At 65.0% G+C, this 56,106-nt stretch carries 52 protein-coding genes (1 of these 52 only partly in view); 30 read left to right on the forward strand and 22 right to left on the reverse strand.

Annotated elements, in window-relative coordinates:
• The 3 genes from AC1Q7F_RS26495 to AC1Q7F_RS26505 form a co-directional block, all read left to right on the forward strand.
• A partial coding sequence (locus AC1Q7F_RS26495; RefSeq protein WP_492511557.1) for a TonB-dependent receptor occupies positions 1 to 1,674 on the forward strand: 1,674 nt, incomplete at its 5' end.
• Positions 1,675 to 1,736: 62 nt separating this feature from the next.
• Positions 1,737 to 2,066 carry a cupin domain-containing protein gene (locus AC1Q7F_RS26500; protein WP_492511558.1) on the forward strand — a complete coding sequence of 110 codons (330 nt, stop codon included), beginning with the start codon at positions 1,737 to 1,739 and terminating at the stop codon, positions 2,064 to 2,066.
• Positions 2,063 to 4,078 (forward strand): aminopeptidase P family protein, encoded by a 2,016-nt coding sequence (locus AC1Q7F_RS26505; protein WP_492511559.1) that lies wholly within the window; start codon positions 2,063 to 2,065, stop codon positions 4,076 to 4,078. The genes AC1Q7F_RS26500 and AC1Q7F_RS26505 overlap by 4 nt, the downstream gene beginning before the upstream one ends.
• A gap of 71 nt (positions 4,079 to 4,149) precedes the next feature.
• Here AC1Q7F_RS26505 and AC1Q7F_RS26510 read toward each other — a convergent pair whose 3' ends face one another.
• Positions 4,150 to 5,295, reverse strand: a complete 1,146-nt coding sequence (locus AC1Q7F_RS26510) for an ROK family transcriptional regulator (RefSeq protein WP_492511560.1) — start codon at positions 5,293 to 5,295, stop codon at positions 4,150 to 4,152.
• Positions 5,296 to 5,524: 229 nt separating this feature from the next.
• Between AC1Q7F_RS26510 and AC1Q7F_RS26515 the strand changes: the two genes are divergently transcribed.
• From AC1Q7F_RS26515 to AC1Q7F_RS26530, 4 genes are read left to right on the forward strand one after another with little or no spacing between them, the layout of a single operon-like run.
• Positions 5,525 to 7,774 carry a TonB-dependent receptor gene (locus tag AC1Q7F_RS26515; RefSeq protein WP_492511561.1) on the forward strand — a complete coding sequence of 750 codons (2,250 nt, stop codon included), beginning with the start codon at positions 5,525 to 5,527 and terminating at the stop codon, positions 7,772 to 7,774.
• A 2-nt stretch (positions 7,775 to 7,776) separates the two neighbouring features.
• The gene (locus AC1Q7F_RS26520) at positions 7,777 to 8,580 is read left to right on the forward strand and encodes a DUF1868 domain-containing protein (RefSeq protein WP_492511562.1); all 804 of its coding nucleotides are present in this window, start codon (positions 7,777 to 7,779) and stop codon (positions 8,578 to 8,580) included.
• A 44-nt stretch (positions 8,581 to 8,624) separates the two neighbouring features.
• A complete protein-coding gene (locus AC1Q7F_RS26525; RefSeq protein ID WP_492511563.1) occupies positions 8,625 to 9,896 on the forward strand; it encodes an MFS transporter in 1,272 nt (423 codons plus the stop codon).
• Positions 9,893 to 10,684, forward strand: a complete 792-nt coding sequence (locus tag AC1Q7F_RS26530) for an acid phosphatase (protein ID WP_492511564.1) — start codon at positions 9,893 to 9,895, stop codon at positions 10,682 to 10,684. The genes AC1Q7F_RS26525 and AC1Q7F_RS26530 overlap by 4 nt, the downstream gene beginning before the upstream one ends.
• 347 nt (positions 10,685 to 11,031) lie before the next feature.
• Here the strand turns inward: AC1Q7F_RS26530 and AC1Q7F_RS26535 are convergent, their stop codons facing one another.
• Genes AC1Q7F_RS26535 through AC1Q7F_RS26550 form a run of 4 tightly spaced genes read right to left on the reverse strand, consistent with a single transcriptional unit; the run spans position 11,032 to position 14,015 of the window.
• Complete coding sequence (locus AC1Q7F_RS26535; protein ID WP_492511565.1) at positions 11,032 to 11,784, reverse strand: crotonase/enoyl-CoA hydratase family protein; 753 nt, start codon at positions 11,782 to 11,784, stop codon at positions 11,032 to 11,034.
• Positions 11,781 to 12,431, reverse strand: a complete 651-nt coding sequence (locus tag AC1Q7F_RS26540; protein WP_492511566.1) for a TetR/AcrR family transcriptional regulator — start codon at positions 12,429 to 12,431, stop codon at positions 11,781 to 11,783. The genes AC1Q7F_RS26535 and AC1Q7F_RS26540 overlap by 4 nt, the downstream gene beginning before the upstream one ends.
• A 4-nt stretch (positions 12,432 to 12,435) precedes the next feature.
• Positions 12,436 to 13,224, reverse strand: coding sequence for an SDR family oxidoreductase (locus AC1Q7F_RS26545; RefSeq protein WP_492511567.1), 789 nt, complete (start codon positions 13,222 to 13,224; stop codon positions 12,436 to 12,438).
• Positions 13,221 to 14,015, reverse strand: a complete 795-nt coding sequence (locus AC1Q7F_RS26550) for an enoyl-CoA hydratase/isomerase family protein (protein WP_492511568.1) — start codon at positions 14,013 to 14,015, stop codon at positions 13,221 to 13,223. Before AC1Q7F_RS26550 ends, AC1Q7F_RS26545 begins: the two co-directional genes overlap by 4 nt.
• Positions 14,016 to 14,349: 334 nt before the next feature.
• On the opposite strand from AC1Q7F_RS26550, the gene AC1Q7F_RS26555 reads away from it, so the two are divergent.
• Complete coding sequence (locus AC1Q7F_RS26555) at positions 14,350 to 16,692, forward strand: TonB-dependent receptor (protein WP_492511569.1); 2,343 nt, start codon at positions 14,350 to 14,352, stop codon at positions 16,690 to 16,692.
• A complete protein-coding gene (locus AC1Q7F_RS26560; protein ID WP_492511570.1) occupies positions 16,692 to 17,552 on the forward strand; it encodes a MaoC/PaaZ C-terminal domain-containing protein in 861 nt (286 codons plus the stop codon). The genes AC1Q7F_RS26555 and AC1Q7F_RS26560 overlap by 1 nt, the downstream gene beginning before the upstream one ends.
• Here the strand turns inward: AC1Q7F_RS26560 and AC1Q7F_RS26565 are convergent, their stop codons facing one another.
• Complete coding sequence (locus tag AC1Q7F_RS26565; RefSeq protein ID WP_492511571.1) at positions 17,553 to 18,158, reverse strand: TetR/AcrR family transcriptional regulator; 606 nt, start codon at positions 18,156 to 18,158, stop codon at positions 17,553 to 17,555.
• Positions 18,159 to 18,437: 279 nt separating this feature from the next.
• On the opposite strand from AC1Q7F_RS26565, the gene AC1Q7F_RS26570 reads away from it, so the two are divergent.
• The 12 genes from AC1Q7F_RS26570 (at position 18,438) to AC1Q7F_RS26625 (ending at position 31,153) form a co-directional block, all read left to right on the forward strand.
• On the forward strand, positions 18,438 to 19,406 hold the full coding sequence (locus AC1Q7F_RS26570) for an NAD(P)H-dependent flavin oxidoreductase (RefSeq protein WP_492511572.1): 969 nt from the start codon (positions 18,438 to 18,440) through the stop codon (positions 19,404 to 19,406).
• Entirely contained in the window at positions 19,403 to 20,569 is a 1,167-nt protein-coding gene (locus AC1Q7F_RS26575; protein ID WP_492511573.1) for an acyl-CoA dehydrogenase family protein, read from the forward strand. Before AC1Q7F_RS26570 ends, AC1Q7F_RS26575 begins: the two co-directional genes overlap by 4 nt.
• A 46-nt stretch (positions 20,570 to 20,615) precedes the next feature.
• Positions 20,616 to 21,383, forward strand: coding sequence for an enoyl-CoA hydratase/isomerase family protein (locus tag AC1Q7F_RS26580; RefSeq protein ID WP_492511574.1), 768 nt, complete (start codon positions 20,616 to 20,618; stop codon positions 21,381 to 21,383).
• Between the two features lie 67 nt (positions 21,384 to 21,450).
• On the forward strand, positions 21,451 to 22,332 hold the full coding sequence (locus AC1Q7F_RS26585) for an SDR family NAD(P)-dependent oxidoreductase (protein WP_492511575.1): 882 nt from the start codon (positions 21,451 to 21,453) through the stop codon (positions 22,330 to 22,332).
• A 13-nt stretch (positions 22,333 to 22,345) separates the two neighbouring features.
• Positions 22,346 to 22,903 carry a hypothetical protein gene (locus AC1Q7F_RS26590; protein WP_492511576.1) on the forward strand — a complete coding sequence of 186 codons (558 nt, stop codon included), beginning with the start codon at positions 22,346 to 22,348 and terminating at the stop codon, positions 22,901 to 22,903.
• Positions 22,900 to 24,732, forward strand: coding sequence for an AMP-binding protein (locus tag AC1Q7F_RS26595; RefSeq protein WP_492511577.1), 1,833 nt, complete (start codon positions 22,900 to 22,902; stop codon positions 24,730 to 24,732). The genes AC1Q7F_RS26590 and AC1Q7F_RS26595 overlap by 4 nt, the downstream gene beginning before the upstream one ends.
• Complete coding sequence (locus AC1Q7F_RS26600) at positions 24,725 to 25,930, forward strand: acetyl-CoA C-acetyltransferase (RefSeq protein ID WP_492511578.1); 1,206 nt, start codon at positions 24,725 to 24,727, stop codon at positions 25,928 to 25,930. The genes AC1Q7F_RS26595 and AC1Q7F_RS26600 overlap by 8 nt, the downstream gene beginning before the upstream one ends.
• A 16-nt stretch (positions 25,931 to 25,946) precedes the next feature.
• Positions 25,947 to 28,073, forward strand: coding sequence for a 3-hydroxyacyl-CoA dehydrogenase NAD-binding domain-containing protein (locus tag AC1Q7F_RS26605; RefSeq protein ID WP_492511579.1), 2,127 nt, complete (start codon positions 25,947 to 25,949; stop codon positions 28,071 to 28,073).
• 12 nt (positions 28,074 to 28,085) lie between these two features.
• Positions 28,086 to 28,847 (forward strand): SDR family NAD(P)-dependent oxidoreductase, encoded by a 762-nt coding sequence (locus AC1Q7F_RS26610; RefSeq protein WP_492511580.1) that lies wholly within the window; start codon positions 28,086 to 28,088, stop codon positions 28,845 to 28,847.
• The gene (locus AC1Q7F_RS26615; RefSeq protein WP_492511581.1) at positions 28,844 to 29,623 is read left to right on the forward strand and encodes an enoyl-CoA hydratase/isomerase family protein; all 780 of its coding nucleotides are present in this window, start codon (positions 28,844 to 28,846) and stop codon (positions 29,621 to 29,623) included. The genes AC1Q7F_RS26610 and AC1Q7F_RS26615 overlap by 4 nt, the downstream gene beginning before the upstream one ends.
• Complete coding sequence (locus AC1Q7F_RS26620) at positions 29,620 to 30,717, forward strand: CaiB/BaiF CoA transferase family protein (protein ID WP_492511582.1); 1,098 nt, start codon at positions 29,620 to 29,622, stop codon at positions 30,715 to 30,717. The genes AC1Q7F_RS26615 and AC1Q7F_RS26620 overlap by 4 nt, the downstream gene beginning before the upstream one ends.
• A gap of 1 nt (position 30,718) precedes the next feature.
• Positions 30,719 to 31,153 (forward strand): PaaI family thioesterase, encoded by a 435-nt coding sequence (locus tag AC1Q7F_RS26625; RefSeq protein WP_492511583.1) that lies wholly within the window; start codon positions 30,719 to 30,721, stop codon positions 31,151 to 31,153.
• Positions 31,154 to 31,491: 338 nt separating this feature from the next.
• Here the strand turns inward: AC1Q7F_RS26625 and AC1Q7F_RS26630 are convergent, their stop codons facing one another.
• The 6 genes from AC1Q7F_RS26630 to AC1Q7F_RS26655 all read right to left on the reverse strand — a co-directional run bounded on the left by AC1Q7F_RS26630 (position 31,492) and on the right by AC1Q7F_RS26655 (position 37,125).
• Positions 31,492 to 32,769, reverse strand: a complete 1,278-nt coding sequence (locus AC1Q7F_RS26630) for a cytochrome P450 (protein WP_492511584.1) — start codon at positions 32,767 to 32,769, stop codon at positions 31,492 to 31,494.
• Between the two features lie 40 nt (positions 32,770 to 32,809).
• Entirely contained in the window at positions 32,810 to 33,670 is an 861-nt protein-coding gene (locus tag AC1Q7F_RS26635; RefSeq protein WP_492511585.1) for a metal-dependent hydrolase, read from the reverse strand.
• A gap of 97 nt (positions 33,671 to 33,767) precedes the next feature.
• Positions 33,768 to 34,313 (reverse strand): MarR family winged helix-turn-helix transcriptional regulator, encoded by a 546-nt coding sequence (locus AC1Q7F_RS26640; RefSeq protein WP_492511586.1) that lies wholly within the window; start codon positions 34,311 to 34,313, stop codon positions 33,768 to 33,770.
• Positions 34,314 to 34,349: 36 nt separating this feature from the next.
• Entirely contained in the window at positions 34,350 to 35,282 is a 933-nt protein-coding gene (locus AC1Q7F_RS26645) for an NADP-dependent oxidoreductase (protein ID WP_492511587.1), read from the reverse strand.
• Between the two features lie 14 nt (positions 35,283 to 35,296).
• Positions 35,297 to 36,115 (reverse strand): acyl-CoA thioesterase, encoded by an 819-nt coding sequence (locus AC1Q7F_RS26650; RefSeq protein ID WP_492511588.1) that lies wholly within the window; start codon positions 36,113 to 36,115, stop codon positions 35,297 to 35,299.
• Between the two features lie 44 nt (positions 36,116 to 36,159).
• Positions 36,160 to 37,125 (reverse strand): SDR family NAD(P)-dependent oxidoreductase, encoded by a 966-nt coding sequence (locus tag AC1Q7F_RS26655; protein ID WP_492511589.1) that lies wholly within the window; start codon positions 37,123 to 37,125, stop codon positions 36,160 to 36,162.
• 199 nt (positions 37,126 to 37,324) lie between these two features.
• Between AC1Q7F_RS26655 and AC1Q7F_RS26660 the strand changes: the two genes are divergently transcribed.
• Positions 37,325 to 38,299 (forward strand): alpha/beta fold hydrolase, encoded by a 975-nt coding sequence (locus AC1Q7F_RS26660; RefSeq protein ID WP_492511590.1) that lies wholly within the window; start codon positions 37,325 to 37,327, stop codon positions 38,297 to 38,299.
• 1 nt (position 38,300) lies between these two features.
• Here AC1Q7F_RS26660 and AC1Q7F_RS26665 read toward each other — a convergent pair whose 3' ends face one another.
• Positions 38,301 to 38,858, reverse strand: a complete 558-nt coding sequence (locus AC1Q7F_RS26665; RefSeq protein WP_492511591.1) for a nuclear transport factor 2 family protein — start codon at positions 38,856 to 38,858, stop codon at positions 38,301 to 38,303.
• Positions 38,859 to 38,940: 82 nt separating this feature from the next.
• Positions 38,941 to 39,930 carry a GlxA family transcriptional regulator gene (locus AC1Q7F_RS26670; RefSeq protein WP_492511592.1) on the reverse strand — a complete coding sequence of 330 codons (990 nt, stop codon included), beginning with the start codon at positions 39,928 to 39,930 and terminating at the stop codon, positions 38,941 to 38,943.
• 157 nt (positions 39,931 to 40,087) lie between these two features.
• Here AC1Q7F_RS26670 and AC1Q7F_RS26675 point away from each other — a divergent pair, with 157 nt between their 5' ends.
• Together AC1Q7F_RS26675 and AC1Q7F_RS26680 are read left to right on the forward strand one after the other, a co-directional pair.
• On the forward strand, positions 40,088 to 41,059 hold the full coding sequence (locus tag AC1Q7F_RS26675) for a phytanoyl-CoA dioxygenase family protein (protein WP_492511593.1): 972 nt from the start codon (positions 40,088 to 40,090) through the stop codon (positions 41,057 to 41,059).
• Positions 41,060 to 41,061: 2 nt separating this feature from the next.
• On the forward strand, positions 41,062 to 41,880 hold the full coding sequence (locus AC1Q7F_RS26680; protein WP_492511594.1) for an SDR family NAD(P)-dependent oxidoreductase: 819 nt from the start codon (positions 41,062 to 41,064) through the stop codon (positions 41,878 to 41,880).
• 12 nt (positions 41,881 to 41,892) lie between these two features.
• On the opposite strand, the gene AC1Q7F_RS26685 is transcribed toward AC1Q7F_RS26680, so the two are convergent.
• From AC1Q7F_RS26685 to AC1Q7F_RS26695, 3 genes are read right to left on the reverse strand one after another with little or no spacing between them, the layout of a single operon-like run.
• Positions 41,893 to 43,128 carry an NAD(P)/FAD-dependent oxidoreductase gene (locus AC1Q7F_RS26685; RefSeq protein WP_492511595.1) on the reverse strand — a complete coding sequence of 412 codons (1,236 nt, stop codon included), beginning with the start codon at positions 43,126 to 43,128 and terminating at the stop codon, positions 41,893 to 41,895.
• 18 nt (positions 43,129 to 43,146) lie between these two features.
• Complete coding sequence (locus AC1Q7F_RS26690) at positions 43,147 to 44,712, reverse strand: AMP-binding protein (RefSeq protein WP_492511596.1); 1,566 nt, start codon at positions 44,710 to 44,712, stop codon at positions 43,147 to 43,149.
• A gap of 3 nt (positions 44,713 to 44,715) precedes the next feature.
• Positions 44,716 to 45,036 carry a 2Fe-2S iron-sulfur cluster-binding protein gene (locus AC1Q7F_RS26695; protein ID WP_492511597.1) on the reverse strand — a complete coding sequence of 107 codons (321 nt, stop codon included), beginning with the start codon at positions 45,034 to 45,036 and terminating at the stop codon, positions 44,716 to 44,718.
• A 238-nt stretch (positions 45,037 to 45,274) separates the two neighbouring features.
• On the opposite strand from AC1Q7F_RS26695, the gene AC1Q7F_RS26700 reads away from it, so the two are divergent.
• Positions 45,275 to 46,492, forward strand: coding sequence for a cytochrome P450 (locus AC1Q7F_RS26700; RefSeq protein WP_492511598.1), 1,218 nt, complete (start codon positions 45,275 to 45,277; stop codon positions 46,490 to 46,492).
• Positions 46,493 to 46,551: 59 nt separating this feature from the next.
• On the opposite strand, the gene AC1Q7F_RS26705 is transcribed toward AC1Q7F_RS26700, so the two are convergent.
• Positions 46,552 to 47,355, reverse strand: a complete 804-nt coding sequence (locus AC1Q7F_RS26705) for an enoyl-CoA hydratase/isomerase family protein (RefSeq protein ID WP_492511599.1) — start codon at positions 47,353 to 47,355, stop codon at positions 46,552 to 46,554.
• A 185-nt stretch (positions 47,356 to 47,540) separates the two neighbouring features.
• Between AC1Q7F_RS26705 and AC1Q7F_RS26710 the strand changes: the two genes are divergently transcribed.
• Together AC1Q7F_RS26710 and AC1Q7F_RS26715 are read left to right on the forward strand one after the other, a co-directional pair.
• Complete coding sequence (locus tag AC1Q7F_RS26710; protein ID WP_492511600.1) at positions 47,541 to 48,452, forward strand: crotonase/enoyl-CoA hydratase family protein; 912 nt, start codon at positions 47,541 to 47,543, stop codon at positions 48,450 to 48,452.
• A 21-nt stretch (positions 48,453 to 48,473) separates the two neighbouring features.
• The gene (locus AC1Q7F_RS26715; protein ID WP_492511601.1) at positions 48,474 to 49,712 is read left to right on the forward strand and encodes an MFS transporter; all 1,239 of its coding nucleotides are present in this window, start codon (positions 48,474 to 48,476) and stop codon (positions 49,710 to 49,712) included.
• A 38-nt stretch (positions 49,713 to 49,750) separates the two neighbouring features.
• Here the strand turns inward: AC1Q7F_RS26715 and AC1Q7F_RS26720 are convergent, their stop codons facing one another.
• A complete protein-coding gene (locus tag AC1Q7F_RS26720; protein WP_492511602.1) occupies positions 49,751 to 50,704 on the reverse strand; it encodes a TauD/TfdA dioxygenase family protein in 954 nt (317 codons plus the stop codon).
• 104 nt (positions 50,705 to 50,808) lie between these two features.
• Between AC1Q7F_RS26720 and AC1Q7F_RS26725 the strand changes: the two genes are divergently transcribed.
• The 3 genes from AC1Q7F_RS26725 to AC1Q7F_RS26735 all read left to right on the forward strand — a co-directional run bounded on the left by AC1Q7F_RS26725 (position 50,809) and on the right by AC1Q7F_RS26735 (position 54,045).
• Positions 50,809 to 51,726 (forward strand): LysR family transcriptional regulator, encoded by a 918-nt coding sequence (locus tag AC1Q7F_RS26725; protein WP_492511603.1) that lies wholly within the window; start codon positions 50,809 to 50,811, stop codon positions 51,724 to 51,726.
• A gap of 161 nt (positions 51,727 to 51,887) precedes the next feature.
• Positions 51,888 to 53,606 (forward strand): N-acyl-D-amino-acid deacylase family protein, encoded by a 1,719-nt coding sequence (locus AC1Q7F_RS26730; RefSeq protein ID WP_492511604.1) that lies wholly within the window; start codon positions 51,888 to 51,890, stop codon positions 53,604 to 53,606.
• Positions 53,607 to 53,619: 13 nt separating this feature from the next.
• Positions 53,620 to 54,045, forward strand: coding sequence for a carboxymuconolactone decarboxylase family protein (locus AC1Q7F_RS26735; RefSeq protein WP_492511605.1), 426 nt, complete (start codon positions 53,620 to 53,622; stop codon positions 54,043 to 54,045).
• Positions 54,046 to 54,134: 89 nt separating this feature from the next.
• Here the strand turns inward: AC1Q7F_RS26735 and AC1Q7F_RS26740 are convergent, their stop codons facing one another.
• The 3 genes in view from AC1Q7F_RS26740 to AC1Q7F_RS26750 are tightly spaced (at most 35 nt apart) and all read right to left on the reverse strand, a layout consistent with a single transcriptional unit that may run on beyond the window.
• Positions 54,135 to 54,878, reverse strand: coding sequence for a 2-oxo acid dehydrogenase subunit E2 (locus AC1Q7F_RS26740; RefSeq protein WP_492511606.1), 744 nt, complete (start codon positions 54,876 to 54,878; stop codon positions 54,135 to 54,137).
• Between the two features lie 7 nt (positions 54,879 to 54,885).
• Positions 54,886 to 55,116 carry a biotin/lipoyl-containing protein gene (locus AC1Q7F_RS26745; RefSeq protein ID WP_492511607.1) on the reverse strand — a complete coding sequence of 77 codons (231 nt, stop codon included), beginning with the start codon at positions 55,114 to 55,116 and terminating at the stop codon, positions 54,886 to 54,888.
• 35 nt (positions 55,117 to 55,151) lie between these two features.
• A protein-coding gene (locus AC1Q7F_RS26750; protein ID WP_492511608.1) for an alpha-ketoacid dehydrogenase subunit beta crosses the window boundary here: on the reverse strand, positions 55,152 to 56,106 show its 3' portion. 50 nt of this gene lie beyond the right edge of the window; 955 of the gene's 1,005 nt are visible here — the last part of the coding sequence; its start codon lies off the right edge, out of view; its stop codon occupies positions 55,152 to 55,154.

Here is a 56,106-nt window from a genome sequence, read left to right on the forward strand (position 1 = left end):
TCCTTGCGTCGTGCCATCGTGAAGCTCCTTTCGCATCTCACTATGGCCCAGCCGAGCACGGAATTCCCGATAGTCCCGGCGTCGGAAGCGCTGACCGTGGATTTGCGCGGCTTTTATGCCGATACGCAGGGCGGCTCCTCCTATTTTGTGCGCCCGACGACGCGCCTGGATGTTGACCGCTCGGCCATCGATGCCAGCTATATCGCCAACCATGTCCTGGCCCCCATTTCCAACAATGCGGGCTGGACCGATCGCAAACTCTCCGACGCGGCGCTGAAGATCGACTATGAGGCGGCATACGGTACCTTCACCGCCATCAGTTCGCTGAGCAAGGTCGACCATCTGGTCACCTTCGACGGCTATGATTACGCGCCCAACACCTATTGCATCGATGTCCGCACCGGCGGTCCCGGCAGCAGCATCGACCGGCCGTTCACCTGCGCGTCCCCACAGCTTTATTTCGCGGGCGCGCCGCTGGCGGCCTTCAACACCACCTATCAGGATTACGATATCCGCAATTTCAGCCAGGAAGTCCGCTTCACCAGCGACCAGAGCGGCGATTTCAAATATATCATCGGTGCCTATTACCTGAGCCGCCATCGCGACCTGATCACCGCGACGCAGGAGGACCGGGGCATCGGTATCATCCCGCGCTTGGATTTCGATCCGGCCACTCCGAACCAGACCCGCACCTATTTCGCGGAGAACAACCGCGACAAGGCATATGCGGCGTTTGGGCAGCTGAACTATGACGTCACGGAGCAGGTGGAACTGTCGGCTGCCCTGCGGTACGACCTGGACGAGCGCCACCAGACCGACCCGCGCCCCAACCCCTACCGTGTTGACGGCTATGGTTTCCCCATCCTGGCTGCGGCCAGCCGCAAGGCCGATTTCGACCGCTGGCAGCCGAAACTGTCGCTGACCTGGCGGCCCGGTGCCGACTACACCTTCTATGGCAGCTATTCGCACGGTTTCCGCAGCGGCGGCTTCAATGCACCGGGGACGGAGGTGTCTCCCTTCACCGGAGAGCCGATCGCCCAGTCCGTCTATGGCAAGGAAACATCCGTTTCCTATGAGACGGGGTTCAAAGGGCGGTTGTTTGACGGCAAGGCCCAGGTCAATGCCTCCTTGTTCTATACCGATGTCGACGACCTCCAGGCCTTTAATTTCAGCGGGGCGGTGAATGCGCAGATCGTCACCCCCATCAACCGGGTGGAGATCAAGGGCGCGGAGCTGGAAATGGTCGCCCGGCTGATGAAGGGGCTGAACCTGATGGGCGGCGTCGGCTTCACCGATGCCAAGATCAAGCGCTTCGACGCCAACCCGGCGGCAGAAGGCAATCAGGTGCCCATGAATATCAAGATCTCCTACCAGTTGGCGCTGCAGCACCATGTGCCGCTGTCCGACCGGGTGGAACTGGCGACGCGGCTGGAATGGGAACATCGCGGCCGCAAATACATGCATGAAGGTGGCGACCCCGTCGGCATCCCCGTGCGCGATCCGCTCGACCTGCTGAACCTGCGCGCGGCCCTGACGCTGGACGATGTCTGGACGCTCAGTTTCTGGGGCCGGAACCTCGCCAACAAGAAATATTACGAGGAGGTCGTGGTCCCTGATTACGCCTTCCAGGGCCGGCCGCGCACCTATGGCATGGATCTGCGCGTGGAATTCTAACGACAGGGCGGATCGGGTCCCGCCCTTCCAAGGGTGGGCCCGGCGCCCGCAGGGAATGCACCATGGATGTTTTCAAGTTCCACTATCCCGATAACGGGCCGTTGAAGAGCATCGTGAAGCTCGAAGGGCCGAACGGCGTGACCTTCGAACTGGGCAGCGGATTCCTGCCCAAGGGAACGCGCATGCCGGCCACGGGGGAAAGCGCCCATCCACGGCATGAGGTGACGATCATTCTGGACGGGATGCTTGAAACCCGGTCGGGCGGGCGGACCTGTGTGCTGCGCGCGGGTGACGTCGTCTCCATCCCGGCCGGGCAGAGCCAGGCCAGTCAGGTTCTGGACGATACCCATCTGGTCTGGTGTTTCATCACGACGGAAGAGGCTGCCAATTGACCATCCTCGCCTACCAGGGTGACGCCGTCCTGGCCGATCTGTTGCGTGCCGACGGGATTGACCGGTCGGTGGCGTCCATCCGGGACCTGATCGCCGGGGTCAATGCCGCCCCCGATGGGGAATTGCCCGATGCCTGGCTGGACCTTGTCTCGGCCCGCCGGTCGGAGGCGACGTCGGAACAGCTGACGGCCTTGCGTGCCAGCATCGACCGCCCCGCCGACCCGGCCAGGGGCGACCATGCCGCCCGGCTGGCGGCCCTGCGTGCCGAGTTGAAGCGCCGGGGCCTGGACGGATTCGTAATACCGCGCGCCGATGAATATCAGGGCGAATATGTGCCCCTGCGCGGTAGCCGTCTGGCCTGGATCAGCGGCTTCACCGGATCGGCGGGCGCCGTCGTGGTGCTGCTGGACAAGGCCGCCATCTTCATTGATGGCCGCTATACGATCCAGGCGCGCCAGGAAGTGTCCCCCAGCCTGTTCTCCTACCATCACCTGATTGAGGAGTTCCATGGCGACTGGACGGCAGCCAACCTGCCGGCGGGGTCCCGTCTGGGCTTCGATCCCTGGATGCACACTGCCGCCTGGGCCGACAAGATGCGGGCCAGCCTGTCGCCGGCCGGCGTGGAACTTGTGGCCACCGACGGCAGCCCCGTCGATGCCGTCTGGACCGATCAGCCACCCGCCCCGCTGGGCGTGGTCACTCTCCAGCCATTGTCGGCCGCCGGCCGGTCCGCATCGGACAAGCGCGGCGACATTGCCGAGGCGCTGGTCCGGCTGAAGGCGGACGCCGCCGTGCTGACCCAGCCGGACAGCATCGCCTGGCTGTTGAATGTGCGCGGGGCCGATGTGCCCTGCACGCCGCTGCCGCTGTCCTTCGCCACCATCCGCGCCGACGGCAATGTCGACTGGTTCGTCGACCGACGCAAGCTGGCGCCGGGTCTGGAGGAGCATCTGGGCAATCAGGTCGCCATCCGCACCCCGGATGACCTGGCCGGTGCGCTCGACGCGCTGGGCGCGGCGGGGACCAGGGTGCGGCTGGATGGCGGGACGGCGGCACTCTGGGTGGTGGACCGTCTGGCCAGGGCCGGGGCGACGCTGGACCAGGGCGGCGATCCCTGTGTCCTGCCCAAGGCCGTGAAGAGCCAGACGGAGATCGAGGGCGCCCGGGCCGCCCATCGCCGTGATGGCGCCGCCCTGGTCCGCTTCCTGCGCTGGTTCGATGAAGAGGCACCCAAGGGAGTGCTGGACGAGCTGACCGTGGTGGACAGGCTGCACAAGGCCCGCCAGGGGGCGGCCGATTTCCGCGGCCCCAGTTTCGAGTCGATCAGCGGGGCCGGGCCCAACGGGGCCATCGTGCATTACCGCGCCACGGCGGCCACCAACCGCCGGATCGAGAATAACAGCGTCTTCCTGCTGGATAGCGGCGGGCAATATCTGGATGGCACCACCGACATTACCCGTACGCTGGCCGTGGGCGATGTGGGGCCGCAGGCCCGCCGTCACTTCACCCTGGTGCTGAAGGGCCATATCGCGTTGAACCGCGCCCGCTTCCCGGCCGGCACCGTGGGCAGCCAGCTCGACACCCTGGCCCGGCAATTCCTGTGGCAGTACGGGCTGGATTACGACCATGGCACGGGTCATGGCATCGGCAGCTATCTGTCGGTGCATGAGGGGCCGCAGAAATTCACCAAGGAGCCCAGCCTTACCGCCTTGCAGCCGGGCATGATCCTGTCGAACGAGCCCGGTTATTACCTGGCGGGTTCCCACGGCATCCGCATGGAGAATCTGGAACTGGTGGTCGTGGTGACCATTGGCGGTGCCGAGCAGAGGATGCTGGGTTTTGAGACCCTGTCCCTGTGTCCCATCGACCGCCATATGATCGATCCCACCCTGCTGACGGGCGAGGAGCAGGATTGGCTGAACGCCTATCACGCGCGGGTGCGGTCGGAACTGACACCCCTGCTCAGCGGGGAGGATCTGGCGTGGTTGGAGCGGGCGACAGCCGTGCTTTGAAAGGAGACCAAGATCGTGGCCGTGCTGGCATAGTTGCGTTGCGAAGCCGCGCTGCGGGGCTGACAGCGGCTCTACATTTGCGCTTTGAAGTACCGCTGCTTCAGGGGCAGCATGGCGGCACCGATGGCAGCGGCATTGCCCGGCGCTTCGGCCGGGACGATCCGGGCCGTCGGCCGCTTTTGTGAGCGGCGTTTCTGGTCATAAAGCTCGATGGCGGGGATCACGCGTTCGGCCAGCGGGCGCGGTATCCTTCCGCCCAGGACAACCGCGTCCAGGTCCAGGATGGCGGTGGCGTTGGAGGCGATGATCGACAGGCTGTCGCGGACACGCGCAATCCAGTCATCGATGGCGGGCCATGTCGGGTCGAACCCGTCGATCAACTGGTCCACCGTGTCGAAACTCCGCCCCTGGCGCGCCACAAGCTGGCGCAGCAGTTCCAGATTGGGGAAGGGGTAGATATTGGCCGGCAGGCCGCCGGCGAATTCCCCCGCATTGCCATGCCGGCCGCGCCAGACCTCCCCGTCCAGCACCACGCCGCCGCCGACGCCGGACGCGATATAGAGATAGGCGAAGCTGGGCGCCCAGCGGCCGACGCCGACCAGACTTTCGCCCAGGGCGGCGACATTGCCGTCATTATCGGCGATGGCGGGCAGGCCGAACCGTTCCTGAAACAGGCCGGCGACATTGATATTCGCCCATTCCTCCAGGCTGTGCGGCGTGTTGAAGCCCGGCCCCTCGCCCACGAAGGAACCGGGAACGCCGATCCCGATCCCGGCCAGCGGGCGGCCGCCGGTCAGGGGCAGCAACCCCGCCATGGCCCCGGCCAGCCAGTCGATGGCGCGCGCCACCGGTAGCGATACGAACCCTTGCCGGCACTCACCCCGGATGGCGCCGGTGAAATCCACCAAGGTGACGGAGGCCGCGTCGGTCATGATCGACACGCCGAAGGAGAAGGCGAATTCCGGCACCAGTTCCAGCGACGCGCTGGGATAGCCCCGCCGGCCCGACTGCACCTTGTCGCCCGTGCGCACCAGTCCATCATCAATCAATCCACCTATGATGCGTGAGATCGACTGCTGCGTCAGGTCCGTTGTCTCCGCAATCCTGGCCTGTGTCGCCGGGCCGCCCCGGAAAAGCAGATCCAGGATCCGGCGCTCGCTTTGGGTCAGTGCCCCATGAGTGAGGGCGGGAAGATCAGCTTTCTTCAAGGATTCCATGGGTCTTTCCGTTCCACCATCGTCCGCCTCTACCCCCACGCGGAACGCGGCCGCGATTGGATGCCTAAAATAGCGCTTGCCGGCTCGTCATAAAAGATACATACAGGGAGTGTAAATAATTTGTTGGAAGGCCGATGTGAGCCGATAACGCACATGTTGTAAGTTTAAATTGCGATGTTGGCGTGCATCGGGTCCCGGACCATGCTGACCAGAGGGGAAGGGAGCTCCCATGATTGTCCTGAAGAATTCACGCTGTGTCCTGCTGACCGGTGCCGCCATCGCGTTGCTGGCGCCTGGCGCCGCCTCGGCGCAGTCCGCACCGGAGCCGGAACCGTTCACGCTGGAGGAAATCATCGTCACCGCCACCCGTCGGGCGGAATCGCTGCAAACCGTGCCGGTGGCGGTCAGCGTGGTGGATGGCGACTATGTCCAGCGCAACAACCTGAACAATATCCGCGACATCGCCAACATCATCCCCACCTTGAACTTCCGCACGGCGGCATCCAACAAGGATCAGGCGCTGTTCATCCGCGGCCTGGGCACCGTCTCCACCTCACCGGGGGTGGAACCGACCATCTCCACCGTCATTGACGGCGTCGTGCTGGCCCGCCAGGGTCAGGCTACGCTGGACCTGCTGGATATTGAGCGGATCGAGGTGCTGCGCGGGCCGCAGGGGACGCTGTTCGGCAAGAACGCCTCGGGCGGCGTCATCAACATTGTCGGCCGCGCGCCGACAGAGGATTTCAAGGCCTATGTCGATGCCGGCTGGTTCGGTGGCGGGAACGAGCGCCGGCTGCGGGCCGGTGTCTCCGGTGCCCTGTCGCCCGACAAGGCACGGGCATCTGTGACGGCCCTGTGGGGCCGCTATGACGGCAATGTCACCAATGTCTTCAACGGGCGTACCGTCAATGGCTATGAGCGGGCGGGTGCGCGGGCGAAGCTGGAACTGCTGCCAACCGACGATCTGCGGGTGATGCTGATCGCCGACTTCATGCATGCCACGGCCACGCCGCCGCAGGGCGTGGTCACGCGTACCTTCCTGACCGCCTATCCGACCGGCAATGTCACCAACTTCCCGGCCTTTGCCGCCGCCCTTGGGCCAGTCGTGGCCAGCGCCGACAATCGCGAGATCAACAGCAACTATGACACGCGGGTGCGGGACGACAATGGCGGCCTGTCCGCCCAGATCGACTGGCATGTCGGTGACCATGACCTGACGGCCATCAGCGCCTGGCGGCGGTGGGAGAACACGCAGTTCCAGGATCAGGACCGACTGCCGCGCGCCCTGGCTGGGCTGCCGCAGCAGCATGACCGTGGCGACTTGACCTTTGATCAGTATTCCCAGGAAATCCGGCTGGCCTCGCCCAAGGGCAATCTGGTCGACTATATCGTCGGCCTCTATTACATGCGGGCGGAGAACGAGGAGCGCTATCGCCGCGACACCACCGTCGTGTCGGCCACCGGCAGCACGGTCCATACCGGCATCGCCGACTATGGCGTGAGCAACGACAATTATTCGGTCTTCGGCGAGGCGACGGTGAACATGGCGGACGATGTCCGGGCCATTGCCGGCTTCCGGCTGGTCAAGGATGATCTGCGCTATGATTTCCGGCGCACCTCCACCTCGCCTGTGGCAGTGCCAGGCATCCAGGTGGGCTTCACCAGCAACGGTTCCACCGCCCCGACCGACTATGCCAACCGCCTGGGCCTGCAATATGACCTGTCGGACACGGCCATGACCTATGCCACCTGGTCGCGCGGCTACAAGGGTCCGGCCTATAACATCGCCTTCAGCATGCTGCCCCAGGATACCGGTGCCCTGAAGGGTGAGACGTCGAACGCCTATGAGGCCGGACTGAAGTCGCGGTTCCTGGAGGGGCGCCTGCAGGTCAATCTCGCGGCCTTCCTCAGCCGCTTCAAGGATTATCAGGTCAATTTCTTCGATACCTATAACGGCTCGCCCGTCACAAGGCTGATCAATGCCGGCCGCGTCTCAACGCGCGGTATCGAGGCGGATCTGTCGGCGCGACCCCTGGCGAACCTGACCCTGGCCGCCGTCGCCGCCCGGATTGAGGCGCGGATCGACGAATTCACCTGTCCCGCCGGCACGTCGGCCTCCTGTCAGGTCAATGGCCGACCCTTGCCCTTTTCGCCCGACTGGAAGACGGACCTGCGTGCCAACTATACGATCCCGCTGGATGGCGGCTGGACCGTCGATCTGGCCACGAACTACAGCTGGCAATCGAAGGTGCAATATTCCATCAACCAGACGCCGGACACGGTCCAGCCGGCCTTCGGCCTGTGGAATGCCAGCATCGGCTTTGAAAGCGGCGACGGGCTGCGCGTGACCCTGCTGGCCCGCAACATCGCCGACACGCATTATTCCACGCAGTTGAACACCTTTGGCAGCGGCGTGGTGCGGTTCGTGCCGCGTGACGACCGCCGCTATTTCGGTGCCACTATCCGTCAGGAATTCTGAGCATGGGTGAGAGACAGGACACGATGCTGGGACGCCGCCACCTTCTGGCCCTGGGGACGGCCGCCGGGGCTGGCCTGATGGTGCCATCCATGGCGCGGGCCGGTGAGGGCAGGGGACGACCCACCAAGGAAGTGGGGCGCAAGTTCCAGGCCGATGGCCGGGTAAGCCCCTTCCATGGCAATACCATCGTCTGCCACATTCCGCAGCAGGGGGAGCATGCCGCCTGTTTCAACGCGCTGCTGGATATCTATCGCGACCTGCCGGCCCGACCCTTCGCAGCCAGTATCACGGCCCTGCCACCGTCCAGCTATCACATGACCCTGTTCGATGGCGCCAACGAGACGGCGCGGACGGCAGGTCTGTGGCCGCCTGGACTGGCACTGGACAGTTCGATCGAGGATTGTCACCGGGAGGTCGGGCGGCGCCTGGAGGGCTTTGCGCTGGGCACACCATTGCCTATCCGCATGCGGGTCGATCCGGAAGGGACGGGCATCGCCGGCAATGCCCTGACCATTCCACTGCTGCCCGTCGACAATGCCGAAAATGCCAGATTGCGGCGCCTGCGCGACCGGCTTTCAGCGGCGACCGGTATCCGGTCTCCCCGGCATGATGAATACCGCTTTCACATTTCGCTGGCCTATGTCCTGTGGGAATTGTCTGCGACGCAGGCGCAGGCCGTTCGGCAGGCCATGGGTGAATGGATGGCGATGGTGGCGGCGGCTTCGCCGGTCATCCTGCTGGAAGCGCCGGAACTCTGCACCTTCAGGGACATGTTCGCCTTCAACCGGATCCGCTACCTGACATAGGGTGCGTTCAGTGACGGTCCCGGTTCCCGGGGGAGGCGACGGCAATGCAGGCACCGGCCGGAATCCGGCTTTCTTCCTTCAGGGTCTATGCGCTGGCGCATCTGGGCAAGAGCCTGCTCTGGACCCTGGCCGATGTCCTGACCATCCTGGTGCTGATCCGCCATGCTGGCATGGGCCCGGTGACGGCCGGATCCGTCTTCCTGGCCGGGCTGGTCTGGAATGCCGTGGCCGATCCGCTGGTCGGGGGCTGGATGGATCGTCGGTTGCGGCGGGGGTCCTCGCTGGTGCCGGCCATGGCGGTGGCCGCACCGGGCGCGTGCCTGTTCTTCCTGGCAGGGCTGCTGGTTCCGCCCGGCACAGCTTGGCCGTTGGTCGTCGCGGCGGGGGTGCTGTTCCGGACCTGCTTTTCCGTCTATGACGTGCCGCACAACGCCATGATGACGCGGCTGGCCGAAACACCGCAGGCACAGGCGGAACTGGCCGGTTTGCGCACCATCGCGCATGGGCTTGCCTCTGTGGCGGCGGGACTGGCAGCAGCTCCCTTTGCTGATGCCATGACGTCCTGGCTGCTGACCCAACTGGTCCTGATCCTGACGGCGTTGGTCGCCCTGCTCTGCATGGTGCCGTGCCTGGGCCTGGTGCGGGTGGTGGAAAAATGGCCCGTGACATCCGCCCCGGCTGGTGCCGGCCCGGCCATGCCGGGCACCCCCGGTCTTGCCGGCCTTTGTCTGGTGACCGTCATCGGCGGGGTCGGCCTGGGTCTGGTGGTCAAGGCGGTGCCGCATCTGCAATGGTCGGGCACGGGCATGGCCACGCTGGCCATGCCGCTGTTGATGGCCGGCCGTTTTGCGGCGGCCTGGTGCGCCCGGCCGTTGATCGACCGGCTGGGGACGACGCGGGCCCTGGCATTCTCCTATCTGCTGGCCGCTCCGGCCTGTCTCGGCCTGCCCCTGGCGGCCGGTGGCGGCGGCGCGCGGCCCTTGGCGCTTGTCATCCTGGGTGTGTGCCTGACGGTGCCGACGATCCTGTCCTGGGTGGAACTGTCGCAGGTGGTGCGCACGACGCACGAGGGACAGTGGCGCGCCCATGCCATGGTCGGCCTGTTCACCATGGTGTCGAAACTGGCCGCCGGTTTTGGTGGCTTGTTGCTGGGGCTCAGCCTGGATGTCCAGGTTCCGGGGTCCGGTCCGCAGGGCACCATGACACCGGGCCAGCTTACCCTGGTCTGTCTTCTGGTCGCCGGAGGCACCCTGGTTGCCGCCGGCATGCTATGGCGGGTCACCCGCCACGATCCTTCAGCAAAGGAACTCCCATGAAGCGAAATCGCCCCGCGCTTGCGGCCCTTCTCGCCTGTCTCGCTCTCGGACCCGGCCTGCGGGCGGGCGCCGAAACCCTGCCGCCGCCCTCCTATCTCGCGCAGGACGCCATTGATCTGGTGGCCATCCTGCCGCCTGCCCCCCGCACCGGGGATGCGCGGTACGAAGCGGATCGCGCGATCTTCCGCGCCACGCGGGTGCTGGCCGGCACTCCGCGCTGGCAATGGGCGATGAATGATGTCAGCGAGGCGCCGGCCGACATGCTGCGCAACTATGCCTGCGCCGCCGGTATCGAGTTGACGCCCGAGTTGGTGCCGGTAACGACCCGGCTGCTGGTGACGGCGGCCCATGATACTGCCCGGCCCAACAACATCGGCAAGCAGCATTTCCAGCGACTGCGGCCCTTCCTTATCGACCAGGGCCCCATCTGCCAGCCGGCGCCGGAGGTAACCAACAGTTTTGACTATCCGTCGGGACACACGACGCTGGGTTGGACCTGGGCGTTGATCCTGGCCGAACTGCTGCCTGATAGGGCCACAGCCATCCTGGCGCGTGGCCGCGCGTATGGCGAGAGCCGCATCGTCTGTGGTGTCCATAATGCCAGCGCCGTGGAGGCGGGCCGCCTGTCGGCAACACTGTCATTGACCCGGATGCGGGCTTCATCAGCCTTCCAGGCGGATCTGGCTGCGGCGCGTGCCGAACTGGCGGGACTGGGGAGCAGGCCGGTGCCCGCAGTGGACCGGTGCCACGCCGAGGCAGGCGCCTTGTCGGTGTGGCCGTTGCAGTGACGAAGATGTGGGGCAATGGCCTTTTGACAAGATGGGGGTTTGCCTTATCATCGCCGATTTTCGGCACTCAACTGCTGTTTGCTTTTGATTCTACTACACCACCGCTTGGAGCAGCGAGTTGAGTTGGACGCTCGCCCCCGCATTCAAATCACTATGAAAAACATCAGTAATATCAATATCTTGTTGGGTTTTGTGTTTCTGTGCCTGGATGCCTGCTGGGACGATTTAAGCAAAATCAATCACTTAATTTCGCAGGTTCAAAACGGGAGTTCCGATACAAGCATCCAACATGTCAGGCGCCGGATTCGTGAGCTGTAGAACTGCTTCGTGGCAAAGAACGTTGACGATCAACGCCGTTTTTGCTGTGCCGACCGAAGCAGGACCATCTGCTCCCTGGCTTCGTGATGAAGGATATCGGAGGCATCCCGGTCCGCGCCGGCGTTCAGCAGCCTCTTGGCGGCGTGCACCGCGTCAGGGTTTTGCGTGGCGATGAGGCGCGCCATGGCCACGGCGTCGTCCAGGGGCGTATCGGAAAGCCTTGTGGCCAGACCCAGCGGCACGGCATCCGCGCCGGTGAATTCCCGCCCGGTGAAGGTGAGTTCGCGGACCACATCATCGGCGGCCAGGTTGCGCATGCGGGCAATGCCGGCCATGTCTGGGACCAGGCCCCAGCGTACTTCCATCACCGACAGCCGCGTGTTTGGCGCCACGATGCGGATATCCGTACCCAGCATGATCTGGAACCCTCCGCCGAACGCCACGCCATGCACGGCGGCGATGACCGGGACGGGCAGGGTGTGCCAACCCCAGGCGGCCTGCTGGAACAGGTTGGCCGGGCCATGGGTGGGCACGGTCAGGTTTTCCGGCACGCCCACGGTTTCGGCCAGGGCGGCGGTGTCGATGCCGGCACAGAAGGCGCGGCCCCGGCCGGACAGCACCACGGCGCGAAGCGCTGCGATCCCTTCCAGATACGCGATGCATTCAGCAATGGCCTCGAACATGTCGCGGTCCAGCGCGTTCAGCTTTTCCGGCCGGGCCAGCCGCACATCGGCGATGCCGTCGGCAATCTCCAGGGCAACACGGTTGCGGAACAGGGTCATGCGGGGGTTCCTTCCTGCCGCATGGGTGCGGTGGTGGGAAGGGCGCCGCGGATGCCCAGCAGCAGGATGCTGCGGAACTGGGCATAGACCGCGTCCAGGGAGAATTCAGGTTTGTCCAGAATCCAGCGGGTGATCCAGTTGAACATGCCGAAGATGGCATAGGTGGTCAGGGTGACGTCGCCCGGCACGATGGAGCCGTCCGCCATGCCCTGTTCGACGATCTGGCGCATATGGCGGCTGATGGTCTTGCGGCAGTTCCGATATTCGATCTGGCCCTTCTCCGACATGACGTTGGGGTCGGACAGGACCAGGCTGATCCCGTAATTATTGGCGATGACCCGCAGATATTGCCGCAGGAATATCTCCAATCGCGTCAGGCCGGGCCGGGCCGGGTCGTCATATTCGGCAAGGGCCGCGTGCAGACGGTTGCAGGCCTCCACCACACAGCCCAGCAGGATGTCCTCCTTGCTGGTGAAATGGTAATAGAGCGTCGGCTTGGTTACCGACAGGGCCTTGGCCACGTCGTCCATCGACGTGCGGTCATAGCCCTTGGCCCGGAACTGCTGCGAGGCCACGTCCAGGATGCACTCCCGGCTGAGGGTACCCCGGCGATGGCGGGGCCGTTCCGCCGCTGTCTTCACGCTCATCCCTTCACTCCCACACCCCTGTCCGCCCCGCCATATAGCCACCATCGGCCACCATGACGGTACCGGTTATGCTGGCCGAGGCATCGCTGGCCAGGAAAACCGCAAGATCGGCGATTTCCGCCTTCGTCGTCCAGCGTCCCAATGGTGTGTCACGGGTGAAACGGTCGCGGTCGGCCTGGGTCGGGGCGATGCGGGCCATGCCCTCGGTATCGCCGACCGCACCGGGAGCGATGGAATTGACGCGGATGCCCTCCGACCCCCATTCCAGGGCCAGCGACCGGACCATGGCATCCAGCCCCGCCTTCGCCGCGCAGACATGGGCCTGGTTGGGGAAGGCGGTGAAGGCATGCAGGGCGGAGATGTTGATGATCGACGCACCGGGCCGGCGCAGATGCGGATAGGCCGCCTTCATCACATGGAAGCCGCCGATCAGGTCTATATCGATGACGGTACGGAAGCCCTTGGGCGACAGGTCGGCCGCGCGGGCCAGGAAATTGCCAGCCGCACCGGAGACCAGGATGTCGATGGTTCCGAACCTTTCCGCCCCGGCCCCGACCGCCGCCGTCACCGCATCGAAATCCCGCACGTCGGCGATGGCGCCGCTGGTATCACAGATTTCCGCCAATGTCTGTACCGCCGCTGCGACCTTGGTTGGGTCGCGGCTGAAGACATGGACGGTGGCGCCCAGTTCGCCCAGACGCCGGGCGATGGCCAGATTGATGCCGCTGGTGCCGCCGGCCACGACGGCCGCGCGGCCGCGGAGCAGGCCGGGGCTGAAAATGGCCTGGGTCACATCGCCCCCAACCGTTCGGTAGCCTTGCTGGTGCCGGCCTTCAGCCTGGCATTGCCGTCGGCGATGCGGCGCTTGAACAGGCCGCGCTGGGTCAGGTCCTGGGTGACCGACAACTCGAACGCCAGTGCGCTCAGATGGTCCATATTGCCGGCCCGCAGCGCCACATCCTTCAGCACCACGCACAGTTCCGGCCCGGCCTCGGCGATCTGCCTTGCCAATTTCAGCGCCGTCTCGCGCAGGGTGCCATAGGGTACGACCTCATCCACCAACCCGACGCGCAGCGCTTCCTGCGCGCCGATCGGGTCGCCGGTGAACAGCATGCGTCGGGCACGCTGCGTGCCGATACGCTGCAGCATGCCGTGATAGAAGCCGTTCATGGCGTATTTCACCTGGGTCGACCCGAAGGCGGCATTCTCCGACGCGATGGTGATGTCGCACATGTTGGCGACATCCATGCCGTAGCCAGGGGCCACGCCGGCCACGGCGGCCACCATCGGTTTGGAGAAATCATAGAAGGTCTTCATGAATTTTAGCGCCAGGTCGGTGAAGCGTCGCCGCTCGTCGCCTTCAATGCTGTTCAGGATGTCCAGGCGCCAGCCGGCACAAAAATAGTCCTCATTGCCGATGACCAGCACGCAGGCGACCGCATCATCCTCAGCCCAGTCGTTCAGCGCGCCGATGATCTCGTGGTGCAGTTCCCAGCCCAGGGCATTGCGCTTTTCCGGATGGTTCAGTTGCAGGATGCCGACGCCGTCCTCGACGGACAGGATCAGGTGCGGATAGGTGGCCACGGGTCGTCCCTCATGATCTTATAAGTTACCGATTGGTATTTTATGGGTGACCAATCTGACCTGTCAATGGCATATTTTAATAGTGTGGGGCGGGCGAGAGGATCGCAATGCGGCGCGAAATCTTCAGAAATCAGCCTATGGACAAGAATACCGCTGCATGTTACCGTCTGTTCGGTAACTGAGAATTGGTCGCGCCGAAAGCAAGTTACCAATCGGTTCAAAAATCCAGCCATACTTGCCATGATCCCGTCCGCCGGGATCATGCGGACCGATGCGCGCCAATCGAACTCCCGCAAAGGGAGCGGAACGATCCGACATAGGGAGGAAATAACAAATGCGTAAGCGGTTCCTGCGGTCCTCATCCGTCCTGGCCCTTGCCGCCGCGGCGATTGTCGCGCCCCCTGCCATGGCACAGGAGCAGACGGCCGGTGCCAGTTCCCCGCCGGCATCGGGACAGGAGGAGGGCAACTTCCTGGCCGAAATCATCGTGACCGCGCAGAAGCGGTCCGAAAGCAGCAACCGGGTTCCCATCTCCATCACGGCGGAGAGCGGCCTGGAACTGGCCAAGCTCGGCGTTACCGACGTGCAGTCGCTGGTCAAGGTCACGCCCGGCTTCAACGCCATCGACAGCGGCTATGGCACGCCGGTCTATTTCCTGCGCGGCATCGGCTTCTTCGACAGCAGCCTGGCCGCCAAGCCCACGGTTTCCGTCTATATCGACGAGGCCCCGATCCCCTTCTCGATCATGACGCCCGGCGCGTCTTTCGATCTGGAGCGGGTGGAGGTGCTGAAGGGGCCGCAGGGCATCCTGTTCGGCCAGAATGCTACGGGTGGCGCCATCAATTACATTGCCGCCAAGCCGACATCGGATTTCGAGGCCGGCATGCTGGCCAGCTACGGCCGTTTCAACCGCATGGACCTGGAAGGTTATGTCAGCGGGCCGGTATCGGACACGCTGGGCGTCCGTCTGGCCCTGCGGCATGAGGGCGGGGACGCCTGGCAGAAAAGCTTCACCCGCGATGACGAACTGGGCAAGCGCGACTTCACCCAGGGCCGCCTGACGCTGGCCTGGGAACCGGACCCGGCGCTGCGCGTGAATTTCCAGCTGAATGCCAACAAGGACCGGTCGGAAACCCAGGCGCCGCAATTCATGACGCCCTTCCGCCAATCGGCCGGCGGCTATTTCAGCCCGGCCCTGCAGGTCTATCCGACGGCGCCGGATAATAACCGCGCCGCCGACTGGGGCTCCACGGTGCCGTTGGAACGCGACAACCACATGGTGCAGGCGACGCTGCGGCTGGATTACGACATCACCGACACCATCACGGTCACCTCGCTTTCCTCCTACGCAACGTTCGAGCAGCTTTACGGCCAGGATGGCGACGGCACCAGCCTGCAACTGACCGACCTGCTGATCAGCGGCGATATCGACAGCTTCACCCAGGAATTGCGGGTGGCCGGCAGCTTCATGGATGATCGGGGAAGCTGGCTGCTGGGCGGCAATTACGAACACAGCAAGACCAATGAACTGGTCCGGCAGTTCCTGTCGGAACAGACGTCGGGCCATGTGTTCGACCGGCTGGGCCTGCCGCCCATCACCGAGGTGCCGCAGCGCGGCTATACCAAGAATGTCAGCAAGGCGGTCTTCGCCAATCTGTCCTTCCCCCTGGTCGACACGCTGTCCGCCACGGCGGGCGCGCGGTACACCAAGACGGATGTCGATTTCCAGGGCTGTATCCTGAATGCCGGCAATGGCACCTATGGCAAGGGGTTCGAGACGAATTTCCGACTGCCGGCGGGGACCTTTCCGCTGAACGCCTGCGCCACCATGGATACCAACAACCGCCCGGCCGAGTTCGACGGCACCCTGCCGGAGGACAATGTCTCCTGGCGGGCCGGACTGGAATGGGAGCCGACGAACAGCAGCCTGTTCTATGGCAATATCAGCCGCGGCTACAAGGTCGGGTCCTTCGCCAACCTGCCCGCCTCCACCCTGGCCCAGTACCAGCCGGTACGCCAGGAGGAGGTGACGGGTTACGAGGTCGGGTTCAAGTCGCGTCTGGCCGACCGCACCATGCAATTGAACGGCGCCCTGTTCCTTTATGACTATAGCGACAAGCAGCTCAAGGGCCGGACCATCGTGCCGATCTTCGGCCCGCTGGAAGCCATGGTGAACGTGCCCAAGTCGCAGGTGAAGGGGGTGGAGCTGGAGGTGACCTGGACCCCGGTGGAGGGGCTGCTGCTGAAGGGCGGTGGCACTTATCTGGATACGGAGGTCACGAAGTCGTTCCTGAACTATACCGCCTTCGGTGTCCGTTCGGATTTCAAAGGCAGCAGCTTCCCCTTCACACCGAAATGGCAGTTCAACGCTGACGTGGAATATGATTGGCCGGTCAGTGCCAATACCGAGGCGTTCCTGGGGGCGAACTATACCTATCGCAGCAGCACGAACGGCGATTTCGTCGTCGATCCGCGTCTTGCCATTGACAGCTATGGCTTGTTGGACCTGCGTGCGGGCCTGCAGGATGCGGGTGGTGACTGGCGTGTCAGCCTCTATGGCCGCAATATCACCAACGAATATTATTACCAGACCGCGGTGCGCCGGGGTGACGCCATCGTCCGCTATGCCGGCATGCCCGTCACCTATGGCATCACGGCCAGCATCAAGTTCCGGTGATGGGCATCGATCCCGCTGCGGCAATGGGGCAGCGGCTGGTCGACCGGCCGGTCCGCTGCACCCCGGAAGGTTCCATGCTGTACGCCTTGGGGACCGGCTTTGGCCGGGACCCGCTGGACGCGGCGGAACTGCGCTTCGTCTATGGACCCGATCTGGTGGCTGTGCCGACGCTGGCGGCGCAACTGGCCTTTGGTGGGCACGGGCTGCTGGAACGGATCGGTGTGGACATGCGGCATGTCGTCCATGCCGGGCAGGGGGTGGAACTTCACCGGCCCCTGCCGGTGGACGCCGACCTGCTGTTCGATACCGGTGTCGCCGGCATCATCGACAAGGGACCGGGTAAGGGCGCGCTGGTTCTGCTGGAAACAACGTTGCGGGAAAAGGCGGGCGGTGGGTTGCTGGCGACGGCGACCTCCACCGCCTTTGCCCGTGGTGATGGCGGCTGTGGCGGGCCGGTGGGGCGGGTTCAATCCGTGCCGGTCTTTCCCGACCTGCCGGACAGGCCGCCCGACCATATGGATTTCTTCCAGACAAGGCCGGACCAGGCCCTGCTGTTCCAGTTGAGCGGAGATTTCAACCCGTTGCATGCCGATCCCGCCATGGCCAGGGCGGTCGGCTTCGACCGGCCCATCCTGCACGGGCTTTGCACCTACGGCATTTGCGGCCGGGCAGTGCTGCGCCATGTGCTGGATTATGATGCGGGGCGGCTGCGGGGCTTGCATGTCTGCTTCGCCCAGCCTGTTTTCCCCGGGGAAACCATCGTCACCCAGATGTGGGTGCAGGGCGAAAGGGTGCTGTTCCGGGCGGAGGCGCTTGAACGACGGGTGCCGGTGGTGGGCGCGGGATACGCCTTGATCTGATCACCCGATCCCGTCGAAGATCACCGAGATGAACCGGTCGAACACCTTCTCCAGCGACGTGCTGCTCTTGCGGAAATGCCAATGGCCGACCCAGTTGAACATGCCGAAGATGGCATAGGTGGTCAGCTTGGTTTCCGGCACCTTGATCGACCCGTCGGCCACGCCGGCCTTGATCCGGTCCTCCAGCCCGTCATTCATGGTCCGCCGCAGCTCGTTGTACCGGATGCGGCCCTCGCCGGTCATCACCCGGTCATCGGCCAGGATCATGCTGACGCCGATATCGTGGGTGATCACCTCCAGATACAGACGCAGGAACACTTCCACGCGCTTGCGGCCGGAATAGGTCTCGTCGTCGCGCCGCGCAATCTCCTCACGGAAATAATCGTCGGCGGAGAAGACACAGGCCAGCAGGATCTCCTCCTTGTTGGCGAAGTGGTAGTAGAGGCTGGGCTTGGTGATCGACAGGGCGCTGGCGATATCCTCCAGCGTCGTGCGGTCATAACCCTTCTCATGGAACATCAGGGCTGATGTATCCATGATCAGCTTCTTGTTGATGGTTCCGCGCTTCGGACGCGTCGGCTTCGCCTGGGCCGCTTTGGTAGGCATATCAGGACAATCCCCCACATGGCCCCCCGGGGCCACGACAAACATGAGAATGGATGGCGACTTCATCGCCAAAGGCATCCCCCACGTTACTTTCGTACCGGTCGGTAATCAACTGTCCGTTCGTTAAGTGCGACATTTCCCGGCCTGGGATGGCGCAGCCCGTTGTCGCCGAATAACACACTGAAAAAGCTTTATAATTTAAATGATCGATTGAATCGAATTCCGCTGTTGACGGTCGGCAATCCATAAGTTACCGTCCAGTAAGTAACAGGAGGAAACATGCAGACGAGATTCACGACGCTCGTGGGTGTCGATCATCCGATCATGCAGGGTGGCATGATGTGGGTGGGCACGGCCGACATGGCGGCCGCCGTCTCCAACGCCGGCGGCCTTGGCACCATCACGGCGCTGACCCAGCCCACACCCGGCGATCTGCGGCGCGAGATCGACCGCTGCCGGGGCCTGACCGACAAGCCTTTCGCGGTGAACCTGACCATCCTGCCGTCGGTGAAGCCGCCGCCCTATGCCGAATACCGCCGCGCCATCATCGATAGCGGCGTGACCATCGTGGAAACCGCCGGGTCGCGTCCGCAGGAGCATGTGGAGGATTTCAAGGCGCATGGGGTGACGGTCATCCATAAATGCACCTCCGTCCGTCATGCCGTGTCGGCCCAGAAGATGGGTGTGGATGCCATCTCCATCGACGGGTTTGAATGTGCCGGCCATCCGGGGGAGGATGATGTCCCCGGCCTGGTGCTGATCCCCGCCGCCGCCGACAGGATCACCATTCCTATGCTGGCGTCCGGCGGCTTCGGCGACGGGCGCGGGCTGGTGGCCGCACTGGCGCTGGGGGCCGACGGCATCAATATGGGCACCCGCTTCTGCGCCACGGTTGAAGCACCCATCCATGAGGCGGTGAAGCGGCTGCTGGTCGACAATGACGAGCGGGCGACCAACCTGATCTTCCGCAAGTTCCACAATTCAGCCCGTGTGGCCAAGACGCCCGTGTCCGACAAGGTGGTGGAGATCAGCGCGCGCGACGGGGCGGTGTTCGCCGATATCCAGCCGCTGGTGTCTGGCGCCAAGGGCCGGGTGGCGCTGGAAACGGGCGACCTTGAGGCGGGATTGATATGGGCCGGCCAGGTCCAGGGCCTGATCCACGATATCCCCACCTGCCAGGACCTGATCGAGCGCATCATGCAGCAGGCGGATGCAATCACCGCCCGCCTGCGGGAGTGTGCGGCATGAACGCACTCGACCTGGTTCCTGCCCCCTTCATGGCCGATACGGAGATGGCGATCTTCCAGCGCAGCCTTCAGGGCTTCCTGGATGCCCATGCCACACCGGCCGATATCGAGCGCTGGCGGGCCAACAAGCAGGTGGACAAGGCGGTCTGGCGTGCGGCCGGTGCGGCCGGCCTGCTGGGCGTGTCAATGCCAGAGGAATTGGGCGGCGGTGGCGGTGATTTCCGGCATGAGGCGGCCATCGTCCAGGCCATCGGCCATCGCGGCGCCGACGCCCTGACCATCAGCCTGCACAATGCCGTCATCCTTCCCTATTTCGCCAGTTACGGCACGCCGGAACAGCAGGAACGCTGGATGCCCCTTCTCTGCTCCGGCGAGATGGTGGCCGCCATCGCCATGACCGAGCCGGCCGCAGGGTCGGACCTGCAGGGCATGCGCACCAGGGCGCGGAAGGTGGGCAACGGCTATCGCCTGTCCGGACAGAAGACCTTTATCTCCAACGGCCAGATCGCCGATATCATCGTCGTGGCGGCCAAGACCGATCCCGATGCCGGCAGCAAGAGCATCTCGCTGTTCATTGTCGATGTGTCCGACGCGCCGGAAGGCTTCGCCCGTGGCCGCAACCTGGACAAGGTGGGGCAGGAGGGGCAGGACACGTCCGAACTGTTCTTCGACGATCTGTTCGTGCCCGCCGATTGCCTGCTGGGCGGGCAGGAGGGCAGGGGCCTGTCGCAACTGATGGCCAAGCTGCCGCAGGAGCGGCTGGTCATTGCCTGGCAGGCCATGGCGATGATTGAACTGGCCCTGGGCGAAACCATTGCCTATGTCAAGCAGCGGGAGATGTTCGGCCAGCCGCTGGCCGATTTCCAGAACACCCAGTTCAAGCTGGCCGAATACAAGACCCAGGCGACCATCGCCAAGGTGTTCCTGAACCATTGCACCGAGAAGCTGGTGGCCGGTGAGCTGGATACGGCCACGGCGTCGATGGCGAAATACTGGATCTCCGACCAACTGTCGGAAATCGTCGATGGCTGCGTGCAGTTCTTCGGCGGCTACGGATACATGACGGAATATCCGATCGGCCGCCTGTACCGTGACAGCCGCATCCACCGCATCTATGGCGGTGCCAACGAAATCATGAAGCTGCTGATCGCCCGGACGCTGTGAGCGCCCGCCGGGATCGGCCAACCATTTTGAGGAAACGGAGAGTAAGATGGCAAAGTACGGAACCGTTCTCGCCAGCGTGAAGGATGGTATCGGCACCATCACCCTGAACCGCCCGGACAAGCGCAATGCGCTGTCTACGGAGCTGTTCGAGGATCTGGTGGAAACGCTGACCCCCTGGCGGCGCGATGACAGCGTCGCGGTGGTGGTCATCAAGGGAACGGAGGAATATTTCTCCGCCGGCCTGGACCTGGACACTATGAACTGGGCGACCGATGCCGACCGGCTGCGCTGGTACGACGCCACATATTATGGCTATCTGGAACTGCTGGAATATCCCAAGCCGACCATCGCGGCGGTGGCGGGGCACACGTTCGGCGGCGGCTGCGATATCGCGGTATTCTGCGACATCCGCGTCTCCAGCCCCAATGCCAAGTTCGGCTTTCCCCAGGTGCGCTTCGGCCTGACGCCCTTCGTCGATCCGTTGCAGCGGATTGTCGGCCAGAGCCAGGCCAAGCTGCTGACCCTGACCGGACGGCGCATCGACGCGGCCGAGGCCCTGCGCATCGGCCTGATCGACCAGATCGCCGAGGAAGGCAAGCTGCTGGAAACCGCCAACGGCATCGCGGCGGAAATCGCGTCCACCAATGTCGACACTGTGGTCCGCTGCACAGAGATGCTGCGCCGTTCCTGGTCGATGGACCCGATGGCCGCCTATGTCTATGGCCATGTCCAGTACCGTGACGTTCACTGGAACCCCGCCATTTCCCAGCGCATGCTGGACGCGCGAGCGAAGATCGGGCGGCGCGGGGCCTGAGCCTGCGCCACGGACCTGAACCATCAAGGCGGACACAACCGCCGCACCAGCAGGGAGGATGATCGACATGGCACTTGCGCAGCCATTGTTCGACGGCCAGGTGGTGATCGTCGTGGGCGGTGGCCAGGGGCTGGGACGGCAATATTGCCTGGACCTGGGTGCGGCCGGTGCCCGCGTGCTGGTGGCCAGCCGCAGCGATGCGGCGCTGGCCGTGGCGCATGAGATCCAGGCCGCCGGCGGCACCGCCCAGGGTGTGGCCATTGATGCCCGTGACGGCGATGCCATCGTCCAGGCGGCACTGATGGCTTTCGGTCGTATCGATGCGATGATCATCAATGCCGGCATCACCCGTGACCGATCCTTCGCCAACATGGCACGGGCGGAATGGGACGAGGTGCTGGACGTGCATCTGAACGGTGCCTTCGCCTGTGCCAAGGCGGTGTGGGAGCCCATGCGGCGTCAGCGCAGCGGGGCGATCCTGTTCACGACCTCCGGTGCCGGCCTGCACGGTGCCTTCGGCCAGGCCAATTATGCCGCCGCCAAGGCCGGTATCATTGGCCTGACCCGCACTTTGGCGGTGGAGGGCGAACGGGCCGGCATCCGCGTCAACGCGCTGGCCCCCATGGCCAGCACATCAATGACCGACGGCGTGTTCTCCGCCGACCTGAAGGCGGGGCTGACGGTGGCGGATGTCTCGCCCTATGCCCTGGCCCTGGTCCATCCGGATTGCCCGGCCAGCGGTCAGGTGATCGAGGCGGGTGGCGGCTGGGCGGCGGCGATGCGCTGGGAACGCAGTCTGGGCCTGCGGCTGGTGGCACCGGATGCGCGGACGGTGCTGTCGCGCTGGGGGCAAGTGACGGATTTCGCCACCGGGTCCGACCTGCCGCGCACGACGCTGGATTGTCTGTGTGCGGCCATGGGTGCCGAACGGCGGATGCGAAATACGTAAAGGGAGGAAGAAAATGTCTGAGCGCAAGCGGTTGGAAGGCGAGGCTCTGGACTGGCCCGCCCTGGAGCCCCAGGAACGCTATCGCCGTTGCGCCTGGGAAGGGCTGCTGATCATCCAGCGCACCGACGAGCATGTCTGGGAGCACCAGGGGCCCGAAGCCTGGGAGAAATTCTCCGACGAGACGCGGCCCGGCTGGGCCGGTCCCATCGGCCGCAAACTGGTGAAGGACCATCCCGCCGATTTCACCCCCGATATCGAAGGGGCGCTGAAGCTGATGGCGGTCTATGGCGCTGAGGTCTGGGGCGGCGGGCATCGCGATGTCACCCGCATCAACAAGATCGACGAGACCGAGGGGCGGCTGACCATCATCGACCATGGCTGTCCGCAATGGCGCGTCTTCTCCGCCGAGATGCGGGGCGTCTTCCCCTGCAACAAGGCCTGTGGCCGGGAGATGGACAGCGTGGTGCGCCAGGGTCTGGGCGATGATTTCGAGGTGGTGACCATCGCCGGCCGACCCATGGGCGATGATGATTGCGTCTGGCGCGTCCGGCGCAAGGAGGGTGGGCAATGAGCTTCGCCCTCACTCCAGCCCCTGCGGTGACGGTCGTCCGGGAGGCCGATGGCGTGGTCCGCCTCGGCTCTCCCCTGCCGATGCCGCCGGTGGCACTGTCGCTGGCCCATCTGTTCGACCGGGCGGCGGAGAACCATCCGGACCGCCTGTTCATGTGCCAGCGTGATGGGGCGGGCGGCTGGCGCGACATCACCTATGCCGCCGCGCGCCGCGCTGCCGACGGCCTGGCGCAATGGCTGATCGACCTGGGGGTGGGGGAGGGGCATAGTGTGGCCTATCTCTCCGCCCCCTCCATCGAACATGGCATCGCCGCCGTGTCGGTGCAGCGCACGGGTGCGGCCTTCGCCCCGATCAGCGTGGCCTATTCGTTGCTGGCCACCGACCATGCCAAGCTGAAGGATTGCATCGCAGCGGCCGGCGCGCGGATTATCATTGTCGATGACGCCGTCCGCTTCGGCCCGGCCATGCGGACGCTGGCCAGCCCCGGCATGCGCTTCATCGCCGTCACGGGCACGCTGCCGGACCTGCCCGTCCTGCGCTGGGCCGATGTCGTGGCGACGGAACCGACGCAGGAGGTGGCCCGGCGCATGGCGCAGATCCGGCCCGATATGATTGCCCGCATCATGTTCACCTCGGGCTCCACCGGTTCGCCCAAGGCCACGCCGCAGCCCCATGCCTGCCTGACCATCTCCATCGCCCAGGTGGAGGCGGCCAACCTGCTGGATTTCGGCGGCGAAGGGCCGCAAATGCTGGAGGCCATGCCCTTCAGCCATATCATGGCCGGCAACTATAATTTCGGAAACACCATCGCCGCCGCCGGCACCATCTGGATCGACGATGGCAAGCCGACGCCGGAGCTTTTCCAGCGCACCATCGCCAACCTGCGGCAGGTATCGCCGCATTTCTTCATCACGGTGCCGCTGGGCTATTCCATGCTCTGCGACGCGATGGAGGCGGATAGCGATCTGCGCGACCGGTTTTTCCGCAACATTCGCTGGCTGGGCTTCGGCGGTGCCTTAATGCCGCAATCGGTATCGGAACGGCTGGCCGCTTTGTCGTGCGCGGCCCGGGGGGCGGAGGCACCGCTCTATTCCTTCTACGGCGCCACGGAGTTCCTGCTGGGTGCTTTGAAATACTGGCCCGGCGGCCCCACGGATGTCATCGGCCTGCCGCTGCCCGGCGTGGACCTGAAGCTGGTGCCCATGGACGGGCGGTATGAGATGCGCATGCGTGGCCCGACCCTGATGCCGCGCAGCGGCTATCTGGGGGCGCCCGGCGCGTCGGTCGACCTGTTCGACGAGGAAGGCTATTTCCGCACCGGTGATGCCGTGCGCTTCGCGGACCCGGACCAGCCGGAAAGCGGTCTGGTCTTCGCCGGCCGCCTGGCCGACGATTTCAAGCTGCTGTCGGGTACCTATGTCCAGGTCAATGCCCTGCGCCAGGATTTCCTAGCGGCGACCGAGGCGCTGGTGCGCGAGATCGTGTTCTGCGGCGTGAACGAGGACCATATCGGCGCCCTGATCTGGCCGCGCGCGACCCTGACCCCGTTCGCGCGGGAGGAACTGCGCTCCCTCATCTCAGATTTCAACGAAGCCCAGACGGGGTCGGCCCGCCGCATCGGTACCGCGCTCGTCATGACCGAACCGCTGGCCTTCGACCGGGGCGAGGTGACGGACAAGGGCAATGCCGCCCCCCGCGTGGTGCGAGAGCGCCGGGCGGCGGATGTCGCCCGGCTGTTCGCCGACCCGCCCGACCCCGCCATCCTATGCTTTATCAGGGGCGCGGCAAAGGCCGCCCGGCCCCGTACCGGAGCAAGTCACCATGCCTGAAGCCTATATTTTTGACGCCGTGCGCACGCCGCGCGGCCGGGGCAAGCCCGATGGTGCCCTGCACCATATCACGCCCTTGTCGCTGTCCACCCAGGTGTTGCAGGCGCTGCGCGACCGCAATGGCTTGGACACGTCCTTTGTGGATGATGTGGTGCTGGGCTGTGTGTCGCCGGTGGGAGACCAAGGGGCGGACATTGCCCGCACGGCCGTGCTGATGGCCGATTATGCCGAAAGCGTGTCCGGCATCCAGGTGCATCGCTACTGCGCGTCCGGGCTGGATGCCGTCAATATCGCCGCTGCCAAGGTGATCGCGGGGGAGGCGCGGCTGGCCATCGGCGGCGGGGTGGAGAGCATGTCGCGCATCCCCATCAATTCCGATGGCGGCGCCTGGCCCATCGACCCGGACTCCGCGCTGAAGAATTACTTCGTGCCGCAAGGGATCAGCGCCGACCTGATCGCCACCCTGGACGGGTTCAGCCGCACGGACGTGGATAGCTATGCCGTGGAAAGCCAACGCCGCGCGGCGCGTGCCTGGCAGGAAGGGCGCTTCGCCCGTTCCATCGTGCCGGTGCGCGACCAGGCTGGCAACATCGCGCTTTCCCATGACGAACATATGCGCCCCGACGCCACGGTGGCGGGGTTGGCATCGCTGAAGCCGGCCTTCCAGGTGCCCGGTGAGGCGGCGTTCGATGCCGTGGCCATCCAGCGCTATCCGCAGGTGGAACAGATCGACCATGTCCATCATGCCGGCAATTCGTCCGGCATCGTCGATGGGGCCGCCGGTGTGCTGATCGGCACGAAAGAGGCGGGCGACGCGCTGGGGTTGAAGCCGCGTGCCCGCATCCGGGGCGGGGCGTCCATCGGGTCGGAACCGACCATCATGCTGACCGCGCCGGCCACCGTGTCGCGCAAGCTGCTGGACCGGCTTGGCATGGCGCCCGGCGATATCGACCTTTACGAGCTGAACGAGGCGTTCGCCGCCGTGGTCCTGCGCATGATGGGTGCCTTGTCCATCCCGCACGAGAAGATGAACGTGAATGGCGGGGCCATCGCCATGGGCCATCCGCTGGGCGCCACGGGTGCCATGATCCTGGGCACCGTGCTGGATGAGTTGGAGCGGACGGGCAAAGGCACGGCCCTGATCACGCTGTGCGCCGGTGCCGGCCAGGGTGCCGCCACCGTGATCGAGCGTGTGTGAGCCGGGGAGAGAAACCATGCAGAATTTTATCATCGAAACCGATGCCGACGGCATCGCCCTGGTTACGTTCGACGTGCCCGGCCGGAGCATGAATACGCTCAGCGACGCGGTGATCGCGGAGTTGCCGGACCTGATCGAAGCCCTGAAGAATGACGCGGTCATCAAGGGTGTCGTCCTGCGGTCAGGCAAGCCTAGCGGCTTCTGCGCCGGGGCCGATCTGGGCGACCTGGGCCGCGCCGCCGGCACCCGCATCGAACCGCCGGCCTTTTCAGCGTTGTTCCGTCGGCTGGAAACGCTGGGCAAGCCGGTGGCTGTGGCGCTGGAGGGGCTGGCGCTGGGCGGCGGGCTGGAACTGGCCTTGTCCTGCCATTACCGGGTCGCGGCCGACAGTGCCAAGGTCAAGCTGGGCCTGCCGGAGGTGACGGTGGGTCTGTTGCCCGGTGCCGGTGGCACCCAGCGCCTGCCGCGCCTGACCGGTGTCGCCAAGGCCTTGCCGCTGCTGCTGGAGGGCCGGCCGCTGGACCCGGCCAAGGCGCTGGCCCTGGGCATCGTCGATGAGCTGGTGCCGGCGGGTGAGACGGTGGCGGCGGCAAAACGCTGGGTGCTGGACAAGGGCGATCCCGTGGCCCGCTGGGACCGCAAGGATTACCGGCTGCCCGGCGGCCTTCCCTACAGTGCCGGTGGTATGCAGGCCTTCATCATGGCCAACGCCACCCTGCGCAAGCGCACCTTTGGCAATTATCCGGCCCCGGAGAACATCCTGAAATGCGTGTTCGAGGGGGTGCAGGTGCCCATCGATGCCGGGCTGAAGATCGAAACCAACTATTTCATCAACACCTTCGCCACGCCGCAGGCCAAGGGCATGGTGCGCAGCCTGTTCCTGTCCAAGCAGGCGCTGGACAAGGGTGACCGGTCGGCCAAGGTCGCGGCACCGGCCACGGTGGCGGTGATCGGGGCCGGCATGATGGGGGCGGGCATCGCCTATGCGCAGGCGCTGAAGGGTATCAGTACCGTTCTGCTGGATGTCAGCGACGCAGCGGCCGAGCGGGGCAAGGATTATGCCCGCAAGCTGGTGGCCGGTGACATTGCCAAGGGCCGGATGGGTGAGGCGGCGGGCGCGGCCCTGCTGGAGCGGATCACGGCGACGGCCGACTATACATCCCTGGCCGATGTTGACCTGGTGGTGGAGGCTGTGTTCGAGGATGTGGCCCTGAAGCATGAGATCACCCGCCGCGTGCAGGCGGCGGCCGGCCCCGGCATCATCATCGGTTCCAACACCTCCACCCTGCCCATCACCGGCCTGGCCGAAGCCTCGGCCCGGCCGGAGAATTTCGTCGGCATCCATTTCTTCTCTCCCGTCGACAAGATGCATCTGGTGGAGATCATCCGCGGCGCCAAGACCAGCGAGGAGACGGTGGCCCGTGCCACGGCCTATGCTATGGCGCTGGGCAAGACGCCCATCGTGGTCAATGACAGCCGCGGCTTCTACACCTCCCGCTGTTTCGGCACCTATATTTACGAGGGGCTGGAAATGCTGATGGAAGGCATCCCGCCGGCCCTGATCGACAATGCCGGGCGGATGACCGGCATGCCGCGCGGGCCGCTGGAACTGACCGACGATGTGGCCGTTGACCTGATCGTGCGCATTGCCGGCCAGACGCGGGCGGCCCTGGGTGACGCCTATGTCGCCCCGCCCTTTGAGACGCTGCTGGAGAAACTGGTGGCACTGGGCCGCACGGGGCGTAAGGCCGATGCCGGCTTCTACGACTATCCCACCGGTGCGCCCAAGCGCCTGTGGCGGGGGCTGGCCGATCTGGTGCCGGTAACGCCCGCGACCCTGCCCGATGTGGCGGCGCTGAAGCAGCGGCTGCTGCACCGCCAGGCGCTGGAGACGGCGCGCTGTGTGGATGAGGGGGTGATCGCCGATCCGCGCGCCGCCGATGTCGGGGCCATCATGGGCTGGGGCTTCGCGCCCTGGACGGGGGGGCCGCTCAGCTACATTGACGGCATCGGCACGGCGGAATTCGTGGCCCAGTGCGACCGGCTGGCCGCCCGGCATGGCGACCGGTTCGCGGTGCCGGCATCCCTGCGCGCCATGGCGGCCGAAGGGCGCGGCTATTACGCCGCCAGTGAAGCCGCCTGAGGGAGGGGTATCATGGAAATCAATGGACATGCGGCTATCGTCACCGGCGGCGCCTCCGGCTTAGGCGCCGCCACCGCCGCCATGCTGGCGCAGGCGGGGGCGAAGGTCACGATCTTCGACCTGAACGAGGAGGCGGGCCGGGCCACGGCAGCGGTGATCGGCGGCAGCTTCCGTGCCGTCAACATCACCGATGACGCCCAGGTGGCAGCGGCCGTGCTGGCGGCGGAGGAACAGAACGGCAAGGCCCGCATCCTGGTCAATTGCGCCGGCATCGCCCCGCCGGCCAAGACGGTCGGGCGGGAGGGGCAGCCACACGCGCTGGACCTGTTCCGCAAGGTGATCGACATCAACCTGATCGGCAGTTTCAACGTCCTGTCGAAGGTGGCGGCCCGCCTGGCCGACGCCGAGCCTTTGGGGGAGGAGCGCGGGGTGATCATCAACACCGCCAGCGTCGCCGCCTTTGACGGGCAGATCGGACAGGCGGCCTATGCCGCGTCCAAGGCCGGGGTGGCGGGCATGACCCTGCCCATCGCCCGCGACCTGTCGCCCTTGGGCATCCGGGTGCTGACCATCGCACCCGGCATTTTCATGACGCCGATGCTGGCGGGCCTGCCACAGGCGGCCCAGGACAGCCTGGGACGCCAGACGCCGTTCCCCGCGCGCCTGGGCCGACCGGAGGAATATGCCCAACTGGTGGAAAGCATCATCCGCAACCCCATGCTGAACGGCGAGACCATCCGCCTGGACGGCGCAATCAGATTGGCCCCGAAATGACCGAGACGATCCGATATGAGGTGCAGGATGCGGTCGCCCGCATCATCCTGGACAATCAGGCCGGCGGCAACGCCATCGACCAGACCTTCGCCGACCGGCTGCTGGACCTGGCGCATGCAGCGGAGGATGACAAGGCGGTACGCGCCGTCCTGCTGACGGGCACGGGGCGGTTCTTCTGCGTGGGCGGCAATGTCCGCGCCTTTGCCGCGGCATCCGGCAATCTGGGCAATTTCGTGCGCAAGCTGACGGCCTCGCTGCATATGGCGGTGGCGCGGCTGGCGTCGCTTTCCAAACCTGTCGTGGTGGCCGTCAACGGTCCGGCGGCGGGGGCGGGGCTGGGGCTGGCCATCCTGGGCGACGTGGTGCTGGCCGCCCGGTCCGCCAGTTTCACCGTCGCCTATCCCGGCATCGGCCTGTCGCCCGATGCCGGCACCACCTTCCTGCTGCCGCGGCTGGTGGGGCTGCGCCGGGCGCAGGAGATGCTGTTCCTGGCCAGGACCCTGAATGCGGAAGAGGCCCTGCAGGCGGGCCTGGCCCATCGTGTGCTGGAGGATGGAGACCTGCTGGCGGAGGCGGAAAAGATCGCCCGTCGGCTGGCCGCCATGCCTACCCGCGCCCTGGCCCGGTCCAAGCGGCTGCTGCTCTCCTCCTCCTCCCGCGAACTGGAAACCCAGTTGGAACGGGAGGCGGCGGATATCGCGCTCTGCGCCCTGGAACCGCACGCGGCGGAGGGGATCAGCGCCTTTCTTGAGGGGCGGAAGGCCCGGTTCGCATGAGCGCGGCACCCAAGCGGACAGGCCCCCTGGCCGGGCTCCGCGTCCTGGAATTCGCGGGCATCGGCCCCGGCCCCTACGCGGCCATGCTGCTGTCCGACCTGGGCGCGGAGGTGCTGCGCATTGATCGGCCCGGCGGCAATGGCTGGCCCAACCCGGTGATGGACCGGGGCCGCGCCAACCTGACGCTGGACATCCGCACGCAGGAAGGGCGGGAACAGTGCTTGGCGGCCGCCGCCCATGCCGATGTGCTGATCGAGGGGTTCCGGCCCAGCGTCATGGAACGGCTGGGGCTGGGACCGGATGTGCTGTGCGAGCGCAATCCCCGTCTGGTCTATGGCCGGATGACCGGCTGGGGACAGGAGGGGCCGCTGGCCAGGGCGGCGGGGCACGACATCAACTATATCGCCCTGACCGGGGCCCTGGCCGCCATCGGGCCCACGGATGGACCGGCCATCCCGCCCTTGAACCTTGTCGGGGATTTCGGCGGCGGGTCATTGTTCCTGGCGCTGGGCATCGTGTCAGCCCTGTGGGAACGGGAACGATCCGGCAAGGGCCAGGTCGTGGATGCTGCCATCGTCGATGGCGTCACCTCCATGATGGCCATGTTCTCCGGTCTGGTGTCGGCGGGTCATATCTCGCTGGATCGCGACCGCAGCGTGCTGGGCGGTGCCGCCCCCTTCTATCGCTGCTATCGCTGCGCCGATGGCAAGGACATCGCCGTCGGCCCGCTGGAACCGCATTTCTACACGGAACTGCTGGACCGGATCGGGGCAGATGCGCATCTCTATGCCGATCAGGATGACCCGTCCCTGTGGCCGGCACGCAGCGAACAGCTGGCATCCTTGTTCGCCAGCCGCACGCGCGCTGAATGGGTGGCGCTGCTGGAAGGAACCGACGCCTGCTTCGCGCCGGTCCTGGAACTGGACGAGGTGATGGACCATCCGCATATGGCGGCACGCGGTGCCTATTGGGAGATCGACGGTACGCTTCACTGCGCGCCGGCCCCCCGCCTGTCGCGCACGCCGCCGGATATCGGGCGGACCCTGTCGGGGGAGGCTGTGTTGGCCGGATGGTTGGGAAAGGGAGAAGCATAGGATGGACACCATCATCAATGCCGACCCGATGACACCAGGCAAGTGGGTTCCGGTCGAGGCATCCGATCATTTCGCACAGCTCGCCGGCCCCCTGTTTATGCTGGAGGTGAGCGGCAACCCGGAGGAGCCCGTTCGCGTCGGCTTCAGGGTGGAGGAGAAGCATTGCAACAAGCTGGGCGGCTGCCATGGCGGGATGCTGGGCACGGTCCTGGACATCGCTCTTGGTTATGTCGGCAATTATGCAAACCGGGAGACCGGAACGCCAACCATAAGCCTTTCAATAGACTATTTGCGTGCGGTAGGAGCGGGGGCTTGGATCGAGAGCCGCTGCCGTCTGGTCGAAACCACACGCCGCATGGTGTTCGTCGATGGACTTCTGGTCTCCAGACAGGGAACGGTAGCCCGTGGGAATGCCATATATCGCCGGCCGGGATAAAGGTGACTGAACTAAATATTCACGGACAGATTGTCATACCATCGGTCAAATCCTGCCCCGCATCCAATCTGACACACAAAAAGCCATGTAACATCAATAGGTTATGGGGATTTTACTTTTGGGGCCGGTTCTTTGCAATGATCCGGTATCTTTCAAAATCAACAAGTTAGCTATGCGGGTTCAAATCGAGGGTGCCGACGCCCGCATCCAACCTGTCGAGGCCCTGTGGTCACGAGTTTGCGCCTCCTGGCAAACCCGGACCGATTCAGAAGGCCAGGGCCAGACTCGTCATACGGGAGATGCTGACACTACTGCGGATGAGGTATGGGCCGGGTTTGTCAATCCCAAGCAACAGGCAACTCGGCGCGGCCCCAGTAAAGCCAGCTGTTGATCCGTGTTGTATCCCCGATCAGTCGAAGGTTGGGCAACCTCGCCAGCAGGCGCGTCAGTGCTGCTTTCGCTTCGAGACGTGCCACGGGCGCACCCAGACAGAAATGGACCCCATAGCCGAACGAGATGTGCTTGCGCGCCTCCTCAATTGGTCGGTCAATCTTGAACTCGTCTGGATCCTTGAAGATGGATGGGTCGCGGTTGGCACCGATCATGGAGAACATCAGTTTTGTTCTCTCCGGCAGTTCCACACCATTCATGGTGACAGGACACAGGCTGGTGCGGAAATGCGCGATGACCGGCGGGTCGAAGCGCAGGCTTTCCTCGATGACATTGTCGATCAGGCGGGGTTCGGCTTTCAGCCGTTCCCAGCGTTCCGGCACCTCCAGCAGACGCCAGACGATGTTGGTCAGCAGGCTGGTCGTTGTCTCCTGGCCACCGGTCAGGAAGGCAGTACAGATATTGAACAGTTCGGTATCGTTCAATTGCCGTCCCTCCACCCGCACGGCCATGCCCAGCGCGATGTAATCATAGGGCAGGACGGTGCCCAGATGCTGCATGCCCGGATCGGTGATGCCGGCATCGGCCAGCTTCTTGCGGCGCTCCGCGATCATCTGCATGAAGTGCGGCTGGAACTCTTCCACGATTTCCTTGAAGGCGGCCGGATCGGGATCACTGAACAGCATGAACTGCAGAATGTCGGCCCAGTGCTTGTACTTTTTATAGTTGGACTGATCCGCCCCCAGCATGTAGCACATGGTGCGGGCTGGCAGGGGCAGTGCGAACAGGTCGTGGAAATTGCCGCTCTTGGTTTCGGCAGCCACCATCTGGGCGATCAGATCGTCGGCGATGGCTTCGATCTCCGGCGTATAATCCTTCAGCTTGCCCGGCAACACGCCCTTGCGTAGCTGCGTCATCCAGTCCAGGTGGAACGGCGGGTCGGTCATGAAGCCGACATTGTTGAACTCGCCTTCCTGCGTGCCCCAATCCTTGGCCGAGTTCCCCCATTTGAAGGACCAGTGAGGATTGTCTGACAGGATGTCGTCGCGGATCTGCCGGTAGTTGCTGGTGATGTGGAAGCTGTAATCCTTGCCCTGGTAGTGATGGAACGGACATTTCCGGGCCAGTTCCGAATAGGCCGGGCCGGGGTTTTCCAGCGTGGAGGGCGACATCGGATCGAAGTCGAGGTCGGCGCTGGTTGTCAGCGCGGGCGTACCTGTCGTCATAGAGCGTCTCGTATGGTGAGATAGGGGGGGATTTATCGGATCAGCCGGCCGGGCGGGCGGTCCATTCACCGCCCTTTTCAAACTTGGCCAGATAGTCGTAAAGACCCTGTGGTACCGGTTTGCGGGCGGGGTCGTACCAGGGCAGGAAATTGGCCAGCAGCGGCTTCAGGAAGACACGGCGGTTGAATTTTTTGAACGTCTTGATGTCCTGTTCCAGCTTTTCCTGCTCGGCCTGGGTCATGCGGGCGCGGTCAATCTCGAGCATATAGGCCGACGCCTTGGCGGAGATCTGGCGCAGGTGCCACATGGCATAGACAAAGCCGTAAATGCGGTAGAAATAGCCATTCAAGATCCGACCCCAGAAGCCGCGGGCGAAGGCCTTCTTGAACACCTGGAAGCAGACTTCCCGGTGTTCGAATTCCTCCGCCATGTGCCATTTCCACAGGCGGATGGCAGCATTATCGAGGTCGCCGATCATTTCTTCGGAATGATCGAACCACAGGCCCCCTGCCACGGCCCCGAGCGATTCAAAGCCGTCGGCATAGGCCAGCCGGAATTTCAGGGATTTCGTCCGGTTGAACCGCTCCAGGTCAGCCGCCAGTTCCGCCTCGAACTCCGCCAGGCGCGGATAGCCTGCGTCGATCAGCGCCTTGTTGAACTGCCGATGCTGCCGGAAATGCTGAGATTCCTGACCGATGAAGGCCTGGATATCCGCGTGCAGCGCCTGGTCGTCGGCCGGCAGGAACGGCTTGGCCTCCTGCAAAAGCTTGATCAGCCAGGGCTCCACCGGTGTCGGAATGATCGATGTGGCGTTGCGGTCCTGGCAGAAGGCGATATTGGGTGCCCAATGGGGCTTGATGTCCGAAAAGTCGATCTTCGGATAACGTACCGGCATGGACATGCCATCCTCCCCTGATCCTGTTTATTGGGAGGAAGGATAGCGTCGATGCTGGCGCTGCCAATCGGTAACAGCTTAAGCACTTAAGTAGTTTTGTTGCTCAGGCGGTGACGAAATTCCGTTCCATTGCCGCGTGCATTGTCCGCAGCAGGGTTTCAAGATCGCTGCTGTCCGGTTCCTCCATGCTGCGGAAGGCCCGTGCGAAGGAACAGGTCTCCGCGATGCGACGCATGGCGGTGAGCGTCAGTTCCCGGCCCTTGGCGGTTACGCGCAGATGCACGGTGCGGTGATCCTCCGCTGCCGGCACACGCTCGACCAGCCCCGATTTCGAGAGTTTCGCTACGCGGATGGAAATCGCGGCCGCCGTCAGGAACAGCATGCGGGCGATGTCGGTGGGCCGGGGTGACCTCTCCTCCTCGATCAGCAGGGATGACAGCACGAATATGTCCGAACCGCTGACCCCGTAATCGGCGGCGATATCGTCGATATCGCGCCAGACGATCTGGGCGATGGCCAGCATGTGCCACATCGGCCCGAAATAGCCCGTGTCGATGCCGGGAACCGCCTGACGGAAATACTGCTTCCCCCGGTCCAGCGGATCGGTGACGAAGGTCCGGTCGGTGGAACGTGCGCTGTCGCCCGGCATGGTGCCCCCGCGTTGTTCAAGAATGGGCGAACCCGACTATACCGCGCCGATTGAGAACAGAATCTTACCACAGGCATGTCCGTTCTGGCTGTGTATATGAGCAGCGGTGGCTTCCTCCATCGCGAAAATACGGTCGATGGGAACCCGCAACCGTCCTGTCGCCAGCAGATGGACGAGTTGAAGAAGCCGGCCGCCATCGGGCGCCACGGCAGCGGTGGCCACCCGGATCTGCTGGGGCAGGGCGGGCTCCAGGGGGGCGGGGTCGAGCGTGACCAGCACACCGCCGGGGCGCAGCACTGGGATGGACCGTTCGCGAACGGTGCCCCCGACGGCATCCAGCACCAGATCGACCTCCCGCAGGCCTTCGGCAAAGTCGCCTGCCCGGTAGTCGATGATCCTGTCGGCACCCAGGTCCGCCACCATCTCCCGGTTGGCGGCAGAGCAGGTGGCGATCACATAGGCCCCGGCGATCTTGGCCAGTTGTACGGCCAGGCTTCCCACTCCGCCGGCCGCCGCATGGATCAGCACTTTCTGGCCGGGCCGCAGCAGCCCCAGGTCGAACAGGGCGGTCCAGGCTGTCAGCCCGGCCAGGGGCAGGCCAGCGGCATCCTGCATCGATACCTTGTCCGGCAGCCGGGTCAGGGCATGGGCCTTGACCACCACCTGTTCCGCCCAGGCTCCGCCTTGCTGTACCGGAACAATGCCGCTGACCCGCATGCCGGGGGTGAAGGCAACGGCCAGCGGACCGGCCGCGACAACGGTACCGGCAATGTCGGCGCCGGGCGTGAACGGAAAGCTCTGCGGCACCCATTCACTGAACCACCCGGCCCGGAACTTCCAGTCGGCGGGGTTCACCGAACTGAAGGCTTGGCGCACCAGCACCTCATCCGGGCCGAGCACGGGAACGGCTGCCGTCTCCAGCCGAAGCTGATCCGGCCCGCCATGGGCATGGTAGCGGATGGCACGCATTGAACCCTCCAATCTTAACCGAGTGCCCGGAACAACGCTTCCTGGCTGGTGGTCGCCACCAGCCGGCCCGACCGGTTATAGAGCAGCCCGCGCGCCAGACCGCGCCCGTCGCTGCCGGACGGCGTGTCGCAAAGATAAAGCAGCCATTCCTCCGCCCGTGCCGGCCGGTGGAACCACATGGCATGGTCCAGGCTGTTGATGGACAATTTCTGGCTGTTGGTGGAAAGGCGGTCGGGGCCGACCGCGATGCCGGCCAGCCAGTAATCGGCAAGGAAGGCCAGAAGCGCGTTCTGGTCCGGGTCGGCGGTGCCCCGTGCGCTGGGCATGCGCACCCAGAAGGCCCGGTGGGGGGCCTGTCCGGCTGCGAAGAAATAGGTTTCCGGCGCGACCAGCCGCAGTTCCAAGGGGAAGGGCGCCGTGTAGTTCGCCACCGTCGCGGCGGGCAGCCGATCTGCATGCGCCGCGACATAGGCGTCGAGCGGTGGCAACGCTTCCGGCTCCGGCAGGTCGGCCGGTACCGCCTGCTGGTGTGACGGGCCGGGTTCGGGATCATGAAAGGAACAGTGCAGGTGGAAGATGACGCGCCCGTTCTGGCTGGCCTTGATGGCGCGTGCCGCGAAGCGCCGACCATCCCGCAGCCGTTCCACCCGATAATCCACGGGCAGCCTGGCGTCCCCGGCCCGCAGGAAATAGCCATGCAGCGAATGGGCGGGCCAGCCGGGCACCGTCCGGGCGCCGGCCACCAGTCCCTGGGCCAGCACCTGCCCGCCGAACAGCGCGCCGGCCGGATTGGCCTGGGCATGGTGGCTGCGGAACAGGTCGGGTTCGACCATTTGCAGGTCCAGAAGCTGCGCCGCAATGATAGGGAGCGGGCGCGTCACGCCAGACCCTGGCGGCGCTGTGCCGCGATCACCGTGTCCATTTCGTCCAGCCCGCTACGGGGCACGTCAAAGCGGGTGCGATCATCGATCTGCGCCAGATGGGCGGCCACATCCTCTACCGTCGGCGCCTCGCCGCCGGCATGGTACCAGCCCTCCGTCAGGCCCACGAAGATCCGGGAATATTTGCCGCCCAGCACGGAATACATGTTCTGTGAACTGTCACAGGCGCGGCTGGCCATATAGCAGGCCATGGCGGCCACGAAATCCGGCTGCATGCCCTGGATATAATGGCGGGACCGCTGGCCGGCGGCGGCCAGGAATTCTGCGTCGGGCCGCACATCGCCGGGCTTGCCGCCCAGACGGCCGCCAATGGCATTGGGAAACAGGCAATTGACCGTCACACCCGCCGGCGCTTCCTGCGCGATCACGTTCATCAGGCCGATCATGGCGGTCTTGGCCGACCCGTAATTCGCCCGGATGGGATTGCCGAAGATGCCCGACTGTGAACTGACCAGCACGATACGGCCATAGCCCTGCTTCACCATCTGCCGATAGGCGGGCTGGGTGACGAAAAAGGCCCCCTTCACATGCACGTTGTAGACGGCATCGATATCCGCTTCGGTCAGTTCGCCGAAGCGGCCGTTGCGCTGGTTGCCGGCATTGGAGATGACGGCATCGATCCGGCCGAACCGGTGCAGTGCTGCCTCAATGATGGCGGCCCCGCCTGCCTCTGTCGCCACACTGTCGTAATTGGCGATGGCCTGTCCGCCATTGGTGAGGATTTCATCGACAACGGCATCGGCGAAGGTGGCGGACGCTCCCTCTCCCGTCGTGCTGCCCCCCAGGTCGTTGACGACGACAGCCGCCCCCCGCCGCGCCAGTTCCAGGCAGAAGGCCTTGCCCAGCCCGCCGCCGGCGCCCGTGACCACGGCGACCTGTCCGGTGAAATCGATCCTGTCCATCTTGCTGTTCCCGCGAAGCTTGGTTTTCATCCTGCGGCGACAGTAGTGCCGACCATAGACGGTGCCCGCCGCAAAATCGCGCGGTGGGTGCATTGTTCAAATCCATGATGTTTCCCTGCGCCGGCTCGACACCCGTTGCCCCGGCCCCGAGGGTGATCAAGAACGATCCCGAGCGTCAGCGAACAATGGGGGATCAGTTATGCTGCGGAAGACCATGCGTGTTGCCACGGGGACGGGCGGTGCCCGGTCGGTCGTCCTCACCGTTCATGCGCCGGAAGATCCGGCGCGGTTCAGTGGCCGGGTGATCCATGCTACGCCCGGCGGCGGCTATGGCCGCCTCTATTACGATATGCATTTCGCCGGGCATGAAGGCTACAGCCAGGCCGCCCACCATGTGGCAGATGGCCATATCCTGGTCGCCTATGACCATCTGGGTGTCGGCGACAGTGACGTTTCCGAACTGTCCAGCCTGACCATTGAGGATATCGCCGATGCCGACCATGCCGCCATGCGGCAGGTACGCGACGGGTTGACGACGGGAGTGCTGCTGGACGGATATCCCCCCTTGCCCGATGCGGTGCATATCGGCATCGGCCAGTCCATGGGTGGCGGCGTCACCATCATCATGCAGGCCCGTCACCGCTGTTTTGATGCCATCGGCGTCTTGGGCTACAGTGCCATCCACACCGTGCTGCCGCAGCGCACGGAAGAACAGGCGGCCATCGCCAAGGCGCAATACCAGTTCGACCGCCAGACCGACCCCGCCGCCCTGTCCGTGGCGGCGACCGCCGCCGGCGTGGCGGATTTTATCTACCCGTTTCACTGGGAGGATGTGCCGGCCGATATCCTGCAGGCCGATATGGAAGGCGGCTACCCCATCCGCCGGACCGCCCCACCCTTCGGCAGCCTGACCATCCCCAACTGTGTTGTGGCCATGATGGGGCCGGGCTTTGTGGCGCGGGAGGCGGCGCTTGTGGATGTGCCGGTGTTCCTGGGCTTTGGGGAGCGTGACACCAGCGCCGATTTCCGTGCGGAATCCTCGGCCTATGCCAAGGCAGGCGACATCACGCTGCTGATCGTGCCGACCATGGCACACATGCATAATTTCGCCTCCACCCGCGCCCTGCTTTGGGATCGGCTCAGCCATTGGGCGTTGGGTGTCGGTCGCCGCTGAGTCAGGAAGCGGTGCTGCCATCCGTCAGGGGACGGGCATAGGAGATGTCCTGGCGATCGCGCCGGCAGGGGCCGGTTGCTGCCAGGGCGGCAGCCCATTCCGGGGGCAAGGTGGCCTCGTTGAAGGTGCCGACCTTTTCATTCACGCAGACCCGATGGGCGATGGCCCAGCGCCCTTCCCGTTTCTCGAACCGGTCGACATAGCGGCCGAAGGCCAGGCTGGGCGGCCCCTCCCGGTTCTCACCCCAAAAGATGTAATAGGTCTCGCCGTGGGCCGTGTCGCCATCCAGGTCTATCGTCTGGTTGGCGATGATATGCTGGTGCCGGGTCTGGAACTCCCCGTGCCAGCCGATGGCCCAGTCCACGAAGTCTCCGGCCACCCCTTCGGCGACACCATGCTGGTCGATGGCGTCGGGATGATAGGCCGACAGCATCAGGTCCCGGTCGAAACGGTCCACGCCACGGGTATAGCGGTGAAGGCAGTCCAGGATTTCCTGCCGGTCCTTCTGCTGCCGGATGAAGGCCAGCAGTTCCACATCGATGGTCGGTTCCTGGTCCATTGCCTAATTCGCCTTTGATCGTGTGGATGGGCGCACAGGCTCCATGGCGTTGCGGACGGGGGCAAGCGGGCGGGGCGACTGTTCATGGATGCGATATCGCACCCTCCACCTCCGCCGCTGCCTGCTTACGCCACGCCGTCGGGCTCACCCCGCAATGGGCCAGGAAGACCAGGCGGAAGGAGCGGGGATCGCGGTAACCGACCATGGCGGCGATCTGGTCGATGGATCGGCCCGTGCGGGCCAGCAGGCGCTGTGCCGTGCGCATGCGCAGGCGCTGGACATAGTCCTTGGGACCGATGCCCATGGCGCGGGTGAAGCGGCGGGTCAGGGTCTGATGGCTGGTGGCAAGGGCATCGACAAGGTCGGCGATCCGCACATCCTGCGCAAAGTTCATCTCCAGCCAGATCTGGGCGTTGGCCACCATCGGGTCGGTGGACAGCCCTTCCTCCACCACCCGGTCCACACCGGTCACCGAAGCCAGCCAGCGGCTGGCCTCCGCATTGAAGACGCGTTCGATCAGGCGGACCATCAGCGCGGCTTCTGCCGCCGGCCCGGCACCCAGGATCATCCCGCCTTCCTCGATTACGCCACGCCGGCCGTCGATGGTCAGACGCGGGAACCGTTCCCGGCATAGAGGCGTCAACGGCCGGGACAGCGGAATGGCCATGCCATCCACCAACCCTGCCGCGGCCAGCAGGAACAGGGCCGATCCGCTGGCGGAAATCAGGGCCCCATCTTCCTTCTGTTGCCTCAGCCAGGTGCCGAACGGGACACTGGCCGCCAGCCGTTGATCCAGGGCGCCGGCCGACCCGACCCGGAAATTAGCGACATGGATCAGGCTGAAGGTCTGTCGCCCACCCCAGGCGCCGTCACACGGCAACCGCTGCCCATCCGCCAGCCGTGCCGCCTGTGCATCGGCGGTGAGCAGTCGCAGCCTTGTCTCCATTTTCAGGCCTTCCGCGGTGGCGAACATCTGTTCCACCTGGGCGCGCACAACAACAAACGCGTCCATGCAGGCCCCCAGGCTGGCCAGGAAGGCGCCGTCGGGCGCGATCAAGGCAACATCGGCCATCCAGGTCTCCATCTGTCCAAAACGACCATGCTAGTTGTTGAATATGCCCATGGCTGGCTTCTGCCAAGCCCGCCATCATCAACCTGAACCGGGACCAACCCGGCAGCAGGTCCTCCACCGCGGACGCGGGCCGGACCCGATCAGGGATGAAACGGTCATGAACATGCAGGCAAGGCCGCCCTTGCCGGAAATGGGCGAACTGAACGTCTCCAACCACCTGCTGGACGACCCGGCGGCGCTGGCCGCGGCCTGGGACCGCGATGGCTACTGGTTCTTCCGCGATGTGCTGGACAAGGATGTGATTGCCGGCATCCGCCGTACCTATGTCGATTACCTGATCGACATGGGACTTACTGATCCCGATGATCCGCTTCATCGCTATAACGGCGCCGATTATGCGGCCCTGCCGATCAATTCGAACAGCACGCGGATGAATGAACAGAAGGTCCACCGCCTGCTGCATGAGGCGCCGGCCATCAATGATTTCTTCCGGCGGCTGTTCGGGTGCGAGCCCTTCTGGGTGCCGTTCACGGTCCACCGCACCAACCCGCCGGTACCGGATGTCAGCCGCCCGCGTTTCGATTTCATCCATGATGATGGGTCGTACAATGAGGGGCTGGAGTTCCTGATCTGCTGGGTGCCGATCGACGAGATCGACACAGATACCGGCGGTCTGGCAGTGGTGGAGGGGCTGAACAACCAGCCGAGCCTGCATCGCCGCGACGGCGACCGCATCCTGCCCATCCAGGCGGAGGACGTGCCGGCCGGTACTTGGCGGCGCGCGGACTATCGGCCCGGTGATGTGCTGTTGATGAGCCTGCGCACCCCGCATAGCGGCCTGTCCAACATCTCCCGGGATCGCTTCCGGCTGTCGATGGACACGCGGATCATGCCGGGCAAGGGCCGTCTTCCCATTGCCGGCACCCTGGTGGAGGTTGGCGCGGACCGGGTTGGCGTGGCCGATGCGGCGGGGCGGCACGACCTGCGCATCGATGCACAGAGTTTTGTGCGCGGGCATCGCGGCGACCGGCTGTCCATGCCGGATATTCCCGCCCGCTACAATCTTGGTGACGCAGTGATCGTGGCCCATGCCGAGGGGCGCGTCATCAATATGCGTCCGCAGCACTGATCATGCCGGAACCGATCCTGACCGGCCGGCGGCTGTCCGGCCTTGCCGCCATCGTCACCGGTTCCGGGGCGGAAGGCGAAGAAATCGGCATCGGCCGGGCCGTGGCCCTGGTCCTGGCCGGAGAGGGCGCGCGCGTCGCCTGCATTGATCTGGACCTGGATCGGGCGCAGGCGACAGCCAACATGATCCGCGAACGCGGCGGCGACGCCATCGCGCTGGCCGCCGATGTCAGCCTACGCGTCGCCTGTGCCGATGCCGTTTCGGCGGCGCTGGGCTGGCTGGGGCGGCTGGACATTCTGGTCAATAATGTCGGCATCTCCCCGCCTACCAGCCTGTCCGGGCTGGATGAGGGGCAATGGTCGCGTGTCATGGCCGTCAATCTGGACAGCGCCTTGTGGATGAGCCAGCAATCCGTGCCGGTCATGGTGGCGGGCGGCGGTGGCTCTATTGTCAATATCGCCTCCATCGCTGGCATGCGTGCCCATGGTTCGCTCGCCTATGGCACGTCGAAGGCCGGCATGGTGCAGTTGGCGCGGGAGATCGCGGTGGCCCATGGCCGCGACGGCATCCGCGCCAATGCGGTTGCACCGGGCCATGTCATGACCTCCCACATCGCCCGGCGTATGCCGCCCGGCATGCGGGAGGATCGGCGCAAGGTCGGGCCGCTGGGGATCGAGGGGGATGCCTGGGACGTGGCCATGGCCGTCTGCTTTCTGGCCAGTCCGGAGGCGCGGTTCATTACTGGTGTCCTGCTACCCGTGGATGGCGGGGTGACGGAGATCGGGCCGCTACCGGCCCATGCCATGATCCTGCGGGATTGACGGCGTCTGCCGTCAATCCTTCATCGCGATGGCCCGCAGATCGGTTTCCCGGTCCAGCGCGCGGCGGGTGTCCAAACGGCGGCCGGCGGCGATCAGAGCCTTGCCCTGCATGAAATCCTTGGGATTGTTGATGCAGTCGATGGCGACCAGCCGGCTGTCCCGCAGATAAAGGACCGAGAACGGGGCCTGGCCGATTTCACCCCGGATCATGATCGTATCCTGGCCCAGGGCCAGACCGGCCGACTGCATCTTCACATCAAACTGGTCCGACCAGAACCAGGGCAGGGCGGCATAGGGCTTGTCACGGCCCAGCAGCGTATCGGCGGCAACCTTGGCCTGATCGATGGCGTTCTGTACGGATTCCAGCCTTATATCGCCACCGGCGAACGGGTTGGGATGGCGGGCGCAGTCGCCGATGGCCAGGATATGGGGATCTGATGTTCGGCAGAAGGCATCCACCTGCACCCCGTTGGGACAGGCAAGACCGGCCGCCGCCAGCGGCTCCACATTCGGGATGATCCCGATGCCGACGATCACGATGTCGGCGGGCAGTTCCCGGCCATCCACCAGCCTTACACCTGTCACACGCCCCTGGCCGGTCAAGGTCTCCACCTGGGCGCTGAGTTGCACATCCACCCCGTGCGACTGGTGCAGCTTCAGGAAGAACTGCGATACTGGCGGGGAGGTGACGCGGGCCAGCAGCCGTCCCTGTGCCTCCAGCACCGTCACGTCCATGCCCATGCCACGCAGTACCGCCGCCGTTTCCAGTCCGATATAACCGCCACCGATGATGACGGCGCGGGCACCGGGCACCACCTCGGTCTTCAGACCATCGATATCGGCGATGGTGCGAATGACATGGACGCCGCGCAGGTCTGCACCGGGGCAGGGAAGTGGGCGCGGGCGTCCGCCGGTGGCCCACACGAGATAGCCATAGGACAGGCCGCCGCCATCGGCCAGGGCCAGGCGTCGGGTGGCAGGATCGACGGCGGCGATACAGCATCCGGTCCGCAGCTCGATCCCCTTTTCCGCCCAGAATTCCGGCTTGCGCAGCAGCAGGCGGTCTGCATCGCGTTTACCGCCCAGATAATCCTTGGACAGGGGGGGGCGCTCATAGGGGCCGACCGGTTCGTCCCCGAGCAGCGCGATGGTGCCGGCAAATCCGCCCTGGCGCAGCGACTGCGCGCATTGGGCTCCAGCCTGGCCGGCTCCGACGATGATGATGTCGTAATGGTCAGATGGCGACATAGGGGCCCCCGTTCAGGATCAAAGCAGGGCGCGCAGGGCGAATTTCACCACTTTGCCGGTACTGTTCATCGGCAGGGCGTCGATGAAGGTGATGCCGCGCGGCACCTTGTAATTGGCAAGGTTGGCCTTGCTCCAGGCCAGGACTTCCGCTTCGGTCAGGGTGGAACCGGGACTGCGCACGATGAACGCGTGCCCGACCTCACCCAGCCTGGCATCGGGGACCCCGACCACGGCGCAGGCCTTCAGGCCGGGCAGGGCGCCCATCTGTCGCTCGATCTCAGCCGGATAGACGTTGAAGCCGCCGACGATATACATGTCCTTCAACCGGTCGGTGATGCGCAGATAACCATCCGTGTCCAGGGTCCCGACATCACCGCTGTGCAGCCAGCCATCGGCATCCAGCGCGGAATGCGTCGCCTGGTCATTGTCCAGGTAGTGCAGCAGCAGCTTGTCGTCGCGGATCAGCACTTCGCCGGCCTCTCCGGGTGGCAATATGCGCCCATCGGGGCCGGCGATCTGGATTTCCGTGCCGGGAATGGCACAGCCAACCGTCTGCACCACCCGTTCGATGGGGTCCCCGGGGCGGGTCTGGGTGGCAGAACCGCAGCATTCCGTCATGCCATAGCCGGTGGACAGAACCTGGATCGGCGTTTCGTCGCGCAGGCGCCGCATCAGCTGAATGGGAATGGTCGTGGCGCCCGTGGACAGGAACCGCAGGCAGCCGATGTCCCAATCCGCCTTGTTCGGATGGTCCAGCACCTCCTGCCAGACGGTGGGCGGGGCCGGCATCACACTGATGCGGTTGCGGGCGATCAGATCCAGGATGGCGGTTCCATCATAGGCGTCCGGCCAATGGATGGTGGCCCCCGACATCAGGCCTGCTACCCAGCCCGCCTTGTAGGAGGCATTGTGGGAGAAGGGGCCAAAGACGCAATAACGATCGTCAGGCCCCAGGCTGGAGATGCCGCACCAGGCCCGCCCGCCGCCCAGCGACCGCTTATGATCGAACACGGCCCCCTTGGGCAGGCCCGTGGTGCCCGACGTGAACATGATGTCGGCCAGATCATCCGGCCCCACATCATCGGCCCGCGCTGCCAGTTGTTCGTCGCTGATCGTGCTGCCCAGTGCCAGGAAACTCTCCCAGCCCTGTTCGATGCCGCGTAGTTTCGTGCCGTCCGGCCGCAGGACGATGGTCCGGTGCAGGTCCGGCATCGCCTCCCCCCGCAGCATGTCGGGATAGTGGCGGCCCAGGAAATCGCCGATGCTGAACAGATGGGTGATGCGGGCGCGGCGGACGATATCCGCCACCTCCCCCCCGCGCAGCCGCGTGTTCAGCGGCACCAGCACGCCACCGATGCGTTGCGCGCCGACAGCGGCGGCCACCCATTCCCACAGATTGGGCGTCCAGATGCCGACCCTGTCGCCCTTGTTCAGCCCATCGGCCAGCAGCGCGCGGGCGACGCGGTCGGCCCAGGCATCCAGCGAGGCGAAGCCGATGGCACCATCCTGGCTGCTGTTCAGGGCGGGTTTGTCACCGAAGCGACGGGCGGCGTGCCGCAGCAATGCTGGAATGGTGGTCGTCATGGATCAATGCTGGCTGGCGGGAATACGGATGACAATGCCGTCAAGGGCGGCGCTGACCTTGATCTGGCAGGACAGGCGGGAGGTTTCCTGCGGATCGACGGTATAGGTCAGCATCTCCTTTTCCTCATCGCCGGGCGCGCCGGCCGCCGCCGACCAAGCCGGATCGACATAGACGTGGCAGGTCGCACAGGCGCAGGCGCCGCCGCAATCAGCCTCGATCCCCGGCACGCCGTTCTGCACGGCGACCTTCATCACGGACTGGCCGTCGTCGGCCTCCAGCACGTGGGTCTGACCATCGGGATCGATGAAGGTAATCTTGGGCATTTACCCTTCTCCGCTGTTCTCGGGCACGGCCTTTTTGCCGCCATTCGCCCTTCTTATGCCTGTCCCCGACCGCTCATGTCGCGGCCCTGTTCAATCTTATCAAGCATACGATCCCTTTGTCGGAACCGGGTCCTGCCTTTGGACGGGGTGGGGTCCACGCCGCTAGTCTCTCGCCATATCACCATTCAACGCCCTGGACACGCGCGCGACATAGTGCGTGCCAGCAGGAGGTCGCCTTATGCCCGCCTATGCCATGAATATGACGGTCCCCGATCATGTCCCGGCCGAACTGGTCTTTGATTATGACGTCTACGCCCCCGGTCCCGCCGGATCGGATTTCTTCGCCGAACTGTACAGGCTCAAGCACGCGGCACCGCCGATCTTCTGGACGCGGCATAATGAAGGTCACTGGTATGTCAACGACGCCAAACTGGTCGCACGGGTGTTGAAGGACAGCGACAATTTCTCCTCCCGCGCCTTGGTGGTGCCGAAATCCAACAACCCGACGGGGGAAGGCTTCACACCCATTCACCTGGACCCGCCCGAACATACCAAATACCGCCATCACCTCTCCGTCGCCCTGTCGCGCAAGGGTGTGGCGGAACTGGCACCCGGCGTGCGCCAGCTGGCCATCGACCTGATCGAGGGGTTGAAGGACAAGGGAGCTTGCGAATTCATGGCCGATTTCGCCTTCCAGCTTCCCATCATCGTCTTCCTGCGGCTGGTTGACCTGCCGGAAAGCCATCGGCTGGGCCTGCTGGATGAGGTGGCCAAGATCATCCGGCCCGGCAGCAACAAGGCAGACGTGATCCGGGGCCTCGCCGCCTATCTGGCCCCCATCATCAAGGAACGCCGCGCCAACCCCGGCAGCGACCTGATCAGCTGGCTGTCACAGCAAGAGGTGGATGGCGAGCGCATGCGGGAGGACAAGCTGCACTCAATGTGTACGCTGCTGCTGATCGGCGGGCTGGATTCTGTGGCCAACACGCTGGGCTTCTTTGCCCGCTTCCTGGCGGAGAATCCCGATCATCGCCGCCAGATCATCGACAACCCCGCCATCATCAGCGGAGCGGTTGAGGAATTGCTACGCCGCTTTCCCACCGTCACCGCCGGCACGGGGCGCATGTGCATGAACGATACCCAGGTTGGGCCAGCCCTGATCAAGGCGGGGGAGATCGTCGTCTCGCCCCCGGCGATGATGAACCTGGATGACGAGGCCTATCCAGAGCCGCTGAAGGTCGATTTCTCCCGCCGCATCGCCAGTGTCGGCACCTTCGGCCAGGGCCCGCACCGCTGCGTGGGGGCCAATCTGGCCCGTTCCGAACTGACGATCTTCCTGGAGGAATGGCTGAGGCGCATCCCCGATTTCCGTCTGGCCGACGACCGGCTGACCTTCCAGGCCGGCGTCAACATCTCCTACGCTTCGGTGCCGCTGGTCTGGGACGTCGCAGTTTGAATCGGTGATTGCCAACAGGGAACAGGCCCGGATGGGAATACCGTCCGGGCCTGTTCGCATCAGCGGTTAGTGAAGCTGGGGCGTCGTCTCTCGATGAAGGCTTTGCGCTTCTCCGCCGTGTCCTCGGTCGATTGGCTGATGAAAATGGCGCGGCTTTCCATTTCGATGGCGGCCTCCAGGCTGGGTGCCGTTTCATTGAGCCACAGGGATTGCTTGGTCAGCGATGTGCCGATGGGGCTGTTGATCAGGATGGCCTCGGCCATGGCCAGCGCCTCGTCCATCAGGCTCTCGTCGGGCACGGATTTCAGGATCAGGCCGATGGCGGCCGCCTCATCGGCCAAGACCGGCCGGCCGGTCAGCAGCAGTTCGGCGGCACGTGCTGCCCCAACGCGCCGGGGCAGCAGGTAGGACAGGCCCATTTCGTGCCCGGTGCCGGCATTGTGGAAGGCGTTGACGAACTTGGCCGACCGCGCGGCGATGGTGATGTCGGCGGCCAGCGCCAGGGGATAGCCGGCCCCGGCCGTCACGCCATTGATGGCGGCGATGATCGGCTGCGGCAGGGACCGCATCAGGGGGGTGATCGAGCCCAGCTTCGCCATTACGGTCCGCATCTTCTGTGCCTTGCCCAGGCCGGGGGCCACCCAGGACGGCTCCCCCGCCGCCCGCAGGTCATGGCCGGCGCAGAAACCCCGGCCGGCCCCGGTCAGGATGACCACCCGGATCGACGGATCGTAGCGGATATCCGTCAGCAGCCGGACCATATCCTCATACATCGCATAGGTCAGGGCGTTCAGCGCATCGGGCCGGTTCAGGGTCAGACGGCAGATGCCGGGTGCCGGTTCATCGCGCAGGATCTCAGTCATTGGCTCCTCCCATCCTTCTCCTGACCACCCTCTATGCCCGCGCGTGCCGTCGGACCAGACCGGCGGGGGCCACGGCCCCCTTCCATCAGGTCTGTGATGGAAGGGGGCTGGCGGGTTCCCGTCATCGCCCCCTGCCGGGCCGCCGCCTATCATGCGAGCACAAAACCAATGGAGGGGAGGAAGGGATGGATCATCCCGGCAAGTGGCTGAAATCCGCGACATGCATCCGGTTCGCGGTGGCCGAAGGGGTGGCGGTGCTGACCTTGAACCGCCCCGACAAGCGCAATGCCCTGTCGGCGGCGATGCTGCGCGAAATCCACGACGCGCTGCTGGAGGCCGATGACCGCCGGGACGTGAATGCCATTCTGCTGCAGGGCGAGGGGCGGGATTTCTGCGCCGGCTATGATCTGGGCGACAGTTATGGCGGGGGCGGTGCTGCACCGCTTGATCATGATCCGGCGCTCTACCGCAGCCGCAGCGCCACGCTGGATGACGATATCTGGCACCTGGAACGCCAGCAGGACCTGACCCTGCTGATGCTTGACCTGCACAAGCCCATCATCGCCAAGGTCCAGGGCAATTGTTTGGCCGGCGGTACCGATCTGGCCTTCAGCGCCGATATCGTGCTGGCCGCCGATGACGCGAAGATCGGCTTTCCCGCCGCCCGCGCCAATGGCACGCCGCCGACCAATCTCTGGCTCTATCATTGCGGTCCGCAATGGGCCAAGCGCATGCTGTTCACGGGCGACACGATCAGCGGTCTGGATGCCGCCCGTATCGGGCTGGTGCTGGAAGCCTATCCGGCGGCGGAGATCGATGTCCAGGCGCTCGACCTGGCCCGCCGCATTGCCCATGTCGATGCGGAAATCCTGTCCACCCATAAACGTGTCATCAACATGCAGATGGAACTGGCCGGCGCCAGGCTGTCGCAGCGCTATGCCGCCGAACTGGACGCGCGCGCCCACCTGTCGCAAGGGCCGCGCCGCAGCCGGTTCAAGCAGGACATGGCGGAATCCGGCCTGAAGGAGGCGCTGCGCAACCGCGATGCCCCGTTCGGCGAGGGTCGCATCCGCCTGCGGGCGCGCCGTCCCGACTGATACCGATCAGGAGAGCATGTGATGGAATTGCTGACAAACGAGGCCCGCGCCGAATGGCGGGCCCATTGGCGGGTGGTGGCGGGTACGGGCATCGGCATGGCCAGCTGCTATGCGGTCTTTTCCTTCGTGGCCAGTCTGTTCGTCCAGCCCTTGCAGGACGAGTTCGGCTGGACGCGCGGCCAGCAGGCCATGTCGCACAACGCCAATCTGGTCGCGGCCTTCCTGGCCCCGTTCATCGGCGCCTATATCGACCGGGTGGGGGTGCGCAAGGTGCTGCTGCCCGCCATCCTGCTGGTTGTCCTGTGTTATGTGGGCCTGGCCAACCTCACGGCGTCGCTGGTGCATTTTTATGTCGCGATGAGCGCCCTGGTCCTGATCGGCATCGCCACCACGGGCCTGTCCTTCACCCGCGCCGTGACAAGCTGGTTCGACAAGTCGCGGGGGCTGGCCCTGGCCGTGTCGCGGGCGGGGTTGACCATTGCCGGCGCCCTGCTGCCCATCGTTCTGTATGCAGCTATTGAACGGTATGGTTCGCGCGGCGGGTTCTATGTGCTGGCGGCCGTTGCCCTGTTCATCAGTTTCCCCATCACCTGGGTTCTCGTGCATGACCGTCGACCTGAAGCGGCGCGCGCGGTGCCATCGACAGCTGTCGCAGGCTGGCGTCTCTGGCCACGCCTGCTGCGCGATCACCGCATCCTGCTGCTCTGCGTGGCGGCCGGGTTCACCTATGGCCCGGCGGTGGGGCTGCTGTCGCAATTGCAGCCGCTGCTGGTGTCCAAGGCGCTGGAGCCCAAGGTGGCGGCGGGGCTGGTCAGCCTGCTGGCCGTTTCCACCTTCGCCGGCACCGCCATCACCGGTCTGCTGATCGATCGGGTGTGGGCGCCGGCGCTGGGCTTCCTGTTCACCATTGGTCCCGTGGTGGGCTGTGCCCTGCTTTATGCCCTGGAGGCGCCCGGCGTGCCGCTGGCGGCCATATGCATCGTGCTGATCGGGCTGGCCCAGGGGGCGGAGATCGACCTGGCTGGTTTCATCATCGCCCGCTATTTCGGCATGCGGGCCTTTGCCGCCATCTATGGCCTGACCGTGCTGGCCATCGGCAGCTGTGCTGCTGTTGGTGCCATCCTGGTGGGGCAGGTCCATGACTGGTTCGGCAGCTACGATTTCGCACTCCTGTCGGCGGGTGGCTGTTTCCTTGTGGCGGCCCTGGCCTATCCGTTCCTGGGCCGCTATCCGGATCGGCCCGATATCGACCTGGACTGAACGAAGGGGGGCGCGGTCATGCGCCCCCCGCCGCAAGGTCAATCGACCAGCCGCTTGACCTTGCGGTCCCGGTCCAACGCCGGATCCAGATAGCGGCCGACCTTGTAGTCGCCCATGATGGTGGTGCGCATGGCACGGCGCCGGCAATGCAGCGGCACGCCGCGTGCCGAATGGATGACCCGCCAATTGTCCCAGACCAGCATGTCGTCCTTGCCCCAGGAATGGTAGTAGGCGAAGCGGTCTTCCACCAGATGATCGGCCAGTTCCGTCAGCAAGGCGTCGCTTTCCTTCCGGTCCATCCCCAGGATGTAACGGGCATGCATGGGGGACAGTTTCAGCACCTTGCGCCCCGTTTCCTGCTGCGTGATGACCAGCGGATGCACCACGGGCGGAAAGTCGTACATCTTGCCCGATGTCGGCGGTGATCCGGCATAGACGGCAATGTCCTTGGGGAAACCGAACTGGCCCGACACGAAATCGGGATTGAACTCATAAACGACTTCCAGCCCCTCGATCCGGGCCTTCATGGCGTCGGACAGGCGATCATAGGCACCGATGGCATCGATGAAGCCCGTTTCACCCATTTCCGCCGCTGGATGGGTCATGCGCAGCACGGCACCCCGCACGATGGTGGGCATGAAGCTCTGATCCCAGTGCCAGCCCAGCCAGCCGGCCCGTGTGATCCCGTCCACCACATAATGGCGGTTGAACCGGGCCTTGGTATCGTCGGGATCATAGGCCAGGACCATCAGATAGGGATTGTCGGGGCTGTTCATGTCGGCCGTGGCCGCCGGCTCCATCTCCCCGAAGATCCGTGATACCCGCATCTGGATATCATCGCTGCTGCCGGCACCCCGGAACAGCAGCAGGCCGCTGTCGATCCAGGCATCCCGGATTGCCGTTTCGGTTGCCGCGTCGATATCGCGTGACAGGTCGACGCCCAGCACTTCCCGGCCCAGATAGGGTGACAGGGGACGGGTTTCGAAGCCCATGATGCATCCTCCCAATGATTTTTGTGGATGAGGAAGCGATAGCACCACTGAGATCATCGAATAATATGCTTTGATATGAAGCTATGATTCCGGATTATTGAAGAATGATGCCGTCCCTGATCGAATTTCAGGTGTTTGCCACCATTGTCGATGCCGGCTCCCTGGCCCGTGCCGCGGCCCATCTGCGGATGTCACCCTCTATGGTGACGACGCATCTGGCGCGGCTGGAGGAGGGGTTGGGCGCGCGCCTGCTGAAACGCAGCACAAGGCGGCTGGACCTGACCGACGGCGGCCGCGTGTTCCTGGACCATGCGCGCGCCATTCTGGAAGCCGTCAACCGGGCGCAGGAGGCGGTGCGGCGCGGCGATGGTCAGCCAGTCGGCCATGTCCGCATCGACGCACCGGCGGGTGTGGGAACCGTGCTGGTGCTGCCGCTGCTGGCCGAATGCCGGGAACGGTTTCCGGGTATCGTTATCAACCTGGGCCTGGGCGACCGGGGCACGCTGTACCGGGCGGACGGGGCGGATATCCTGATCCGCGTAGGTGCTGCGCCGGCCGATGCCGGTCGCACTGTAACCTTGGGGACCGCGCATTACGTGCTGGTCGCGGCCCCTTCCTATCTGTCGCGGCGGGGGGCGCCGCTGGTGCCCCGGGATCTGGAAGGGCATGACGGCATTCTCTATGCCAGCCGGGAAACGCCCGATGGGCGGCGATGGCAGTTCGTCCGGGACGGGGAGACACAATGGCTGCGTCCCCGCCCGGCCCTGACCTTCAATGATGGGTTGGCCCTGACGGCGGCCTGTGCCGCCGGCGCGGGGCTGGCACAGACGCTGGACATCCTGGCGGCACCCTTTCTGGCGAATGGCAGCCTGGTCCGTCTGCTGGCGGACTGGACTCCCCTGTCGGCACCCGTCGTGATGACCTGCCCCGGCGTGCGGGCGGGGGATGCCGCCGTGAAGGCCGTGGCGGGTTTCCTGTCGGAACGGGTGCCGGCGATCTGGCCAGATATCGCATCCGTGTAGAGTTGGCGTGGCGTGACGGTGGCACGGCTCCCGCATGGTGCGCCGGCCGGTGCAGCGGCTATGATGGGCCGGATTTTATCGCGTGCCCGTCACGGCATGATCGCCGCCCGCCCCATCGACATCAGGGCCGGCAGGCCTCGCGGGCAGCCAGGGAGGAAGAAATGAGCCAGCATTATGATCTGCTGATCCGTGGCGGACGGATCGTCGATGGCACCGGTGCCGCCGCCTTTGAAGGCGATGTTGCGGTAAAGGGCGACCGGATCGTCGCCGTGGGTGCCGTGGATGGCACCGCCGATCAGGTGATCGACGCCAAGGGCATGGTGGTGACGCCCGGCTTTGTTGATGTTCACACGCATTATGACGGTCAGGTCACCTGGGAGAACCGGTTGGCGCCATCGTCCGACCATGGGGTGACGACGGTCATCATGGGCAATTGCGGCGTCGGCTTCGCCCCCGTCCGCGCCGGCGATCAGCAGATGGCCATCAAGCTGATGGAAGGGGTGGAGGACATCCCCGAAGTGGTCATGGCGGAGGGGGTTCCCTGGAACTGGGAGAGCTTCCCCGACTATCTGGACGCGCTGTCGCAACGTCAGACCGATATCGACTTCGCCGCCCAATTGCCGCACAGCCCCTTGCGCGTCTATGTCATGGGCAAGCGCGGGGCCGACCTGGAGCCGCCGACGGAGCAGGATCTGGCGGAGATGCGCCGCCTGACCGCCGACGCGGTGACGGCCGGCGCGCTGGGCGTTTCCACGTCGCGCCAGCTGGCCCATCGATTCCGTGATGGCCGCCCGGCCCCCTCCACCCAGACGGAGGTGCAGGAACTGAAGGCGCTGGCCGCCGGGTTGAAGGATGCGGGCACGGGCGTGTTCCAGTTGATCCCCAATACCAGCAACGCGTCGGAGGCGGAATTCGCCATCATCCGGGAACTGGCCGAGTTCTCGGGCCGGCCGGTGAATTTCAGCCTGTTGACGGGGGATCAGATCGCCGGCGGATGGCGCGGTTATCTGAACGGCCTGACCCAGGCGGCGGCGGACAAGCTGCCCATCCATGGGCAATATTATCCGCGCCCCATCGGCATGCTGTTCGGGCTGGACCTGTCCTATCATCCGTTCTCGCTGAACCCGTCCTATAAGGCCATCGAGAATCTGCCCTTGGCAGAGAAGGTGGCGGCGATGCGTGACCCGGCGTTCCGGGCGCGGTTGCTGGCGGAAGAGCCGCAGGACCCCAACCCGTTCTTCCTGTGGGTGGTGCAGCAGACGCATCTGCTGTTCCCGCTGGGTGACCCGCCCAATTACAACCCCTCGCCCGAAGACAGCGTCAAGGCACGGGCCGCCCGCCTGGGCATCGGGGAGCGGGAACTGATGTATGACGAACTGCTGCGGCAGAATGGGCGGGCCATCCTGTACTGCCCCATGGGCAATACGGAAAATGGCCGCATGGATGCCGCGACCGACCTGTTCGGCCAGCCTGGAACGGTTCTGGGCCTGGGCGATGGCGGCGCACATTATGGCATGATCTGCGATGCGGCCTTCCCGACCTTCGTGCTGACCGAATATGTGCGCGACCAGAAGCGCCTGCCCATCGAAAAGGCCATCAGCATGCTGGCCCGCGAAACGTCGGCCAGCGTCGGTCTGCTGGATCGCGGGGTGCTGAAGCCGGGCTACAAGGCCGACATCAATGTCATCGACATGGAACGGCTGGCCCTGTATGCCCCCCGGGTGAAACGCGACCTGCCGGCCGACGGCCGCCGGCTGAACCAGAAATCCGACGGGTACGAGGCGACGATCGTGTCGGGCCAGGTGACCTATCGCAACGGCCGTTCCACCGGAGCGCTGCCGGGCCGTCTGGTTCGTGGCGCCCGTGCGGCCGTGGCGTGAAGGGACAGTCAGCATGAGCATGGATGAGAAGTCGGAACGCGGCCTTGCTGTCATCGGCGGCATGATGGGGCCGAAATTCAGCGACGCGCTGCGGGCGGCGGCGACGTCCGGCAAGTTCGGATCGGCCATCTCCCAGATGGCCGTGAACTACGCCTTCGCCGATGCCTGGGGCCGCGACGGGCTGGAAAAGAAACAGCGCAGCCTGGTGGTGATCGGCATCCTGATCGCCCAGCGCCAGACGGCCGAGTTGAAGAACCATGTCAAAATCGGGGTGGCGAACGGTCTGACAGTGCGTGAACTGGAAGAAGTGCTGATCCAGTCGGTTCCCTATGTCGGGTTCCCCTGCATCGCGTCGGCGACTACCGCCGTGATTGAGGCGCTGCGAGAGATCGGCCAGGACCCGGATGTGCAGACGTCGGAGGAGCGGGGGCTGCTATAGCCCCCGGCCTTGCCCAAGGTCGTGGTCAGAACAAGGGCCGGTGCGGACAATCCGCACCGGCCCACTTGTTTTTTCATCCGCCCCGCCTGTCAGCCGAACAGTGCCGGATCGGCTAGCCGTTCGGCCACATGCCGAACGAAGCGCGCGGCGTCCGCGCCGTTGATGACACGATGGTCGTAGGACAGGGACAAGGGCAGCATCTGTCGCCAGATGATGCCGCCATCCGGCCCCGGCGTGGCGACAGGCCGGGCGCGGGTGACGCCCAGGATGGCCACTTCCGGGGCATTCACGATGGGGGTGAAGCCGGTGCCGCCGATATGGCCGAGCGAGGTCAGGGTCATGCAGCCGCCCGACATGTCGGTCATCGGCAGCCCCTTGGTGCGCGCACGCTCCGACAGGGCGGAAATCTCCGTCGCGATGTCCGCCACGCTTTTGCGGTCACAGTCGCGGATGACAGGGACCAGCAGGCCGCCCGGCGTATCCACGGCCACCCCGATATGCACATAATCCTTCAGGACCAGCGTTTCCCGGTTGCCATCCAGGGAGGCGTTGAACTGCGGATAGGTGCGCAAGGCCGACGCCATGGCCTTGACCAGCAGGGGCACGGGCGTCAGTTTCACCCCGCCCCCGGCATTATGGGCCTGCCGACGTGCCTCCAGGTCGGTCACGTCGGCATCATCCTGATGCGTGACATGGGGGATGGCGACCCAGTTGCGGCCCAGGAAGGCCCCGACCAGTTTCTGGATCTTGGAGAGTTTGCGGGTCTGCACGGGGCCGAAGGCGGCGAAATCCGCCTGCGGCCAGGGCGCCAGACCGTCAAGAAGGCCGGTCATTGCTGCCTCACTCGATCACGGCCAGAAGCGCGCCCACTTCATAGGTTTCGCCCACTTCCGCCTTGATGCGCAGGGTGCCGCTGGCCGGGCTTTCCACCTCCTGCGTGGATTTCTCGCTCTCCAGCTCATAGAGCGGCTGGCCCTCAGTCACTGTGGCGCCGTCGGCCACCAGCCAGCCTTGCAGGACGCCTTCATTCATGGAAAAGCCGATCTTCGGCATCAGGACGTCAACAGCCATAAGGTCACCTGTTCAGTCTGTTTGTCTGGTTGGTTTCACGTTGCCAGCAGCGCCTGGGCAGCCGCGACGATGTCGGCGGCCTGCGGCGCAAAGGCGGTTTCCAGCGGTTTGGAGAAGGGGACGGGGCAGAAGGCGCCGCCCAGCCGTTTGACGGGGGCATGCAACTGCCGGAACAGCCTTTCATGCAGGACGGCGCTGATCTCGGCCCCCACGCCGAACGGCGTCACGGCCTCATGCACCACCAGCGCGCGGCCGGTGCGGGCCACCGAGGCCAGGACTGTTTCCTGGTCCCAGGGGGCGACGGACCGCAGGTCGATCAACTCGGCACTGATCCCGGCCTCGGCCAGCTTGGGCAAGGCGGCCTTCGCCTCATTCACCATGCGGGCATAGGCGATAATGGTCACATCGCTGCCGCTGGCCAGCACATTCGCCTTGCCCAGCGGCACGCGGAAATCCTTCTCCGCCGGATCGTCCGGCAGCCAGTAGGTGGGCAGGTTTTCGATGAACAGCACGGGATCGGGATCGTCGATGGCGCTGCGCATCAGGCCATAGGCGTCCCGCGCGCTGGAGGGGGCCACCACCTTGATGCCGGCCGTATGCGCGAACCAGGCTTCCAGATAGTCGCAATGCTGCCCGCCGGTACCAAAGCCGGTACCCGTCATGGTGCGGATGACGATGGGCACATGCGTCTGCCCGCCCGACATGAAGCGCAGCTTGGCGGCATGGTTGACGATCATGTCCATCGCCACGGTCGTAAAGTTCATCAGCATGATCTCCGCCACCGGCTTGAACCCGACCAGCGAGGCACCGATGGCCGCACCGATGATGGCCTGTTCGGAGATGGGGGTGGAGCGCACGCGCTGTTCACCGAAGCGGGTGGAAAGTCCACGCGTCACGCCCACGACGCCACCTTCCTCCGGGTCGGCCACATCCTCACCCAGCACCAGCACGCTGTCGTCGCTTTCCATCGCGTCGGCCAGGGCGCGGTTG

This window comes from Niveispirillum sp. GW835-FHT14G11 (genome assembly GCF_058793615.1).

Bases quoted from the DNA above. Each gene is read 5' to 3' on its own strand.
- AC1Q7F_RS26500 (WP_492511558.1), top strand. From the start codon at position 1,737: ATGGATGTTTTCAAGTTCCACTATCCCGATAACGGGCCGTTGAAGAGC.
- AC1Q7F_RS26510 (WP_492511560.1), bottom strand. From the start codon at position 5,295: ATGGAATCCTTGAAGAAAGCTGATCTTCCCGCCCTCACTCATGGGGCA.
- AC1Q7F_RS26515 (WP_492511561.1), top strand. From the start codon at position 5,525: ATGATTGTCCTGAAGAATTCACGCTGTGTCCTGCTGACCGGTGCCGCC.
- AC1Q7F_RS26520 (WP_492511562.1), top strand. From the start codon at position 7,777: ATGGGTGAGAGACAGGACACGATGCTGGGACGCCGCCACCTTCTGGCC.
- AC1Q7F_RS26525 (WP_492511563.1), top strand. From the start codon at position 8,625: ATGCAGGCACCGGCCGGAATCCGGCTTTCTTCCTTCAGGGTCTATGCG.
- AC1Q7F_RS26530 (WP_492511564.1), top strand. From the start codon at position 9,893: ATGAAGCGAAATCGCCCCGCGCTTGCGGCCCTTCTCGCCTGTCTCGCT.
- AC1Q7F_RS26535 (WP_492511565.1), bottom strand. From the start codon at position 11,784: ATGACCCTGTTCCGCAACCGTGTTGCCCTGGAGATTGCCGACGGCATC.
- AC1Q7F_RS26540 (WP_492511566.1), bottom strand. From the start codon at position 12,431: ATGAGCGTGAAGACAGCGGCGGAACGGCCCCGCCATCGCCGGGGTACC.
- AC1Q7F_RS26555 (WP_492511569.1), top strand. From the start codon at position 14,350: ATGCGTAAGCGGTTCCTGCGGTCCTCATCCGTCCTGGCCCTTGCCGCC.
- AC1Q7F_RS26560 (WP_492511570.1), top strand. From the start codon at position 16,692: ATGGGCATCGATCCCGCTGCGGCAATGGGGCAGCGGCTGGTCGACCGG.
- AC1Q7F_RS26565 (WP_492511571.1), bottom strand. From the start codon at position 18,158: ATGCCTACCAAAGCGGCCCAGGCGAAGCCGACGCGTCCGAAGCGCGGA.
- AC1Q7F_RS26570 (WP_492511572.1), top strand. From the start codon at position 18,438: ATGCAGACGAGATTCACGACGCTCGTGGGTGTCGATCATCCGATCATG.
- AC1Q7F_RS26575 (WP_492511573.1), top strand. From the start codon at position 19,403: ATGAACGCACTCGACCTGGTTCCTGCCCCCTTCATGGCCGATACGGAG.
- AC1Q7F_RS26580 (WP_492511574.1), top strand. From the start codon at position 20,616: ATGGCAAAGTACGGAACCGTTCTCGCCAGCGTGAAGGATGGTATCGGC.
- AC1Q7F_RS26585 (WP_492511575.1), top strand. From the start codon at position 21,451: ATGGCACTTGCGCAGCCATTGTTCGACGGCCAGGTGGTGATCGTCGTG.
- AC1Q7F_RS26590 (WP_492511576.1), top strand. From the start codon at position 22,346: ATGTCTGAGCGCAAGCGGTTGGAAGGCGAGGCTCTGGACTGGCCCGCC.
- AC1Q7F_RS26595 (WP_492511577.1), top strand. From the start codon at position 22,900: ATGAGCTTCGCCCTCACTCCAGCCCCTGCGGTGACGGTCGTCCGGGAG.
- AC1Q7F_RS26600 (WP_492511578.1), top strand. From the start codon at position 24,725: ATGCCTGAAGCCTATATTTTTGACGCCGTGCGCACGCCGCGCGGCCGG.
- AC1Q7F_RS26605 (WP_492511579.1), top strand. From the start codon at position 25,947: ATGCAGAATTTTATCATCGAAACCGATGCCGACGGCATCGCCCTGGTT.
- AC1Q7F_RS26610 (WP_492511580.1), top strand. From the start codon at position 28,086: ATGGAAATCAATGGACATGCGGCTATCGTCACCGGCGGCGCCTCCGGC.
- AC1Q7F_RS26615 (WP_492511581.1), top strand. From the start codon at position 28,844: ATGACCGAGACGATCCGATATGAGGTGCAGGATGCGGTCGCCCGCATC.
- AC1Q7F_RS26620 (WP_492511582.1), top strand. From the start codon at position 29,620: ATGAGCGCGGCACCCAAGCGGACAGGCCCCCTGGCCGGGCTCCGCGTC.
- AC1Q7F_RS26625 (WP_492511583.1), top strand. From the start codon at position 30,719: ATGGACACCATCATCAATGCCGACCCGATGACACCAGGCAAGTGGGTT.
- AC1Q7F_RS26630 (WP_492511584.1), bottom strand. From the start codon at position 32,769: ATGACGACAGGTACGCCCGCGCTGACAACCAGCGCCGACCTCGACTTC.
- AC1Q7F_RS26635 (WP_492511585.1), bottom strand. From the start codon at position 33,670: ATGTCCATGCCGGTACGTTATCCGAAGATCGACTTTTCGGACATCAAG.
- AC1Q7F_RS26640 (WP_492511586.1), bottom strand. From the start codon at position 34,313: ATGCCGGGCGACAGCGCACGTTCCACCGACCGGACCTTCGTCACCGAT.
- AC1Q7F_RS26645 (WP_492511587.1), bottom strand. From the start codon at position 35,282: ATGCGTGCCATCCGCTACCATGCCCATGGCGGGCCGGATCAGCTTCGG.
- AC1Q7F_RS26650 (WP_492511588.1), bottom strand. From the start codon at position 36,115: ATGGTCGAACCCGACCTGTTCCGCAGCCACCATGCCCAGGCCAATCCG.
- AC1Q7F_RS26655 (WP_492511589.1), bottom strand. From the start codon at position 37,125: ATGGACAGGATCGATTTCACCGGACAGGTCGCCGTGGTCACGGGCGCC.
- AC1Q7F_RS26660 (WP_492511590.1), top strand. From the start codon at position 37,325: ATGCTGCGGAAGACCATGCGTGTTGCCACGGGGACGGGCGGTGCCCGG.
- AC1Q7F_RS26665 (WP_492511591.1), bottom strand. From the start codon at position 38,858: ATGGACCAGGAACCGACCATCGATGTGGAACTGCTGGCCTTCATCCGG.
- AC1Q7F_RS26670 (WP_492511592.1), bottom strand. From the start codon at position 39,930: ATGGCCGATGTTGCCTTGATCGCGCCCGACGGCGCCTTCCTGGCCAGC.
- AC1Q7F_RS26675 (WP_492511593.1), top strand. From the start codon at position 40,088: ATGAACATGCAGGCAAGGCCGCCCTTGCCGGAAATGGGCGAACTGAAC.
- AC1Q7F_RS26680 (WP_492511594.1), top strand. From the start codon at position 41,062: ATGCCGGAACCGATCCTGACCGGCCGGCGGCTGTCCGGCCTTGCCGCC.
- AC1Q7F_RS26685 (WP_492511595.1), bottom strand. From the start codon at position 43,128: ATGTCGCCATCTGACCATTACGACATCATCATCGTCGGAGCCGGCCAG.
- AC1Q7F_RS26690 (WP_492511596.1), bottom strand. From the start codon at position 44,712: ATGACGACCACCATTCCAGCATTGCTGCGGCACGCCGCCCGTCGCTTC.
- AC1Q7F_RS26695 (WP_492511597.1), bottom strand. From the start codon at position 45,036: ATGCCCAAGATTACCTTCATCGATCCCGATGGTCAGACCCACGTGCTG.
- AC1Q7F_RS26700 (WP_492511598.1), top strand. From the start codon at position 45,275: ATGCCCGCCTATGCCATGAATATGACGGTCCCCGATCATGTCCCGGCC.
- AC1Q7F_RS26705 (WP_492511599.1), bottom strand. From the start codon at position 47,355: ATGACTGAGATCCTGCGCGATGAACCGGCACCCGGCATCTGCCGTCTG.
- AC1Q7F_RS26710 (WP_492511600.1), top strand. From the start codon at position 47,541: ATGGATCATCCCGGCAAGTGGCTGAAATCCGCGACATGCATCCGGTTC.
- AC1Q7F_RS26715 (WP_492511601.1), top strand. From the start codon at position 48,474: ATGGAATTGCTGACAAACGAGGCCCGCGCCGAATGGCGGGCCCATTGG.
- AC1Q7F_RS26720 (WP_492511602.1), bottom strand. From the start codon at position 50,704: ATGGGCTTCGAAACCCGTCCCCTGTCACCCTATCTGGGCCGGGAAGTG.
- AC1Q7F_RS26725 (WP_492511603.1), top strand. From the start codon at position 50,809: ATGATGCCGTCCCTGATCGAATTTCAGGTGTTTGCCACCATTGTCGAT.
- AC1Q7F_RS26730 (WP_492511604.1), top strand. From the start codon at position 51,888: ATGAGCCAGCATTATGATCTGCTGATCCGTGGCGGACGGATCGTCGAT.
- AC1Q7F_RS26735 (WP_492511605.1), top strand. From the start codon at position 53,620: ATGAGCATGGATGAGAAGTCGGAACGCGGCCTTGCTGTCATCGGCGGC.
- AC1Q7F_RS26740 (WP_492511606.1), bottom strand. From the start codon at position 54,878: ATGACCGGCCTTCTTGACGGTCTGGCGCCCTGGCCGCAGGCGGATTTC.
- AC1Q7F_RS26745 (WP_492511607.1), bottom strand. From the start codon at position 55,116: ATGGCTGTTGACGTCCTGATGCCGAAGATCGGCTTTTCCATGAATGAA.